The organism is Prochlorococcus marinus str. MIT 9211 (genome assembly GCF_000018585.1).
Lineage (GTDB): Bacteria > Cyanobacteriota > Cyanobacteriia > PCC-6307 > Cyanobiaceae > Prochlorococcus_D > Prochlorococcus_D marinus_B.
This window is the reverse complement of the sequence record NC_009976.1, coordinates 285,768-342,185: the sequence shown is the minus strand read 5'-3', so window position 1 is coordinate 342,185 and position 56,418 is coordinate 285,768. Positions and strand designations below refer to the sequence as shown.

Below are 56,418 nucleotides of genomic sequence, written 5' to 3'. Positions count from 1 at the left end.
TACTTAAATAGAAGTTGATGCCACCTTATATATTAAGGGTTCAAAGAGTGCACTTAAGGAATATTTCCTCGTGACTTTCCAGGATCTCAGATCCGGTCGTTGCAAAATCTATATAAATTTTATCTAAGAGACATGGTCGTGAAACCCAAAGCCCAAAGCATTATCAGATTTATGCAACTAATTTCTTTTGACGGGACCTCACACCTTTGTCGCATTAACATCCGCAGGATAAAAATCCTTTGGACGCGACAAAAGCGTCAGTTCCTAAACTTTTAAGTTGTCCAGGTTCATTCCATCGACTCCCTAAAGAATCTCAGGATTAACGGCTGTTTAGCCGCTCTAGAAACCTACAACAGGAAGGGGTTAGCCTTCTAAGTTATAAGCGCACACTGACATAACAAAGCATTAGCCTTATTTAGTAAGCGAGCTGTGATTCAGGAATTAACCTGATTCACATCCAGTCCCCAAGTGTAAACCACAAACCTATTTAAAAGCAACTAAATAGTCTCAAGTATAGTTTCGTGCTAATTCTAAGAAGAACAGCTTCTCAAAAATAGCTTTTAGAAATTGCATCAAGAATTACTAAATGGCAGGTCGTTTTAGTCAACAGCACAAAAGGTTGAGACCCAACTCTAATGAGGATGCGGTTATCAAAAGAGCTCAAGAGCATTTCGAGAGATCACTAGTTGAAATTTCTGGGAGCATTTCAGGCAGTGTTGCAGCTCTTGAGCATCCAGCAAACAATGATGCATTGAATTATGGAGAGATCTTCCTTAGGGACAACGTGCCCGTAATGATTTATCTATTGACGCAAAATAGATATGACATAGTCAAAAAATTCTTAACTGTATGCCTTGATCTTCAGAGTACTACTTATCAAACAAGAGGTATTTTCCCTACTAGCTTTGTTGAAGAGAACGGAGAACTTATTGCAGACTATGGGCAAAGATCGATAGGAAGAATTACATCTGCAGATGCGAGTTTATGGTGGCCAATCTTGTGCTGGTTATATGTCAGGAAAAGCAAAGATACCAATTTTGGAGTCAGTCAGCAAGTGCAGCGTGGAGTGCAACTGCTTTTAGACCTAGTTTTACATCCCACTTTTGAAGGAACTCCTGTCCTTTTTGTACCTGACTGTTCATTCATGATTGACCGTCCCATGGATGTATGGGGTGCTCCCTTAGAAGTTGAAGTTCTCTTATATGCATGCTTAAGCAGTTGTATAGAACTTATGGATCTAAGCAGCAAGCACCAAGTAAGCCGCCTGCTAGACCAAAGGCTTCTTCTTACAAGGCAATGGGTACATGATCTGAGGCAATTTCTTCTTAAGCACTATTGGGTCACCAGTAAAACAATGCAAGTACTAAGGAGAAGGCCTACAGAACAATATGGAGAAGACCAGCATCAAAATGAATTTAATGTTCAACCTCAAGTTGTCCCCTCTTGGCTGCAAGATTGGCTAGAGAATCGTGGTGGATATCTGATTGGGAATATTCGAACTGGACGACCTGATTTTCGTTTTTATAGTCTTGGAAATTCGCTTGCATGCATGTTCGGAGTATTAACTGCTCCACAACAGAGAGCACTCTTCAGATTGGTTCTTCACAACCGACAACATCTAATGGCACAAATGCCTATGCGAATATGCCATCCCCCAATGGAAGTAGAAGAATGGCAAAACAAAACTGGATCTGATCCTAAGAATTGGCCATGGAGCTATCACAATGGAGGGCATTGGCCCAGCATTCTTTGGTTCTTTGGAGCATCAATACTTATGCACGAGAAAAGATATCCCAAAGCAGATGTTCTGTTGATGGGCCAAATGCGCACTCTGTTGGAAGAATGTTACTGGAGTCAATTAAATCAACTTCCAAAACAAAAATGGGCCGAGTATTTTGATGGTCCTACAGGAACCTGGGTAGGTCAACAATCAAGGACATACCAAACTTGGACAATTGTTGGCTTTCTTCTTTTACATCACTTTCTCAAAGTATGTCCTGATGATATATCAATGCTCGATCTAGACTTAGAAAAGACCTAGCGTTAAAGACTTATCAATAGGAAAACATGCACCTATACCCAAATAAATAGTAAGCAAAGTTCCAAACAAAAAGAAGCCCATAGCAACGGGGCGCCTAAAAGGATTTGCAAATTTATTTACATTTTCTATAAAAGGTATAAGAATAAGTCCTAAAGGAATAAGAGTCTGCAAAGCAATACCTAGAAGCTTATTTGGAACCACTCTAAGTATTTGGAAGACAGGGTATAAATACCACTCTGGAAGGATTTCTAAAGGAGTTGCAAAGGGATTTGCTTTATCACCAAGCATAGCTGGGTCTAGTACTGCTAGTCCTACAACACAAGCAATTGTTCCAAGAATTACTACAGGGAATATATATAAAAGATCATTTGGCCAAGCAGGCTCTCCGTAATAGTTATGCCCCATCCCTTTAGCAAGCTTTGACCTAAGCTTGGGATCAGACAGATCAGGCTTTTTAAGGGTTGACATGACGAGTAATTGAAAAGAATGTTAAAGACGATTTCTGAGAGTTAAAGCCTACTATCTAAAGCTTATAAAGGTCCTGAAATACCCTGCTTCCTAATCATGAGGAAGTGCATGAGCATAAACACAGCTAAGGTCCATGGCAAAACAAAGGTATGAAGACTATAAAAACGTGTAAGGGTTGTTTGACCTACACTTTCTCCTCCTCTAAGCAGTTCAACCATAAAATCTCCGACTACTGGAATCGCCGCAGGGACACCTGACACAATTTTAACCGCCCAATAACCTACTTGATCCCAAGGGAGTGAATAACCGGTTACGCCAAACGCCACAGTAATGACAGCCATGACTACACCTGTAACCCAAGTTAGCTCTCTAGGCCTCTTGAAACCTCCGGTCAAATAAACCCTAAAAACGTGCAAAATGAGCATTAAGACCATCATCGATGCACTCCATCGATGAACTGACCTAATTAGCCATCCAAAGCTAACGTCCGTCATCAGATAGCTCACTGAGCTATATGCTTCAGTAACGGTTGGTTTGTAATAAAAGGTCATTGCAAACCCAGTTGCAAATTGAATCAGAAAGCAGACAAGTGTGATGCCACCAAGACAATAAAAGATGTTTACGTGTGGAGGTACGTATTTTGAAGTGACATCGTCTGCTATGTCCTGAATTTCAAGCCGTTCCTGGAACCAGTCGTAGACGGGTGAGGAGTTCGCCATTTAGGGAGTGAGCTTTGATAATTAATAAAAAGATTCTACTTAATCTCCCCCTTGGTTCGTGCAATTGATCAATCCAATGCCTTCAACTGTTAAAACCTTGTCAAAATTTCTCCACAAAATTCTTTGCGCTTTTCTAAGCTTTTGCATGATTTTTCTAGTCACTGCAAGGCCTCTCTACGCATTGAGCGACGGTCAACAACTAGTACTAGAGGCCTGGAATATCGTTAACGAAGGGTTTTTAAATCAAGAAAAATTCAACGAGGTTCAATGGAAACGCCTTAGGAAAAAGGCACTGGAAGAAGAAATTACGACATCAACTGAAGCTTATAATGCTATTGAAGGCATGCTTGCCCCACTCGGAGATCCATATACAAGACTCTTAAGGCCAAAAGATTACGCAGCAATGAAGGAAAGTAATCTTGGGAGTGAGATAAATGGTGTAGGTCTTCAGTTAGGCGCAAGAAATATCGATGGGAAGATTGTTGTAATTTGCCCGCTTGAAGATTCCCCTGCAGCTGATGCCGAAATTCTCAGTGGATCAATTCTTATAAAAGTCGATAACGAATCACCTCAAAGCCTTGGATTAGAAGCTACAGCAGCGAAGCTAAGAGGAGAGAGTGGAAGCAAAGTGATTATTGAATTAGAAACTCCTGATGGAGAACAGAAAGAAATCAACCTTGAACGTCGCAGTGTTGATTTAAGACCAGTAAGAAGCAAGAGAATACGCAATGAACTTCATACACTTGGATACTTAAGAATTACTCAATTTAGTGAAGGAGTGCCAGATCAAGTCCGCGAAGCCTTAGCAGAACTAAAAGAGAAAGGTGTAGAAGGTTTAATTTTAGATTTAAGGAATAACTCTGGTGGTCTTGTAAGTTCAGGTCTTGCAGTCGCCGATGCTTTCTTAAGCAATCAACCAGTTGTTGAAACTAAAAATAGAAATGAAATTAGTGAACCAATCCCTTCCAATGAGGGAACCTTTTACGATGGTCCAATGGTAACTCTTGTAAATGCAGGGACCGCTAGTGCAAGTGAGATTCTTGCAGGAGCCCTTCAAGATAATTCACGCTCAGAATTGGTCGGCGGCAAAACCTTTGGGAAAGGTCTAATCCAAACTCTTACAAACTTAAGCGATGGGAGCGGATTAGCTGTCACAGTAGCAAGCTATTTAACCCCAGCAGGCAGAGATATACAAAACCTTGGCATAGAACCAGATCGATATTTAGAAGCGCCTGAACCTCTAAATCCTGGCAGTAATGAAGATAGATGGTTGCAAGATGCAGAGCTATTTATGGAGGCATTGCTAGACCGTGAAGAAGAAGAAGAAGAACCAATCCAAACAAATGATATAAATCCTGAAGAAAAGATGATAGAAACAAACACCTAAGAACTACTCAATGCCAAATAGAACTTTTTATGATCCCCTTCACAAGGGGATAAGACTAGATAGCAAAGTTCCCGAGGAAGGAATGGTAATTAAATTAATTGATTCTGCACCCTTCCAAAGGCTCAGAAGAATTAAACAACTTGGTCCTGCCTACTTAACTTTTCATGGGGCAGAGTCAAGCCGATTTACTCATTCTTTAGGTGTATTTCATATAGCTCGTAGAGCACTAAAAAAACTAATTGAATTAAACCCAAGCCTTATAGATTTTAGAGGTTTGTTATATGGTTCTGCTCTATTGCATGATATTGGACATGGCCCCTTAAGTCATACTAGTGAAGAAATGTTTGGAATGAAGCATGAGAATTGGACTTCAAAATTAATACGTGAACATCCACAAATTAGCAATGCATTAAATGAATTCAAGTCTGGGCTAGGGGAACAAGTTGCAAGCCTAATCGATGGAAGCGAAACACCCTGTAAAGTCATAAAGACTTTGGTTAGCAGTCAACTAGACTGCGATAGACTCGATTACTTAATGCGCGATAGCTACAGTAGTGGCGCAGCATATGGTCAACTAGATTTAGAAAGAATTTTGTCAGCTCTTACTTTGTCTCCAGATGGGGATCTTGCGATAAATCCAAAAGGGTTGTTAGCCGTAGAGCATTATTTAATTGTCCGCAATTTAATGTATAGAAGTATCTATAATCATCGTTTAAATGAAGTTTGCAATTGGTTATTAGAGCAAATTATTCGAATAGCAAAGGAGTTAGGGCCTAAGAGAGTTTGGGCTGATAACATTATGGGGAAATGGCTTTGGAGAAATTCAGAAATAGATCTTTATGATTTTCTAGGGAACGATGATAATCGAACTTCATATCATCTTTTACGTTGGAGCGAAAATTCTCAAGAACCTCTAAATATACTTTGCAGGAATTTTCTAAATAGAAACCTTTTAAAGGCAATAGATATAGAAGATCTAAAGAAAGAGTCTCAATTAGAAGCCCTTGCTATAGCAAGAAAACTTTCTGAGAAAGCCAGTAAAGACCCTGCTATCTATTGTGGACTCCGTCATAATAAAATTTTTGGTTATCATCCCTATAAGAGTGGTCTAAGATTATGGGATGGAAAGAACCTTAAAGCGCTTGAACGAGAATCATCCCTAGTAGAAAATCTAATCAGTCCATCAGAGACAGCTTGGCTAATCCACCCAAAAGAAATTCATAATGAACTCAAGCAAGAACTTACTAAAATAAGAGATACTTACTAATTCATTTTATAAAAGGTCAGATCTGAAGTTATTTATGCATCAACATATATTCCTAACGAGTAAAAAAGATGAGGATTGGCAAAGCATTCTTTTTAGAGAATTAAAAACACTCGAGAGAGGTTTTCTAGAGATCGACTGTGGTGATAATTTCCTTAACTCCAAAGATATAACCTATATCAATAAGCAATGTATGAGAAAAGGTTTGATACTGACCACTATTAAATCTTATGTCCCAGAAACAATTGTCAGTGCAGCTGCATTGGGCTTCATAAGTGTACTGAATATGAAATATGAAATGCAACAAACAGCAAAAGACCAGTCATTCCTTCTAAATACAGAAAAAGAGGAAAACATCTTTTTCCATCAAGGAACTCTTCGTTCAGGTGAAATTCTAGAGGCGAATAGCGACTTATTGATTCACGGTGATGTAAACCCAGGTGCAATTGTTTCTGCTGGTGGAGATGTAATGATTTGGGGAAGACTCCTTGGGATAGCGCACGCCGGAAGATTTGGGAATGATCACTCAAAAATAACTGCTCTGCAGCTGAGACCTGTTCAATTGAGAATCTCCAATAAAATTGCAAGAGGTCCCAAGGAGAGACCTGAAGAAGGACTAGCAGAAGAAGCAGTAATCGAAAACGGAATAATTGTTATTAAACCAGCAAAAAGCACATAAAATCTTCTAAAGGCTTACTCCATCAAAGTTGATGGTTACTAAAAAGGAATAATTTCTTCTAAAAAGTAATTCACAGTTTTAATGGTTCAGATTGTTATTGCGCAGAATCGAATTAAAATTATTCAACTTTGCAAAGGTCCGTGACGTCAGAGGCAAGAGTGATCCTTATTTGCTCTGGGAAGGGAGGTGTTGGCAAGACAACTCTTACAGCCAACCTTGGCATTTCCCTAGCGAGCAAAGGATCCCCCACTGCAGTATTAGATGCAGATTTTGGGCTTCGAAATCTTGATCTATTACTAGGTCTAGAAAATAGAATCGTTTATACCGCCCAAGAAGTGCTTGAAGAGAATTGCAGACTAGATCAAGCACTCGTTAAGCACAAACAACAACCGAACCTCTCATTACTGCCTGCAGGGAATCCTCGGATGCTTGATTGGCTTAAGCCTGATGATATGAAGCGAATAGTAGAAATGCTTAATGACCAATTTGAATATGTCTTAATCGATTGTCCTGCTGGAGTAGAGGATGGATTCAAAAATGCAGTTGCTGCATCAAAAGAAGCAATTATTGTTACCAATCCCGAAGTTTCTGCTGTAAGAGATGCTGATCGAGTAATTGGCCTACTTAATAGTCATGGTGTAAAACCTGTTCAACTCGTCTTAAACAGAGTACGGCCCAAAATGATGGAAAGCCAAGAGATGCTATCGATTGATGACGTGACCGATATCCTTGCACTTCCATTACTAGGACTTGTACTTGAAGATGAGCAAGTCATCGTAAGTACTAATAGAGGAGAACCTCTTACACTTATTGGCAGCAATTCACCAGCAGCAAGATGCTATTCAAATATTGCTAGTCGACTTAAGGGAGAAGAAATCCCATTGATTGATCCTTCAAAAGAAGGTTCAACCCTAAGGGACAAGTTTCGCAGACTGATGCAAACAAAAATTTTCTGAATCAATGACATTAAGAGATCTCATCAACAAATTGCTTGGCCGTCAGCAAGCAAGTGCAGCAAGGGCGAGAGAACGTCTTCAGCTAGTGCTTGCACATGATAGAACTGATTTAAGCCCTGATCTTTTAGACCAAATGAGGGAGGAGATCCTGAGCGTGGTAGCCAAGTATGTAGAGATTGACGTTGAAGAAGGCGCAGTAAGTCTTGAAACAGAAGATAGGATGACAGCCCTGGTTGCGAATCTACCTATTAAGAGAACCCTTTCAGGAGATATAAAGTTAAAGGAGCAATCAACAGAATCATCTGCCTCAAAATAACGAATCCAATGAAATTGATATCCATTAAAAGATTATCGCTATCGACAATCTTTAGAGAAAAAGAAACTAAGTCTATTTTTACTAATCTCAATAGCTGGTTTCTCAAGGTTAAAAGTTAAACTAGTTAAACTTGCCGGCTTAGCTCAGCGGTAGAGCAGCGCTTTTGTAAAGCGAAGGCCATCAGTTCAAATCTGTTAGCCGGCATACACGAATCAAAAGTTTTTACTTTGTTGGCTTCCAGACAAAAGCCAAACAATAAAAAGGACTCCCAACAATCCAAAGCTCCTTAACTCAAAAAGCGGCGTACTCAAAACTATTACTGGTTTAAGAAGCCAATAAAAACTTGCTTGGATAACCAAAACAATCCCCAAAAGCCAAATCATTATTTTTCAAGGTTTTCAGGTATAACAGCACCTCTTCTTATTAAATGCCAGTTTCCAGGTCCTTGCCAGGCAATCACAGTGCTAGCAAGTCCTGAAGATTTCGGCCATGGGATTGGTCCCAGCAAAGGGAATCCAGGGAAGCATTTAGTGATTTCCTCAGGATCGATGGAAGGCTTTTGTCCCGATAAGTTCGCACTAGTTGTCGCCAAGGGTCCACTCTTAGCAAGGAACTTTTTCGCTAAATCACATTCAGGAATTCTTAGTCCAATTGAACTGCCGCCTGGATTAAGTAAGCCTACAAGGTTGCTAGATGAAGGCAAAACCATTGTCAAAGGCCCTGGCCAATACCTATTAGCCATATAAATAGCATCTTCTAAAACATTAGGATAAACAAACTTAAAAAGTTGTTTTGGGGACTCTCCCATAAGAATAAGCGGCTTCATTCTTGAACGATTTTTGATTTCCCACAACTGAGAAGAGTGCTTAGGCAAAGCAGCTAATGCAGGCAAAGTGTCAGTAGGGAATACAACAGGGGATCCCTCATTCAACTTTTTCACCAAATTACAAGAGTCAAATAAAGATAATTGCATTTAAAAAATAATCTGACACCTCAAGACTTACGTCCTATAGCAAAACGTCTAACCCCTTCAAGATCATTCTCAAAATTAACTTCCTTAAAACCATTAGCAATCAACTCATTCAACAGCCGTTCACTTTGGTCATAATGATGTTCGAAAATTAACCACCCTCCTGTTCCAAGTCCTTTCTTTGCTCCTCGAATAATCTCACGACAACAATTCATTCCATCCAGGCCTCCAGAAAGTGCCAAATGTGGCTCATTATCTCTCACAATTGGATGTAATTCACTTAACACTGCGCTTGGAATATATGGAGGGTTCGCTAATACCAAATCATATGTTCCCCACCAAGATTTTAGAGGCTGCCACCAATGCCCCAAGTGAAAATGGACATGTGAATTATTGGCTAAATTAGCTAAATTTTTTTTTGCCAAAGACAATGCATCCTTACTACAATCCACTGCATCTCCAATCCAACCAGGTAAAGATCTAGCCAAAGCTACGGCCAATACGCCTGAACCAGTTCCTAAGTCAGCCCATCGGCCAACACTTATTCCATTGCATTTCTTTAAGGCTAATTCAACAAGGATCTCTGTCTCCTGTCGCGGAATAAATACGGAAGAATTGATTTCTAACTGAAAATCTCTCCAAGGGCATTTCCCTACAAGATATTGAAGTGGCTCATTCTCATTTATATGTCTATGCCATATAAATGAAAGCTCATCTAAAGATTTTTGGAGTTCATAGTGATTATTTTGAAAAATTTTTAATCTTTGAAGAGACTCCCATCCCAGGCCTCCCCCCACATCTAGCAACCAATCAATATCTACAACTCTCCCTCCAAGGGCAAGTTGAGCCATTCTCCAGTTCAAGATATCCCTTGCTGATTTTTTTTCTTTTGACTTCATATTCATTTATCAAGAAGAGCCTTTTTGAAGATTGCTAAAGGCCACTTCAATTTTCTGTGGATAATTTCTTAATAATCGAATCCCTTTTTGATCTCGCTTTACTAAAACTAATTCAATATTCGCTTCAGCAGATAGCTGATTCTGGTCTTTCAAGAAAATCGTTTTCCAAGGCCACCTGATACCTTTTTTTGTTAAAACCCTTGATTCCATTAAGACTTCATCCCCATGATACAAGGGCGAAATATATTTAATTTGCAAATGAAAGACTGGTATTTCCAGACCTTGCTTAGATAACTCTGCGTAAGACAAGCCAACCTTAGACAAAGCATTGATTCGCCCCTCTTCAAGCCAATTAAAATATGAACCATGCCACATCACCCCTGCATGGTCCGTGTGCTGAGGCAAAACAATTTTCTTGAGCACCCAAGGCTTAAGCTGTTCTCCCTTAAATACCATTAATCAAATGAATAAGGAGAAATGACTTTCTCACTTCATTAATCCTCATAGCATCTTATAAAAGAAAAAGATCCTTAGATATCTGGATTCCCATCAATAAGAAAGTCCTGGTAGATACCTACAAAAAATTTTCTTGCTATTAAAAATCTCTTGTTTTATTTATTTTGGCCCAAGTTTTCCCTTTCCTGAATCAGAGAAGAAGCTTGACTTTTCACCATCACTGGTTGAAATATAGAGACCAATGAGGAAAATCGTTGGAATCCCAACGAAAAGAAAGCTGATAATAAAACCGAAGTTGGTGGTTTCCATGAACTCGAGCTACGAGAGGAATATCAATTACAAAGACTATAAAGGTAGAACCTCTAAGTCCACGCTAGATGGCTTAGCAGCATTAGATGTTGTAACGAGAAACAATGAAAATTGAAGCTAACAGTGCCCAAACTGAACTCAACTCAAGTAGGCAGATCCTTTCCAAGAGCTGCTTGAATAAGAGCTTTTGAATTAGGAGGAGGGGCCTGAGGTTTTGTCAAAACAACCAGAGAAGATTTAACAAGGCATTGACATGAGAGTCTCCAGTTCTTGGGACGGTTGGACAATTTTGCATTCTCAACCTCAGTTAATGGGGATAAGGAGTCCTTACCACCTCCTTCAACCGAAACAAAGCATGTAATGCATTGACCACATCCACCACAATTTCCCAAGACACCTTTAAGACCATAAAGTTGCAGACCCTCCTTTAAAGCAACTTCTCTCAAATTTTCGCCAACTTCGCATTTAACATCCCTTCCTTCTCGAATAAAACGAACCGTTGGCATGGTGAAAAAAGTTACAAAACTGATCTTTAATTTTGGCTTAAAACGAGTAAAAATGCGTTCATATAACCAGCAAAAAGAACATTTGCACTGATTTTTCAGTGTTTTAGAAGGGTCAATTTATAAATACTGGAATATCAACAGTCGTTGCAGCTAGCAACAACCTGCACCGTGATAGATAGGAGACCCTTTACGATCAACGGGTCTGGCTGCATTAAGCAGCTTCGTTACTTGAAACCTTACCCATGGGATTGCCCTGGTATCGGGTGCACACTGTCGTTATTAACGATCCTGGCCGACTCTTGGCCGTGCACCTCATGCACACTGCTTTGCTAGCCGGCTGGGCCGGCTCCATGGCCCTATATGAATTGGCCATATTTGATCCTTCTGATCCAGTCTTGAACCCTATGTGGCGCCAAGGCATGTATGTCATGCCGTTCATGGCCCGCTTAGGTGTCACAAGCAGTTGGAAGGGTTGGGACATCACTGGAGGTGTCGGCTCATTCGACTTTGATTCATTAGGGTTCTGGGGAAAAGCTCTACCTTATTCAACTTTTGAAGGGGTCGCTGTAGCACATATCCTCTTCAGTGGCCTATTAATGCTTGCTGCCATCTGGCATTGGACCTATTGGGATCTAGAGCTCTGGGAAGACTCCCGAACAGGAGAGCCAGCCTTAGATCTACCAAGAATTTTCGGAATCCATTTACTTCTTGCAGGGCTTACTTGCTTTGGTTTTGGCGCATTCCATCTATCAGCCGTTGGCATGTGGGTCTCAGACTCATATGGCCTAGGAGGTCACGTAGAAAAAGTCGCTCCTGTTTGGGGTGCAGACGGCTTCAACCCCTTTAGTGCTGGAGGAATTGTCGCTAACCATATTGGAGCTGGTCTTTTAGGAATTATTGGTGGAGTTTTCCATATCACCAACCGTCCTGGAGAAAGGCTCTATAGGAATTTAAGGATGGGAAGCCTAGAAGGTGTTCTCGCAAGTGCGCTTGCTGCAGTCCTATTTGTCTCGTTTGTGGTTGCTGGAACTATGTGGTATGGATCTGCTACCACACCAATTGAGCTATTTGGTCCTACCAGATACCAATGGGATTCTGGGTACTTCAAAACTGAAATAAATAGAAGGGTGCAAGCCTCTATAAATGAGGGTGCTTCTAAAGAAGAAGCTTATGCAGCAATCCCTGAGAAGCTAGCTTTCTATGACTATGTAGGAAATAGCCCTGCAAAAGGAGGATTATTTAGAGCTGGTGCTCTAGTTAATGGCGATGGTGTCCCAACTGGCTGGCAAGGTCACGTTTCATTCTCAGATAAAGAAGGAAATGAGCTTGAAGTCAGAAGAATGCCAAACTTCTTTGAGAACTTCCCAGTAATTCTTGAAGACAAAGATGGAAATGTCAGAGCTGACATTCCATTCCGTAGAGCAGAAGCCAAGTATTCCTTTGAACAAACAGGCATTACTGCAACAGTTTATGGTGGTGAACTAAGTGGGCAAACCTTTAGTGACCCTGTAGTTGTTAAGCGTCTTGCTCGCAAAGCACAACTTGGTGAGTCCTTTAAGTTCGATAGAGATCGCTACAAATCAGATGGGGTCTTCCGAAGTGGCCCAAGAGCATGGTTTACTTATGCTCATGCTTGCTTTGGGTTGCTCTACTTATTTGGGCACTGGTGGCATGCTGCCAGAACTCTATATCGAGATACCTTTGCTGGAATTGATCCAGACCTTGGCGACCAGGTCGAGTTTGGTCTCTTCAAGAAACTTGGAGATGAATCCACACGACGCGTCCCAGGGCGTGCTTAATTTCAAGGAATCCTTAGCCTCTATCTAAAACCTCTCTATGGAAGCCTTTTCTTACACCCTTTTAATGGCCTTGGCAGCCGTAACATTGTTCTTTGCCGTCGCTTTCCGCGATCCTCCAAAGTTCGATAAGTAAAACAAATCCAATAAAAAAGCCCTGCTTTCGCAGGGCTTTTTTATTGGGAAGTGTTATTTCTCCAACTAGATTGTCTAGACACGCATAGAAAAAATGATGATTAATTCATAGACTTTTTCGAAGAATTATTATGTGTATATAACTTAAGTAAATTTAGGCCTTCTCAGAATACGAATAAATGTATAGAGTTATAGAAAGAAGTTTTTATTTTTAGGGCAATATGCAATGCCCCTCTTGCCAAAACACTGATAGTCGCGTCTTAGAATCTCGATCTGCCGATACTGGCAAAAGTGTTCGGAGGCGAAGAGAATGTCTTAATTGTGATTTCCGTTTTACTACTTATGAAAGAGTAGAAACAGTTCCTATAACAGTTATAAAACGAAGTGAATCTAAAGAAACCTTTAGTAGAAGCAAGCTATTGAATGGTCTAATCAGAGCATGTGAAAAAACATGCATTGATAATCAAAAAATAGAATCAATTGTTGATGAAATCGAAATACAGCTCCAACAAAGAAACATGAAAGAAGTTAGCAGTTCAGATTTAGGGGAAATGGTTTTGGGGCAATTAAAAGGTCTTAGTGAAGTTGCGTATATTCGATTCGCTTCTGTCTATCGACAATTTAATGGCATTAATGATTTCGTTGAGACGCTTGAAACTTTTAAGCCAGACAAAAAATTAGCAACTGTTATCTAATTAGGCCACTCCAATATGTAGAGTGTTGTATTAGTTCCTCTAGGTAGGCAGGCCTAAGGGAAATACTTTCGCATTGCCATAACAGGCATACTGCTAATTAATCATGGTTGAAAACTCACCTGAGGCTTCACAAAAGCTAGAGACAGAAGAACAGGCAGCTAAGAGTATTGATGAGAGTCAAACCTCTTCACCAGAAATTAATAACAAGACTCCTGAAGAAACAGGTAACCAAGTAGACACAGATATTCCTGAAGATATCCCAACAGCAGATGATCCTTCTAGCAGAGTAAAAAAACACGATTTTGATGGAGTAGGTTTTACTCTTGAAGAGTTTGACTCACTTTTAAGCAAATACGATTACAACTTCAAGCCTGGCGACATTGTCAATGGAACAGTTTTTGCTCTTGAAACAAAGGGAGCGATGATTGATATAGGAGCAAAAACGGCAGCTTTCATGCCAATGCAAGAAGTATCCATTAATCGTGTTGAAGGTTTAAGCGATGTACTCCAACCTTCAGAAGTAAGACAATTTTTTATAATGAGTGAAGAGAATGAAGATGGTCAACTTTCACTTTCTATCCGGAGGATTGAATATCAGCGCGCATGGGAAAGAGTGAGACAACTTCAAAAGGAAGATGCAACTATTTACTCAGAAGTATTTGCAACAAATAGAGGCGGAGCACTTGTAAGAGTAGAAGGACTTAGAGGCTTTATACCTGGTTCTCATATTAGTACTAGGAAAGCTAAAGAAGAATTAGTCGCAGAGTTCTTACCACTAAAGTTTTTAGAAGTTGACGAAGAGAGAAATAGATTAGTACTAAGTCATAGGCGTGCCTTAGTCGAAAGAAAAATGAATCGATTAGAAGTTGGTGAAGTTGTTGTTGGTGCTGTGAGAGGAATAAAACCATATGGAGCTTTCATAGATATAGGAGGGGTAAGTGGACTGCTTCATATCTCGGAAATTAGCCATGAACATATTGAAACCCCTCATTCAGTTCTAAATGTCAATGATCAGATGAAAGTGATGATTATTGACCTAGATGCAGAGAGAGGACGTATTTCTCTTTCGACAAAAGCACTTGAGCCTGAGCCTGGGGATATGCTGAGCGACCCACAGAAAGTATTTGACAAAGCCGAAGAAATGGCTGCTAAATACAAGGAAATGTTACTTGAGCAAGCAGAGGAAGGTGAAAACCCAATAGCAACAATGGAAATTTAGATATAACCTCTGTAATGCCTCAATTATGCCTTCGAGGTAAATTTATAGGTAGTGTAAAAGCAATTTTATTTGATAAGGATGGAACTTTAGTTGACAGTGAAAAACGCCTAATTGCCCTTTCTCAACTAAGAGTCAAAGAAGCTATTAATGTCTATAAGAAGATTAGTAATTCAGCGAGTGCAATCTCTAAACTCAAACAGTTTTTATATTCAGCATATGGATTCTCTCCTCAAGGGATTAAAGCAAATGGGTCAATGGCAATTGCATCTAGAAGTGATAACTTGATATCAACCGCCACGGTTTTTTCTATTTTGGGAGAAAGTTGGCCAAAGTCTCTTTTATTAGCAAATCAAGTTTTCTTAGCGGTAGATAACATTCTTGATAGCTCAAGTAAGCCTTCACATGCCAGTCAACTATTGCCAGGAGCAGAAAAACTTCTTCAAAGCTTAAAAAGCTCAGGTATATACTTAGGTTTAATTAGCAATGACACCAAAGAAGGGATTAGCAAGTTTCTCAGAATTAATAACCTTGAAGAAGTTTTCGACAGTTTTTGGAGTGCAGAGCACTATCCTCCTAAACCCTCACCAGACGCAGCTATAGGACTTTGCAAAACACTGGAAGCTAAGAGTTCAGAATGTGCGCTCATTGGTGATGCTGATAGTGATCTTTTAATGGCCAGAAAAAGTAATATAAAAATTGTTCTTGGATACACAGCTGGATGGACAAGCCAACCTTTGCTATATGAACATGACCATCTAATTCATCATTGGGATGAATTAAATATTCAGTAAAATCTTAAACTTTCAACCTGGGCAATCACGCTTGATAGTCAATGAGCCAATTTGTATTTACATCTGAGTCAGTTACTGAAGGGCATCCTGACAAAATTTGCGATCAAATAAGTGATGCAGTTCTAGATGCATTACTAACTCAAGATCCACATAGCAGAGTTGCGTGTGAAGCTGTTGTTAATACTGGTTTATGCCTTATTACAGGGGAAGTAACTTCTACAGCAGAAGTTGACTTCATTAATCTTGTAAGGAGCGTAATAAAAGAGATTGGCTATAAAGATGCTCAAGCAGGAGGCTTTGATGCAAACAGTTGTGCTGTATTAGTAGCACTTGATAAACAATCACCTGACATTGCAAAAGGTGTTGATACAGCTGAAGATCATACTGATGACCCCTTTGACAAAATTGGAGCTGGTGACCAAGGGATAATGTTTGGCTATGCCTGCAACGAGACACCTGAGCTAATGCCTTTACCTATAAGCCTTGCTCATAGACTTGCTAGGCAACTTGCGAAAATTCGGCACCAAGGGACCCTTAAGTATTTACTGCCTGACGGGAAAACCCAAGTCAGCGTTATTTATGAGAACAATGAACCAATAGCAATAGACACTATTGTTATTTCTACTCAACACACATCGGAGATTGATGATCTTTCAAGTGAGGCAGACATCAGAGAACGTATAACTAAAGACCTTTGGGAATACGTTGTCAAACCTGCTACTAGCGACCTGAAATTACAGCCTAATCAAGAAAAAACTCGATTTCTAGTTAATCCCACAGGAAAGTTTGTAGTTGGAGGTCCCCAAGGAGATGCTGGCCTGACTGGCAGGAAAATTATTGTCGATACCTACGGAGGTTATGCAAGGCATGGTGGAGGTGCATTCTCAGGGAAGGACCCTACAAAAGTAGATCGATCGGCCGCTTATGCAGCAAGGTTTGTTGCCAAGTCAATTGTTGCTGCAAAGCTTGCAAAGCGAGTAGAAGTTCAACTTAGTTACGCAATAGGAGTGGCCAATCCAGTCTCAATACTGGTAGAAGCATATGGCAGTGGGAAGATGTCAAATCAAGAGCTAACTAAAGTAGTTAAAAAACATTTTGATCTACGTCCAGGAGCAATTATTGAGCAATTCAATCTAAAGAACCTACCCAGCAAGAGATCTGGTCGGTTCTATAGAGATACTGCAGCTTATGGGCATTTTGGGCGTCCGGATCTTAACTTACCTTGGGAGAAAGTAGATGAGAAAGCAAAAGAACTAATTGCATTACACAATTAAAACCTGTATCAATGGGAAGTCTTCCCTTAGCGCTAGGAATAGACCTTGGTACTAGTGGTGTTCGCATTGCAATAGTCAATAGAAATAAAGACCTAATTTATACTTCATCAGTAAATTATGAAAATAACCTAGAAGATTATCATGATTGGATTAATTCTTGTGAAAAACTAATTAGAGAAATACCAAAATCATTCAAATCTAATCTAGTTGCCTGCTCTGTAGATGGAACTTCAGGAACGATAATAGCATGTGATTTTCAAGGGGATCCTATTAGCAAAGCAGTTCCTTATCATAGTAATTGTATAGATGAAACAAAGGGAATATTAAAACTAAGCACTATAAAAAATAGCTCTCTAGAAAGATATAGTAGCATTAGAAAAGCATTATATTTAACTAATAAGTATGGATGCGATATATTACTAAGGCATCAGGCCGACTGGATTACTGGTTGGTTGTTAAATAATTGGGATTTAGGGGAAGAAGGAAATAACATTAAACTTGGCTGGAATCTCCTAAGTAAAACATGGCTTAAAGATGTTCAAAATTTAGAGTGGCGTAATTGTCTCCCAAAAATAATTTCTAGCGGGAATTTATTTGGTACAGTTTCATCATCTATTTCTAAAAGATTAGATCTTCCTAGGAATCTTAAAGTATTTGCAGGAACAACAGATTCAAATGCAGCTGTTCTTGCTGTAAATCCATCATCAACTGATGGCGTAACAGTTTTAGGAAGTACATTAGTAATTAAAAGATTTGTAAATGGGCCTATTAGAAGTCATGGTATTACTAACCATTTGGTTGGGGGTCAATGGCTTTCAGGGGGTGCATCTAATACAGGTGCAGCTGTTTTAAGAAGATTCTTTTCTGATGAAGATCTGATAGAGCTGAGTAGACAGATAAATCCAGAAATAGATAGTGGTTTAAAGCTAATGCCTCTTATGATAAAAGGAGAGCGATTCCCAGTTAACGACCCTGACCTAGAACCAATTCTTGGGCCTAGGCCAACGAGTGACTCTCTATATCTCCATGGACTCCTCGAAAGCATTGCCCGTATAGAAGCCCAAGGATGGAATAAGTTTGAAAAACTCGGTATTAAAGCGCCTCAAAGAATAATTACTATTGGTGGCGGAGCACGCAATCCTCAATGGCGTCGTATAAGGGAAAGAATAATTGGAATCCCCATACTTTCTTCCAAAAAGCAGCCTGCAGAAGGGGTAGCTCTATTAGCGATGCAATCAATTCATAAATCCTTATGAGGCTTTTTAGCCCAGAAGAGCAACAGCCTAGTAAGGTCGTATTTAGCGCTGATATAAAATCAACAAATCGCATTGGCGATAAGCCGGGATAGCTCAGTTGGTAGAGCAGGCGACTGAAAATCGCCGTGTCCCCAGTTCAAATCTGGGTCCTGGCATTTCAAAATGAGCACAACTATGTGTGTAGATTTTTCTATTGAATTCAATCAGAATTAAAGTTATATTCCATAAATACAAAGGCTCTTAGTCAATTAGAAGATTAACAATGGAACATAAAAATAATCTTTACAATAATGCTGACAGCTTTTCTATGGCATTTGACGAGGCATGGAAAAGCAAAGAGTTATCAAAACAAAATCTTCTTGATAAAGAAGAAAAGATAAGAAAAACCCTTGAAATGATAAAGGATCATCCATTCATAATAAATTCATCAAAAGAAGCAATTAAAGTAGCCAAATTCCGTATTCGGCTTCTTGACCTTCAATAACTACTAATTACTTATCCTTTCCGATCCATCTCCTACTCGCCAAAATTGCAGACCTGCATCGAATACTTTTTCTGAATCTACAATTGACCTTGCATCAAAAACCCATGCAGGATTTCTCATCTTTTTAGAAATCTCAACCCAGTCAATCTGAGAATATTGGTGCCACTCAGTAAGAATCAAAACTGCATCTGCAAAACTACAAGCATCGGCAATATCTTTCGCAAAGCACCAAATACCTTCTCCTAATTTTTCATTAGAGCCAAATTCCTTAGAAACAAAAGACTTGCTTTCTGGTAAGTCCAAGTCAACAGCTATTTGCTTTGGGTCTACCTTTGGATCATGAATTGATAGCTGAGCGCCTTCATCTAACAAATCCTTTGCGATGTTAATAGCCGAAGATTCCCTAGTGTCATTAGTATTTGCCTTAAAGGCGAAGCCAAGCATTGCCACCCTTTTCCCGGACAAAGTGCCAAAAAGCTTCTTGACCACTAATCTTGAGATTCTATGTTGATGCCAAGTATTTAGATCTACCACTCCCTCCCAAAAATCAGCCACTTCAGGTAAGCCAAAGTAGCGTGATAAATAAACAAGATTAAGAATATCTTTTTTAAAGCAACTGCCTCCAAAACCAGGACCTGCATCAAGAAACTTTGAGCCAATTCGGCTATCAGTTCCAATCGCGCGCGCAACCTCTCTTACATCTGCTCCAGTGGCCTCACATAAAGCGCCAATTGAATTTATTGAACTTATTCTCTGAGCCAAAAATGCATTAGCGGTGAGCTTAGCCAATTCACTACTCCAGACATTTGTTCTTAAAATCTTTTCTTCAGGAACCCAATGCTGATAAATCCATGCCAAAGAATTAATTGCTTGAGAGTTTTCACCTCCTATAAGGACTCGATCAGGCTCTTCCAGATCATGAATCGCACTTCCTTCAGCCAAGAATTCAGGGTTGGATAAAACTTCAAAAGTAGGAGAATTCAAATCTCGGTCTAAGGACGACTGAGCAGCCTCCAAAATTGTTTTAATTACTTCGGCAGTTCTAACTGGCAAAGTACTTTTTTCTACGACAATGGTATGTCCTTTTGCAAAATTTGCGACTTGGCGAGCACAGGCTTCTACCCACTTGAGATCACTCGCTTTACCGGCGCCTAATCCCTTAGTCTTTGTTGGAGTATTCACCGATATGAAAACCATATCAGCTTCTGAGATTGCCTTTTCTACCTCTATAGAAAAATGCAGATTTCTATGTCTTGCACGGTTGATAACCAAATCCAAGCCTGGTTCATAAACTGGCAATTTAGTTAAGTCGGAACTATTCCATGCGTTAATTCTTGACTGATTAATGTCTACAACTTTCACCTGTATAGAAGGACACCTGTCAGCAATAACAGCCATTGTGGGTCCACCAACATACCCTGCACCTATACAACAAATATTTTTAATCGTCGCTGGAGATTTAGATCCACTCATTGGAGCACCCGAATGAATAAAGACATTATGTAAAAAGGAAATTCCAAAAAATTAATTATAGAAATATTAATCTCTTTAGATGAGATCATTCAATAATAAAGAGCTTATTTTGAAAAACTCGAATCAATTAACTCCCTTAGGTCTCGCGAGACTTAGCTTATTCCAAGGGTGCTTAGGCTGCCTGGCTGTCATCTTTGCTGGGATGCTTAACAGAATCATGATCTCAGAGCTTGCATTTCCAGCAATTCTTGTAGGAGGAGGGCTTGCTTTTGAGCAATTGGTAGCACCTTCAAGAGTTTTATTTGGGAACCTATCAGACAATTGGCCAATTAGAGAGAGAAAAAGAACTCCATATATATATCTAGGGTCAGCTGCATTTTGCATATTAGCTGTACTATCTATCCCAATAATATTTATTACTGAAGAGGCATTAGCCTCAGGTTCTTTCATTGCTATTGCATCAAGTGCTATTGGTCTATGTACATTATTTGCTTTATATGGTCTAGCTATATCTATGGCTACTACTCCTTATCTAGCGTTAGTTATTGATCTAACTACTGAGAAAGAAAGGCCTAAAGTAGTAGGAATAATATGGTGCATGCTAACAATAGGAATTGTTGTGGGAGCAATTGCAATTTCAATAACGACTAAGGGACTAGATGGAATAACTGATCCTTTACTACTTCAACCAACTCTCCAAAAATTTATGCTAAGAGTGAGTTTAATTATTTTTACTATATCTATATTTTCTTGTCTTGGTATTGAGCCAAAGAGTAATAAATTTAAGTCAAAAGAAAGAAAGCAAAGGCAAGAAATAGGTTTAAAACCTGCCTGGAATTTAATACGATCTAGCAATCAAATATTTATATTTTTCAGCTTCCTGATACTTTATACATTAGGGCTTTTCCTGCAAGACCCAATTCTTGAAAGTTTTGGCGCAGAGGTATTTAACCTGCCTATCTCAAAGACAACATTATTGAATGCATATTGGGGAATTGGAACTTTAATAGGACTTCTAATTGCAGGTTTATGGATTACACCCCGGATTGGCAAGTTTAAAGCTGCTAAAATTGGATGCTGGATGATTACTACCTCTTTAATATTAATCATTATAAGTGGCTATACAAAAGATGAAAACTTACTTTTTGGAGTGTTATTAATCTTTGGATTAGCCGCAGGAATAGCTACTAATAGTGCTCTTTCTTTAATGCTAGATCTAACTCTTCCAGAGGTTGCAGGTACTTTTGTAGGGGTTTGGGGCCTAGCTCAAGCATTATCAAGAGCAATGGGGAAACTACTAGGAGGAGGGCTTTTAGACATCGGGAGGGTTATAAGTGGTCCTAATAATCCTTTGCTTGCATTCTCGTTTGTATTTAGTCTTGAAATAATTATAACTATAATTGCAGTTTTAATACTTAATAATGTTAGTGTTAACAAGTTCAAGCAAGAAACATCAGCTAAGATGGAAGATATACTTATGGCAGAACTTGATAATTAGTCAATTAAAAACCAACCAATAGGAAAATTAAATGGTTCTTATTAGCAAAAATGAACTTGAGAATATACTCTCAGAAATCAACAACAATAAACCCGTAGGGTATGGCAAAACTAGAGTTTCTGGTAGCAATCAAACAACTTATTTTATGCACTCAAAGAGTGCTTGCATGCCTGGACAACAAGAAAAGTTCACCTCAAATATCAATTCCAAGCTTGAGCAAGACGTAAAATACCCAGAAAATCATTTTACAAGAGTTTTTAAAAGAGAGAAATATCTATTACAAAAGAAGCCAATTGGCAAAAAGTATAACCATAATTATCACCAAGTATTTACCTTCAAAGAATACTTACCTTATGATGACATCTCGCTTGAGGAAGCAATACAATCTTCTTATCGTCAAGTATTTGGAAATTTATATCCTATGGAGAGTCAAAGACCAATAGATATTGAAAGAAGGCTAAGGAATGGAGATATTCCTATCAGAGAGTTCATTAGAAGCCTAGCAAAATCTACTTTTTATCGAAACAACTATTTCGATAGAGTTAGCCAAAAAAAATGCATACAGCTAAGTTTCAAACATTTACTTGGAAGGCCATTATTCAACAGCCATGAGCTTATAAGCAACATAGAGTTAATCCATTCAGAGGGGTATGAAGCCCATGTAGATTCCCTAGTAGATTCTTTAGAGTATGAAGAGTTTTTTGGAGAAGATTTAGTTCCTTACCAAAGATTCTGGGATTCACCTATAGGAGCTCAGACATCAAGTTTTATAAATACAGCTCTATATGCAAAAGGCTTTGCTAGAAGTGATAACGTAATTTATGGAATAAGTAACCAATAGAAGAATGGCTATAAACCGCCCTACTTCCAACGAAAAACCTGGTGACCAGTCTGCAGATACACCCTCTGGGAAAAAAGTGCCAATGGCCATGTCTATGATGGTGGACTCTATGGTAAGGATGATACAGAAAGGAACAACTGATAAAGGAATCGACTCTAGTAGTGAAGAGCCCCTTCAAACTCAAAATGAACATTGAGCAATTTGTTGCTCAAAGCTTGGGTGAATGGAAGGCAATGAGAAGCAGTCATTCTCTAGCCTTTAAACAATTCGAAGAAATAATAAGCAAAATTATAATTAAACCGCTAGATATTAATGATTCAAATATACAAGAGCTTATAGAAGATAGTATTTATAAGAAAGAAGAGATGGTACAACCTTTTCAAATAGAATGGCAAGCAGAAAGCAACTGGGAGGAAGATTCAGAACAAAAAGATATGAAAGGTAGTAGCATTCTTATTCCAATATTAAGAAGAAGTAAAAATGGTATTATTATTCGCAGTATTGGTTATACCGAAAAAGTCAGAGCCATTTCATATTTTAAATTTCTAGAAGACGGAACGATGATTCTTTCTACTCAGTATAATCAATCAACAGCAGAAGAACGGATTTGGTTTATATCTAATAGTGTAAGATGTCGCTCATCTGTTGTACGCTCAAAAGATTCATCAGCAATACTACAAACTTCATTTTCTTCCGAAGTAAAGTTAAGAGGTAATCCATAATTAATTTGGACTATTCTGAGGAAACTACTGCAAAAAGTTTTGCCAAGATATTCTCAGGACACTTTACTAATAAACAACAAGCAAACAAATATCCAAAAGATTTTGCACATATAAATATCTTTGTCAGACCACTAGAATTTAAATTATTTGACTCTTTAAGCTTTTACTCTGAGCAGAGTTATGACCATTCACCATGGTCACCTTATAGGCAAGCTGTCCAAAAGATCAATATAAAAAAAGGATTGATTATACTTGAAACTTATAATCTTAAAAACCATAAGAGGGTTGCTGGTGCAGGATTTAACCTTGAGCTTATTAATTACATTAATAGAGATGATCTAATACCTAGATTTGGATGTGAAATGCATTTTATTGAGCCTAAGAAAGGACATTATAGGGGCAGCTTAAGACCTGGAAAAACTTGTTTTATCAATAGAGAGGGCCAAGAGACTTATCTATTAAGCAAAGTAGAAATAAATAAAAAAAAATGGGTAAGTATAGACGAAGGATATGATGTTCAAACAGATAAAAAAGTCTGGGGTTCTGAGAATGGTCCATATGAATTCCTAAGAGTTGAAGAATAAATATTTTTTTCAATAAGCATAGAATTGAAATTATAGCCTGTAGAAAATATCTTTAGCTTTGGCACTCACAAACCTATTATTATCATTGAATTTATTTTTCAAGTCTCCAATAAATGGATATAATTCTAGTGGTCCCAAGAGCTCATCCATGCACATTAATGTTGAATATCTACAAGGCCAATATGGATTTAAGTTTACATCTAACCATTGAGATATATGACCTTTACAAATACTTGGATCTATCTTCATTAAAGATATAATTGCAGAAGATCTAAATTTCATAAATAAGGGCCAATCATTGCTAAGACAAGAAAATAAGAACTCTATTACTAGATTAGTTTGAGACTGATCCAAACCTTCTATTTTTCTAAAAAGAATAGTTAAAAAGTAAATAGCACCATAATCTTTAGTTATTTTATCCCATGAATTAATCAAGTGAGGGAATACATTAGATAGTTTTTTCCCCAGAAGAATTTTTAAGGCTATGTAACCAACATTAAAATCAGTATTAAACAATTTCTTTATACAAGAATCTATATCTTCTTGATGATTAGAACTCTTCACAAGTGCAAGCTTATTAGGATCATCTATTAATGTTGTTTCTATTATATTAAAAAGTTCTTTATTATCATTATTATCAAGTTTCTTAGACCATAGATGATCTATTGCTCTTAATTTAAAGAAAGGCGAGATTGGCGTGCTTACTACTTTTCCCAAAAGGCTACTAGCATTAGCATCGATAATATCTTGCACAGCTGATTGGCGATCATTCTGGTTAGGCAGTTCAAGATATTTACCTAATTGGCTTACTTCAGAACTTTCACCTGTTAATCTAAAAATAGCAGCAATACAAGCACCTTTTACACCAGGAGAAAGTGGATCTGAGTTGAATAAATCTCTTATTTTTGACAACTCAGACCTAGCCAACATCCCTGATAGAGATTGAACTAAGATCCTTCGGTTTTGATTAGGTTGGGTTAATAAGGTACCAATATAACTATGCAGAACCTTTTCATTACAGCCAAGTTTATTTAATGCCCATGCAGAATTTTCAACAATATATGGATCATCACTTGTAAGTAAATTGCCAATCACAGGAATTGCTCGACGACAATCTAAATGAGCAAGTATCTCAATAGCTTTTCTCTGAGCTATTTGAATTGGTTGCTCAAAAGATTCTTTATATAGCAAGGCCAAAAGGGCTTCTTCTGTTTCTTTACAAGGATATTTAGCCAAATGAAAAACAGCTTTATAATAATCGCTTCCCAATTTCAGGTCATTTAGAGGGGTTGCCAAAATATTTAAGGCTTCCTGCTTGGTTAGAGGAGGTAAATTGTCCAGTGAAGCAATATTCATCTATCAATCAAGTGTTTGAAAGTCATAATAATCAAATCAAAATTGATACATGGTGATGAAACTAATTAACAGAAAGCTAATCTATTAATTGCATCAAGGCTGTGATCTTGTTCACAAAGATAGCTGTTGAGTTGATATACATCCATAATAAAAATTAATTATAAAAGCTCTTGGAAGAAAGCTTGGGAGGCTCAAGTGACGAGGTGAATTACTCCTTAACTGAAGATGAAGCTACCACTCTTGCCAACGAGTTAACGATCAAACTTAAAAATGGAGATCGTCCCGAAGGTAATCAAGAGCAAATCAAACAACTGATTGCAGGTCTTGCAGATAAACGCGGACTTCTAAGAAGAACATTCTCAGAAAGCCTTGGTTTAATAGGCAAGAAAGCAACCCCAGAACTTCGTCATGCTTTGCTCAATAGTCAAAATGTAACTGTGAGAAGAGCCGCAGCAAAAACTCTTAAACTAGTAGGCGATCCAGATGCCTTGCCAGATCTTCTAAAAGCACTATTAACTGATGCCGATCTAGTAGTTCAAGGTTCTTCAGCAGGAGCAATTGCTATTTTTGGAGAGAAAGGAGTTCAATATCTTTTACCGGTCCTAGAAAATCCTCTATCAACATCAATCCAATGTGGTCTTGCTAAATGGGGGCTGGCTTTTATAGGCGCAGAAGGAGCTAAAAGTCTTAAAAAAGCAGCAAAGTCAAAGCAATCAATCGTCAGAGCTTCAGCCATAGCTGCTCTTGGAGATCAAATTCAATCATTGAATGATGACGAAGCAAAATCGCTTGTCATCAATGCGTTGAACGACTGTTCTAATGAAGTACAAATTGAAGCAATAAATCTAATAGGTATTTTACAAGAATATGATTGGGACACTAGATTAATAACTACCAAATTAGATAGTGATGACATAGAGATAAGAAAGCAAGCGGCTCTAGCATTAATGAAGCTTAACGCTAAAGATCAAATCGAAAGCTTAAAAGAAAGGCTAGATATAGAAAGTAATTTAAATGTAATTAGTATTATAAATCTTACAATAAAAATGTTAACGGATTAAATCTAAGAGATAAATCTTGTATTTGATTACTATGACCCTATTTATAACGTAAAGCTTCTAAGGCACTTTCTCTTAAAATACAATCTAATTCTTTGTTATTGGAAAGTTGTTTTAAAAGTTTCTCAGATCTTGCATCAGAAATTTCACCCAAAGCCGTTATTGCAGCTTTAGCTCTAAGGATATTCTTGTCTACTGATAATCGCATAAGAATAGGGCAAGCTATCTGCCCTAGCTGTCTTAAAAGAGAAATAATTGCTAGTGTTAACTCTACTGAATCATCATTAATAGCCATCTCAATAACACCCTGCATATCCTTATAGAAATTATCCATATTATTATTTGCTGCTAAGATTACTAGGACTTTGAGACAACCAACCCGGAATCTTAAGCTTGAATTAGAAATATACAATTCCAAAATGGTGGGAATAATAGGTGTACCAAAATAAGAAAGAGCCTTTACAGATTTTCTTCTTAGTTCAACATCATCGCTATCGAGATTAGATTTCAAATATTGTATTGATTCTTCTGGCCAATATTCTTGCATATCAATATAAGCATCTTTATTAATGTTAGGGTTAGGGTGTAAAAAGTCAGATAATAAAGTTTCTAATTTAGGCCTATTGTTTAAAGAATCTTGCATGATCAAAATTAACTAATATAAGTAAATCTTCAGCTAAAGGTAATTCAAGTTATCTTAGATTTTTACGCAAGTGCATTAATCAAGTAATCAAGCAAGGCCTTAAATTCAGTTGCTGCTTGCTGACCCATTTGTCCGGGTACATCTATGGAGTCACGAATAAAGATAAATGCCTCAATATATGCAGCAGTTGGCAGCAACTGGGCCCTAATCACTTCTCGCATTCCAGCTATACCCCATTCGTCTAATGGGCCAGTACCTCCTGTAACCAGGCAATAATTTATTAAACGTAGATAATGATGGATATCTCTGGCACATTTATCTTTATTTGCCTGCTCATAACCCCCTTTACCATAAACCTCATCTAAAGCATCAGCTGTAAATTTGTCTATATATACTGCTAACTTCTCAGCAGCCTCTAATCGAGCAGGTGCTCTGTCAAACGAGCCCTTTACTGATTCCAAATCACTAATAGTAGGGAACCTACCTGAAGCATCAGCTGAAGTGATTACTGTTGTTACTGCTGATTTCATTGCCTATTCCTTTAAAAGAAGGTTGAATAAATCACGAAAAAAATTAACTAAGAGCATTTATAACTCTATCGAAATATGTTGCAGCCTCTGCAGCAATATCTTTGCATTGTGCACCTGAACCTGAATTAATACCCTCAAACATTTTTCTTCCAGTATTAGTTTCAGTCATTATTGCAATAGTCGCAATTTTCATAATCTCTATTGCCCTAATTGCATTAGCTATAGGAACTCCTAAAGCAATATAAGTTTCTTTTAGACCATTTATGCATCTATCGTCCAAGACTGAAGCGTCACCTGCAAGAAGCGCATAGCTGACATATCTCAAAATTATCTCTCCATCTCTCAAGCAAGCCGCCATCCGACGTGTTGGGTAGCAATTGCCGCCAGGCTGGGTTAATCCTGTATTTTCACAAACCATTCCAGATACTGCATCTGCAGCAATGCAAGATACGTTTTGAGTAATTGCAAGAGTAGCGTCAATACGCTTATTTGCATCAGTTACGTATTTTCGTAGAGAAGCAAGCTCAGCAGTACCAATGGGAGTTCCTTTGGAATCAGCACTTACAACAGCACGAGAAAATGCATCAAGCATCTGGATTTCTAAATCCTGGACAGTTATGTGATCAAAGTGCTAATGATCCGTAAGGAAAAGCACCGTCAATCAACCTAACTCTTACAGTGACTCCTGATTGAATACAAAGTTCAGTCCGCAATGCTTCGTAACCGAAAGAAGTAATTCAAATCACAGTGAGTAGAAGACATCAATAGAGGATCAACCTAAAAAAAACTAACAATCAGGGACTCTTCATGTTTTTGAGTTAGCCTCAGAAATAAGTTACGTAAGCCATGCCTGAACCGACTAGAGAAGAACTCCATCAATCTATTGAGGCCCTTAAAAGCTATAGAAATAGACTTAGAAAAGAAATAACAACTATTTCACAAAAACTTCATATGCCTCAGAAAAAAATTGATTCCACATTAAGCAACCATGCTGAACTAAAAGAGTTAGATAATACACTTCAAAGTCTTATAAATCAAATGGATGGCTCAAAGTAATTCATGCCAAGTATGAATAAATGAACTATGGGTAGGAATAAATCTCATTCCCCAATAAAAATCAAACTAATAAGATGAATCAACAGTCAAACAGTTTTCTTGATGGGCTTAATAACGAGCAATCAAATGCTGTTAATCATTTCGAAGGTCCATTACTTGTGGTTGCTGGTGCAGGAAGTGGAAAGACCAGAGCTTTAACTCACAGAATCGCTCATCTAATTACAGAGTATAAAGTTGACCCATCTGAGATCCTTGCAGTCACATTTACTAATAAGGCAGCAAGAGAGATGAAAGAAAGGTTAGAGCTCCTATTAGCAAAAAGAATTGCTAAATACCAGCTAGATCAGCCTTGGTCTTCTGTAAGTTTGGTAGAACAAAATCAATTTAGAACGAGAATATATAGGGAAGTAACAAAAGACCTCTGGATTGGAACTTTTCATGCACTTTTTTCAAAATTACTTAGGTTTGATATAGAAAAGTTCGTTGACAAAGAAGGTCTTAAATGGACTAAATATTTCTCTATTTATGACGAGACAGATGCCCAAAGCTTAATAAAGGAAATAATTATACAAGATATGAATCTAGATCCAAAACGTTTTGAGCCTAAGAAAGTTCGATGGGCTATAAGTAATGCTAAAAATCAAGGGATTCTACCAGATCAATTTACACAGTCTGCAGAAGGACAAAGAGGAAAGCTTATTGCACAAGTTTATAGCCTTTACAGAAAAGCATTAGCAGCAAATAATGCTCTTGACTTTGATGACCTTCTTTTACTTCCAGTACAGCTGTTAAAACAAAATGAGCAAGTAAGAAGTTACTGGCACAATCGATTCAAGCACTTACTTGTTGATGAATATCAAGACACAAATTGGACTCAATATGAGTTGATTAAGCTTTTAGTAACTAATGGCATTAACCCATCTTTCTTCTCAAGTTGGTCTAAGCGATCAGTCTTCGTTGTTGGTGATGCTGATCAAAGTATTTATAGCTTTAGAGCCGCTGATTTTAGAATATTAATGGGGTTTCAAGAAGATTTTAAAAATAAGAATTCACTACAAGGATTATCTAATGTAGTAAAATTAGAAGAAAATTACAGATCAACTTCTACTATACTTGATGCTGCTAATTCCTTAATCTCGAATAATAAAGAACGACTAGATAAAGTTCTCAAGGCGACCAGAGGTGAAGGCGAGCTAATTAAACTTACTCGCTGCGACGACGAAATATCTGAAGCAGAAGCCGTTGTTCATCGTCTACGTCTTCTAGAAGCACATAATAAAGATTTAAAATGGGGTGATATTGCAATCTTATATAGAACAAATGCACAGTCCAGAGTGATTGAAGAATCTTTAGTTAGATGGAATATCCCATACATAGTTGTTGGTGGATTACGTTTCTATGACAGAAGAGAAGTAAAAGATATTTTGGCATACTTAAGACTATTAATTAATCCTTCCGACAGTGTAAGTCTACTAAGAATATTAAATGTTCCCAAAAGGGGAATTGGGAAAACAACAGTACAAAGGTTTAGCGATGCATCCTCTCAATTAGGAATACCTCTTTGGGAAGTCGTAAGTGATCCCGAAGCAATTAGATCTCTTGGAGGTAGGTCAGCGAAAGGCTTATTGAAATTCAAAGAGCTTATTGATGATCTTCGATTGAGTTTAAATAACACCGAGCCTTCGCAATTAATTCAATTGGTTATGGAGAAAAGTGGGTATATAAGTGAACTTATTGCTACTGCTACAGATGAAGCTGAAGAACGTAGACGCAATCTACAGGAACTTGTCAATGCATCGCTTCAATACCAGGAAGAGAATGAAGCCGCGGATCTAGAAGGTTTTTTAGCTACTGCTGCTTTAGCAAGCGATGCCGATAAAAAAGATACTGCCCATGATCGGATCACTTTAATGACATTGCATAGCAGTAAAGGGTTGGAATTTCCGATTGTATGCCTTGTAGGACTAGAACAAGGGCTATTCCCAAGCTATCGATCACTGGATGATCCCGCTTCTTTAGAAGAAGAAAGAAGACTCTGCTATGTAGGGCTTACCAGAGCAAAAGAAAGATTGTTTCTATTTCATGCAACTGAACGAAGAATTTGGGGAGGGATGCGAGAACCTGCTGTCTCATCAATCTTTCTTTCAGAAATTCCATCAGAACTTATTGAAGGCGATATCCAATTAGCTGGAGGTGCTGCCTTGAGACGAGAGCGCCGCATGGATCGACTTACCAGAGTTGACAGACGTGAAGATCAACTCAATTCATCAGGCATATCAAAAAATTTGCCAACAAATGCAGTAAGGCGTAAATATTCCGGTCCAGCACCTGGAGTCTCATGGGAAGTGGGCAATAAAGTACTTCATTCAGCCTTTGGGGAAGGGGAAGTAACTCATATTTTTGGGAGTGGCGAGAAAATTTCTATTGCAATAAAGTTTGTTGGAATGGGCCCAAAAATTCTTGATCCTCGACTAGCACCAATTCAGCCTATAAAAGATAATTAAAGTGCATCTACTCATTAACTTACTAATGATTTTAATACAAACTATCCAATTGAAGAAATCATGAAGCCGGCAAATCCGGACTTCCTTAATGAATTTCCTGGCTTGCCAAGAGATTTTTTAACAGTTTTAAGAAGAGCTGCTAAGAACGTAGGTATTAAAAGAGTTGCAATTGTTGGAGGAATATTAAGGGATCATATTATTCATTCATTTGAGAAAGAACCTCTCACAAAATTTGAAGATATTGATCTTGTAATAGAAGGTCCCGTTAAAGAGTTAGCTACGCAAATTAGGTTAATTTTAGGTTCGGACAAAGTCATTATTACTCGTGAGAGTTCATCCTTTAAAACAATTCAGTTAAAGATAGGTGATACTTTATTTGACTTCTCTACTGCAAGAACTGAATCTTATAGCGCACCTGGAGAAAATCCTCAAGTTTTCAACTGCAATATTGAAGAAGATCTAATTAGAAGGGATTTTCCAATAAATGCAATGGCTTTAGAGTTAATAAATAATACATTTATAGATATTTTTCAAGGTAGGGAAGATATATCCAAGCGCAAACTAAAGTTCATGCACTCCAAAAGTGTTTCCGACGATCCCACTAGAATAATACGTGGTGCCCGTTACGCTTCCAGACTGAACTTTATTTTAGATGATGAATCACTCAAGCAAATAAAATCCACAATAAAATTATGGCCATGGGATTGGCGGCCAGATGAGCCCTTAAGTAAAGCACCACCAGCACTTTCAACCAGGCTTCGGATGGAATTAGAGCTTTTGCTTGAGAAAGAGCCATGGGAACAAGCATTACAACTTCTACAAGATTGGGAAGCATTATCATTACTAGATACACAGATTCAAATAGATAAAAATTGGCATCAAAGAATTCTTAAAGCATCGCAATTAGGTATTCCACCATTAACCGCCTTAGTCGCTGGTGCCAAAGACCCATGTTCTTTAGCTGCAAGATTGCAATTAGGTAACTATCAACAAACTTGCTTATCCCAAGCAATTAATATTAAAGAATATTTTACATATTTAGCTCAATCAAAAGAATACTTAAGCTGGTTACCTTCTAATTGGTGTAATGCAATAGAGAGTAGAAATTGGTATCCTGAGTCAATTGGTATTGCTATATCTTTAGAAACTCCACTTTGGGAATATTGCCTAAGATGGCTATCTGAATGGCGCAAAATAGAATCTAAAATCACTGCCAAGGAACTTCTAACTCAAGGCTGGACAGAAGGTCCAAAGCTGGGCAAAGAGTTACAAAGGCTTCGGGCAGAGACTCTCGACAAAGGGATATCAAATAGTGAAACTTCATAAAAAAATTTACTAAAAGTCTAAATTTCATCTACTAAACCAATTCGAACCCATGGGCCCTTATTAAGCAAAATCTGACTCACATTTTGTGGGCATGAGACTAGTAATGGCCCACACGTTTGTGGATCAACGATTAATTCTTTTATGACCTGATGTTCTATACTCTCATGCTGAATATCGCCAAGATCTAAATCAATTAATGGAGGTGCATTTTTGAAAGAATTTAATAAGCTAAAAAAAGACCTGTTTGATTGAGCAAAAGTACTAGAAAATCCACTTCTTAAAAGTTTCTTGGCACCTTTTAAAATAGGAATAGAATCTGGATAAAGCTTAATCCTCAAACCAGATTCCCCTCTCAATTCACGAAAGTGATTACTTGACTTAAGCATCTCCCCTAGATGACCTAATAGGCCATAACCTGTTATATCTGTGCAAGCATTTATTACGAAAGAATCGAGATTTTGATTAATAGGTTTTTTAATATCTTCTAAGAGAAAATGTTGACTTTGGGATAAAGTATCTAAAGTTGTTTCTAAAACCTCTGAAGAAGTAGCACCATGCATAGTACCTGCAAAAATAACTCCACTGCCTAAGCCTCTACTAATAAGAAGTTCATCTTTTGGTTTTAAGCCTCTTTTATTCAAAGGAAGTTGACCAGGTTTTAAGATGCCGTTAATAGAAAGAGAAATTTCTATACCAAGAGTAATTTGCTCTATAGGTTCATTTCTTGATTCAAAAGTATGACCACCTATCAGTTTTGCTCCCTGAGGTTCCAAGACAGATTTAATACCTGCAATAGATTGAACCAATAATTCTTTTTGTAAGTAGGAATTTAATACTGGAAGTGTTATTACCGCTTGAGCAGAGATCACTGATGCCCCTGATGCCCAAATATCAGAGCAAGCATGTAAAGCAGTAAGGCGAGCATTAAGCCACGGATCGCTAATTAATGCTGGGAAACCGTCAACGCTTTGCATCAAGGTTCCAGTTCCTTTAGAAGAAGAAACCATAGATGCATCTTCTGGGTAATCTCCTAATTTTTGTAGATCAACTTCTTTCAAAGCTTCTTTTAAGGTTCCTTCAGAAACTTTGGCTGCACAACCTCTGCATAAAAGATTGCTCTCAGCTTTTACCTTTTTCATATCCTTAGATGTATCAAATATATTTATAAAATGCCTGTCTATTGATTCCTTCCACTTCCAAATCAAAGAGCTTGGGCCTATTGAAAATGGTCCCCAAAGTGCCCAGCCAGAAGGCATACTTGATTTAAAATGACCTCCTATTAATTGCAAAACAATTTTCTGGGGATGCCAAGAAAATGGCTTTAAGCCTTTTGCGAGTCTTTCAATATTTAATGCCAAAGGCTTTGCAGCTCTCACAGCCCAAACCCCCGATGCTGGTCTTTGTCTATTTGCTATTACCCCACAATCACCAACTGCAAAAATATGTGGTTTATTAATTGCTTGGAGGGTGTCTTCTGTTAGCACCCTCCCTTGATGGTTAACTTGTAACCCACTTTTCTGAATCCATGATTGAGGTTTATTCCCTGTACAAAGAAGCACAGGCCCTCTAACAAACTCTTGATTAGTTCTTAAGTCAATATCTGCTGCAAGCAGACCCTTCCTAAATTTTTTATTGATCTTGCTTTCATAAGCCTGCAATCTTAATGGACGTCTAGGCCATCTTTTTCGTAATGCCAGCACAATTTCAAAAGCTGAATGACCAGATCCAATAACAGTAAGAGGTTGAGAATCTAGTATTGGATCATCATCAAATTGTTCAATCCATTCATAAGAGGATCTAAAAGGTTTAATTTCGGCTACTAATTTTTCTTCAATATGTGCAAAATTTTTGAAATCCGCAAAAGTCTCGGACCCTACATCAAGACTAAGCAATGAGAAGCCAATAGGAGGTCTGTTTTCTAAGAATAATTTTTTTCTCTCTGGATCTAACCCTATGATTTCCCCAATAACAAATGAAACACCAGATCTATTAGCTAGAGAGGCAAGGTCTATAACAGCATCATCAAATTTATATTGCCGAGAAATTATTCCAGGAAACATACTTGAATATATATTTCTACTACTTCTATTAATTAAAGTAATTAAACCTTTAGGCCTTAGATGGGGGTGCATCGCCCAACGACGCAAAATAAGTGCATGGGTATGACCACCACCGGCTAGTAAAAAATGATCAGCCAACATTTTTCATCAGATTTTCAGGAAAACAGTTCTAGCCATGGCCATTTGGGGAAATCCAGGCTTGGAGTTTTAGGTGGAAGTGGTCTTTATTCAATCAATAATCTTGAAAATATAAAAGAGATAGAGATTGACACACCTTATGGGAAACCTTCTGACAAATTGAGATTGGGAATTCTTGGGGGGATGGAAGTAGTTTTTCTCGCAAGGCATGGAAGGCATCATACATTTACCCCAACAGGTATCCCATATCGAGCAAATATCTGGGCACTTCGTTCTTTAGGTGTCCGATGGATACTTGCACCCTCAGCAGTTGGTTCACTTCAAGAACAAGTAAGACCTTTGGATATGGTGGTGCCTGACCAGTTTATTGATAGAACTCATCAAAGACCTCTTACTTTTTTCTCTGATGGTGCAGTTGCACATGTCACCATGGCAGACCCTTTCTGCCCAACTCTTTCTAGGCTTTTAACAGAAGAAGGTCAAAAGTTAATGCCCGAGGGCAGACAGCTCCATCGAGGAGGAATTTATCTAGCAATGGAAGGACCAGCTTTTTCTACAAGAGCAGAATCTCAACTCTATCGAAGTTGGGGATGCACTGTCATTGGCATGACAAACCATACAGAGGCAAGGTTAGCTCGTGAAGCAGAAATAGCTTATGCCTCTATAAGTATGGTGTCAGACTATGACTGCTGGCACGAAGGTTATGGAAATGTAAGTGTAGATATGGTCATTGAAAATCTGCAAACTAACGCAAGCGTTGCCAACAAAATCGTTGAGGCAACTGCAAAAAAAGTTGCCTCAATAAGACCAGAAAGCGAAGCACATTCCGCCCTCAAGAATAGTCTTATGACAGCAAAAGAAAAAGTTCCTCAACAGACTCTTGTCAAGATAGACCTATTTACTAAGCCTTACTGGGGGAATCTGATAGAGGATGAATAAATAAATTTACCCTCTTTAGGCTGAACCAACACCGGTATAAGAACCGTAGAAAAAGATACCCAGAACAAAAATTACTGCTATCCCGCCTGCAGTAGCGACAAGCCATAAAGGTAAAGTTCCTTCTGTCCAGCGTCGTTCCCAAGAAACAGCTGGACGGCCATCAGGCAGCCTGTCTGGAATTCGGCCATCAGGCCCCCTTAATTTAGACATGATTAAAGAAGAGTTTAATTAAAGAAATAGCTTGAGAACAAAATCCCCATAACAAACGTAAGCAACAGCCCTAAGTAAAGACTGGTACGGTTTAATTCAACCGGAAGCTTGTTGGGATTTGGATTAACTTGCATGGCTAAAGATTAGTCGATTAATCAACGACGGATGAACTGCATTGCTGCAATTGCACCTAAGAAAAATACTGTTGGAATGGCCAATGCATGTACTGCAAGCCAACGCACCGTAAAGATTGGATAGGTACGTACTTCAACAGCCTGTAATGGAGAAGAGGAATTTGTCATTGGTTATTTCAGGCGCAAGTCAAGTTGAGCCTTAGATTCAAAGCGCTGTGATACAACTGGGGCCTTCGATTCAGATGCCTGGAAATAGGTATCTGGTCTTGGAGTCCCAAATGCGTCATAGGCAAGGCCTGTAGACACAAACAAAAATCCTGCGATAAAAATCGCTGGGAGAGTTACCGCATGGATGATCCAGTAGCGGACACTGGTAATGATTTCAAAAAACGGGCGTTCCCCGGTGGAGCCGGCAGCCATAGCCTCACGCGTATTAGCTGATTGATCCTATCAAGGCTGTAACTAAAGTTGCGATGGTTTATCAGCATGGTTACAGAGCGTTGCGGATTCAAACATTTTTAAGCGTATCCAACCCACCTCAAAAGATGCCCTCTTTCACCAATTGCAAAGCCTTTTGGCTGATCAGACATCTCATTATCAATAAAAAGGATGCGAATAAAATTTGTTGGAATTAATTCACCAATCGGATCTTTTTCCCAATTTTCCCCACCATCTTTGCTAACTAAAAGGGTTCCATTCCCTCCTCCTGCCCAAATATCCCCATTTGGATCCCAAGCCATATCCAAATAATTGTATCCATTAACGATTGGGACTTTTGGCTTAGACCAGCTCTCATAGTTACCAGTACTGTCATTAAAACGAATCTCAGCTCCTCTAGACAACATCCATAAAGAGCCGTTGGGTTGATAACCCAATGTCTGGACCCGTTTACTACTAGCTCTTTGATGAGGTTGCCAATTTCCCTGACCTTGTTCAAGCGTATTGAAAAAATTACCGAGGCTACTCACGCTTACATAATCACCATCATTGCTTCTTCGTAGATCTCTAGCTCCCCCTGAAGCTTCAGCCACTTTGGACTCCCAATTAGATCCTCCATCATTAGTACGATATACAGCACCTGCGGTTGTTGCCAATTCAGCAGAATCATTCCCCAAAGTGGTTATCAAGTAAGGATCTCCAGGCAATTTATTGCCAAGGACCAAACGAACCCAACTTTGTCCCCCATCATTGCTATGCATTACTAGTCCTGGCTGACCTACTATCCAGCCTTCATTTCCTAAGAAGTCAATACTGATTAAGCGGAAATTTTCTTCACTACCAAGGTCTAACTCCCTATTTTGCCAAGTGGCTCCTCCATCACTCGTTTCACGAATTAAACGATTTGCCCCAACCAAAAAACCATGATTTTTATCCACAAAAGCTATATCTAGCGGGTTGTCATCACTAGCAAGTTGAATTTGCTCCCAAGGAGTAGAGCTTGCAATTGGGAGGCGCGTTGTTGATACACAACCGCTTAAGACGAATAAAAGACAAATAAATAAAGCAAGATTTGCAGAAAACTTGAATAATCGATTCATAGTGATGAACTAATGCAATGAATAAAGGGATAAGAAGCAGGCTGCCATTAAGGCTAAACCACCAAAAATCAAAACATTCTTCTGTCCTGGTGGAAGAGTATTGAAACCAAAACCATATTTAATATTCTCCTCAAATCCCTCGATTGGTTGAAATGCAGCGCCAATATCTTTATAGGCCTCAAAACCTGACCTACAAACTGGACAACGGAATTTTTGCTTGTCAAGATCTATAAAAGCAGTACCCTTTGAAATTTTGTACTTACTCAATCCTTCCTTTGGATCATAAATGTATCCACATTCTCTACACTCAAAACGATGTTCTCTCAGATCTTGCTTAAAATCTGAGAGAACCTGATCTTTCATTTGATCTGCATCTATCGAATCTTTGCCAATTGGATTGGCTGGATCCCTATCTAATGCAGTTTTTGATTCATCGCTCACCATTTCCACACTCACTCACTCACCTAACTCTATCTATGAAACTACCGATAAGCGAAAGTCAAACTAAGAATCAAGTTTTTAATAACTAATGTTCTCACTCCAAGGTTATGACGCATTCCTAGGTTTTTTACTAATTTCGGCAGCTGTTCCAGTTCTTGCTTTAGTAACAAACAAGCTTCTATCCCCAAAAAGCCAAACTGGCGAAAGAGAACTGACCTATGAATCTGGCATGGAGCCGATTGGAGGTGCATGGATTCAATTCAATATTCGTTATTACATGTTTGCTTTAGTCTTCGTGATTTTTGATGTTGAAACGGTTTTTTTGTACCCCTGGGCAGTTGCATTTCATAAACTTGGGTTGTTAGCGTTTATTGAAGCCCTGATTTTCATCGCAATCCTTATTGTCGCACTAGCATATGCATGGCGCAAAGGTGCACTTGAATGGAGCTAATCCGTTGACCGATCTTCCTTCTATAAATGCAGTTCGAGACATTCGAGAAGCCACCTGCGGACCAGTAGGAGCGCCAAATGTCACAAACGAATTAAGCGAAAATATTATTCTGACTAGTCTTGATGATCTTCATAACTGGGCCAGATTAAGTAGTCTTTGGCCACTTTTATATGGAACAGCTTGCTGCTTCATTGAATTTGCTGCTTTGATTGGTTCAAGATTTGATTTTGATCGATTTGGTTTAGTTCCAAGAAGTTCACCTAGGCAAGCTGATCTTTTAATAGTGGCTGGGACAGTAACGATGAAAATGGCTCCCGCACTTGTTCGGTTATATGAACAAATGCCTGACCCAAAATATGTCATAGCGATGGGAGCATGCACCATTACAGGTGGAATGTTTAGTGCTGACTCAACTACTGCCGTAAGAGGGGTCGACAAACTAATACCTGTAGACCTTTATTTACCTGGATGCCCCCCTAGACCAGAAGCAATTTTTGATGCTGTTATAAAACTAAGAAAAAAGGTTGGGAATGAATCATTCCAAGAACGCGAAAAAATGCTCCAGAAGCATCGATACTTCAGCGTTCCTCATAAAATGAAGAGAGTCCAATCTCAAGTAACCGGGGCCTATCTAAATGCAAGCACTCAAAAACAAGCTTTAAGCCCTTCTCAAGAGATTCCTCTTGAAGATCAAAATGAAGCAACCAAAGAAATTGCCCAATAAAAACCTTGCCAATGAACGAAGAAACTCAAACATCAGAACTTACAAATACTGATCAAGGTCCTCAAATTGAACCAGGACCAATCAGTAAATGGCTTAATCAAAAAGGTTTAATACATAAACTTCTTGAGCCTGATGAAATTGGAATTGAAAATTTAGGAGTCGACCCACAACAACTTTTCAAGATTGTTTCAGAATTAAAAATGAATGGTTTTAATTATTTGCAGTGTCAAGGTGGTTATGACGAAGGCCCTGGCTTATCTCTAGTTTGCTTTTATCACCTAATGGAAATGAAAGATTTTAATGAAGGCGATAAGCCTCGAGAAGTTAGGTTAAAAGTTTTCCTTGATAGGAATGGAAGCCTAAGAGTACCCAGTTTATATAAATTATTTCGAGGATGTGATTGGCAAGAAAGAGAAACCTATGACATGTTTGGTATTAATTTTGATGGTCACCCACACCCTAAAAGGCTACTAATGCCTGAAGACTGGAGAGGATGGCCACTACGAAAAGATTATATTCAGCCAGATTTCTATGAAATGCAAGATGCTTATTAATTCTTTCTTTTATATTTTCGATAAAAGCGCATAACAGCTAAAGAAAGACTCCTTGGATCATGCCTCAAAGTAGGGGTAGCTTTAGAACCCTGAAGTGATGCCTGATAAACCCTGTACCCCTTAGAAAGAAGGCTATTACGATCACATTTAACAGGCTCTGCCCCTCGTGATCGGTAATACTCAATCAAAGGAGATGGGGCAAGAGCTTCTTGAACAAGTATTTCATTGAAAATCCTATTAGTAATGCCAAGACTTGCTAATTGAGCCTCAATAGCTCTGATATGTCCTGCTACATCTAGACCATCTGTTTCTCCTGGCTGAGTCATTAAATTACAGATATATAATTTTGGCGCTTTACTTTTTTGTATCGCAGCGACTATTTCTGGCACCAATAAGTTTGGCAAAAGAGAAGTATAAAGACTTCCTGGACCCAGCAAGATTAATTCCGCATTCTCTATTGCATCTAAAGCTCTGCTAATTGCAGGAGGTTTTTCTGGATAGCAACCAATACGAACTATTGGGCTAGAAGCGCGACCTATTGATGACTCCCCTTCAACAACCTCTCCATTCTCCAATTCAGCCCAAAGACATACATCAGCATTAGTTGCTGGAACAACTTGGCCTTGAACGGACAGGATTCGACTAGAAGCTGTAATAGCTGTATCAATATTGCCTGTAATAGAAGTCAATGCTGAAAGAAAGAGATTGCCAAAACTATGACCTGCCAATCCAGTCCCAGATGAAAAGCGATATTGAAAAAGTCTTGTTAAAAGAGGCTCTTCATTTGATAGAGCTGCAAGACAATTGCGAATATCCCCTGGCGGCTGCACACCAAGCTCTCTTCGCAAAATTCCACTGCTTCCTCCATCGTCTGCAACTGTGACAATTGCGGTTATGCGACTGCTATATCTCTTCAAACCTTGAAGTAGTGAAGCTAAGCCAGTTCCACCTCCAATAGCAACAATATTTGGCCCCCTATTCAATTTGCTCTTAACCATTAATGCGTCTACTAAAACTGCATCTTTATCAGGAGCAACAGCTTTTTGTATTGAATCAAAGCTCCTACTCTGCCCCCAAAGCAGAAGACCAATACCAATTAAAAAAACAATTGGTCCAGTAAAACTTCTAGGTAGGAACGTGGTAATTCCTTCAAGAAACCAAAACAATCTTTCAACTGCCCAATAAATAGGGTTTAAGTCAGCCCATATAGCAGCTCCAAGAAGAGCTATTATTAACCCAATGCCTGAAGTAAACATCCAGCGTTTTACAACCAATCCAGGCAATAGCCAACGCACTGCTCTTTGCAATCTCCTTATAAAGTTAATTTCATTGATTCTTCTGAAGCTATTCTTCGACAAATCAGCATGGGCCTGATTTCTTCTCCTTCTTTTTCTAAATGGTTTATTAATCGAGGACAACTCTAAAAAACTCGCACAGAGATTATTTATAGATAACTCTAAGGGAACTTGACCTTCAGTCCACTTAAAGAAAGCCAGATGGAACATTCAAAATCAATAAAAACCCAAGACAATGCTGAACCAATTGTTGAAATTGAGAATTTATTAGTTGAATGGGATTCCAAGCCCGTTTTAAATAAATTTAATTTAGTAATGAAACCAGGCGAGAAAATAGCAATAATTGGTCCATCAGGCTGTGGGAAGTCAACCACTCTAAGAGTCTTAGCAGGTCTTTTGCTCCCAACAAGCGGTAATCTGAAATTATTTGGCAGCACTCAAAGTTACTTAAGGCTGGATCAAACTAATCCTCCTGATGTACGTTTAGTTTTTCAAAATCCTGCACTCCTTGGCTCTTTAACAGTAGAAGAAAATGTAGGTTTTCTATTAAGAAAAAACCAATCTATGAGTGAAAGTAAAATAAAAGAAATTGTTATTTCATGCCTACAAGAAGTTGGGCTTTACAATGTAAGCAATAAATTACCAAGTCAACTCAGTGGAGGCATGCAAAAAAGAGTAAGTTTTGCACGAGCATTGGTAAAAGGGTCCTCATTGCAATCTTCTTCCATGCCATTATTATTATTTGACGAACCAACTTCTGGCCTAGATCCCATAGCCTGCACACGGATAGAAGATTTGATAATAAAAACTACCAATGTTGCAAAAGGATGCTCAATAGTAGTTAGCCATGTGATGAGCACAATTGAACGATCTGCAGAAAGAGTATTAATGCTGTATGGCGGGAAAATCCAATGGGATGGAACAATAAAGGAATTTAAAGAATCAGATAACTCTTTTATAAAACAGTTCCGAACTGGTAGCCTTCAAGGCCCTATTCAACCTGAAATAATCTAATAGATATGAGGAGGAGCTACCGTGAAGCCATTGTTGGATTTACTCTTTTAGGAGGAGTAGTATTACTTTCTGGCATAATAATTTGGTTGCAAGGCTTTAGAGTTGGAAGAAACGATTGGAATATTGTTGCAACTTTTGATGATGCAAGTGGACTATCAGATGGAACCCCTGTGACTTTTAGAGGCATTAAAGTAGGCTCTGTTGAAAAAATATCATTTAACACAAGAAATGTTAAGGCAAATCTTAGGCTTAATACAAATAAATTGTTGTTATTCAAGCCAGTTTATGCAAAAGTTTTAGCTAGTTCTGTCCTTGGCAGAGACATGGAAGTTTCATTAATCAGTAAAGGGGTCCATAGTCAAAATATAACTTCTTTACCCAACAAAAAAGACTGTCCTAGTAATTTAATTGTCTGCGATGGAGACACAATAAAAGGACAAGCAATTAAAAATATTTCTACACTAACAGAAGAGTTAAATGAGCTTCTAGACCAAGCAGGTGAAGAAGAGGTTATTTCAAAGATGGTCAAATCAATCGGTCAGTTTGATGAAACACAACAAGAGTTAAAAGAGCTAATTGAGCTTTCAAAAGAGGAGATGATAAGAGCAAAACCAATAATTACTGAATTAAAGAAAACTGTTGCGCATATAAACAATATTTTAGCTGTTGTAGACAATCCAGAGACACTGGGTCATATAAAACAAACAGCAAAATCAATGAGTTCAACTACTCAAAAGCTAGACAAATTAGCGACTGATTTAAGCAAGATGATTAACAATGAAGAGCTAACTTCGGCTATACAAAGTGCTGCAATTGGTATAGGCAAGTTATTTAATGATTTATATCCTTAAAAGTTATAACTTCACTTCACTTCACTTCACTTCACTTCACCAATAGCATCCATAGCAATTGACGCAATCGCCTGATCACTGGCTTTCGGTAATTGCACATACTTACCTCCTGCAGCCTCAGCTAAATCTTTACCCATCCCACTTGCAATAAATTTTCTTTCTGTATCAATCACCAATAACTTAATTCCTAAACTTCTATAGCGACTAGCTACATCTAAAACTTCTTGTTTTAAATCAACAGGATCTTCTCCCTCTATCTGAGGTTGCCCCAAGGATACCCCTAAAGGCACATTTCCTCTTCCGTCAGTGATTGCCACTACTACAACCTGTCCTAGATCTCCCGTGGAGAGAGCATTAGCACCAACTCTTGCAGCTTGCGTCAAGCCATGTGCAAGTGGGGACCCACCGCCGCAAGGCATAGTCTCAAGCCGTCGTTTCGCTGCAGTTATAGATCTGGTTGGCGGTAACAAAACATCTGCCTGTTCTCCTCTAAATGGAATCAAAGAAACTTCATCTCTATTTTCATAAGCTTCTGAGAGCAATCTAATCAATGCTCCTTTAGCACTCTGCATACGATTTAATGCCATTGATCCACTAGCATCAACCAGAAAAATTACTAAGGCTCCTGCTTTCCTTTGAAGAAGCTTCGCTCGCAAATCTCCTTCCTCAACAATTACCTTTCTTGAAGGTTCTCTCTCACGACGAGCTTTCTGATATGGGGCTGCTGCCCTTAACGTTGCATCAACTGCAATTCTTGAAACTGGTCCTCGAGGAATAATCGGCTTAACATAGCGACCACGATTATCACTAAAAACAGCAGATCGGCTACCACTGTTACCACTTTTTGATTTAGCAGAAGAGAAAAGCAATAAATCAGGGTCAATAGCGCAAGCCTCCGGATCCAGCATAAATTCTTCGGGGATAGGAGGTGACGACTGATCTTCAGGAGTATCATCTTCATCCTCATCTTCAGAATCTTGATCCTCCAAGTCATCCTCTTGCGATTGATCGGGAGGAGGAGGTTGATCCTCAGGAGGCGGTGGCTCCATTTGCTCATCAGTGGGAGGCAATTGGAGCGCCCTAGGAGCTATAACAAGGCGAACAGCAACTTGTAAATCTTCCGCTTCAACCTTATCTCTACCACAAAGAGCTGCATGTGCTTTTGCCACACGAGCAGCGTATAACTCAGAACGATGTCCTTCCACACCTCCTCTTATTGCTTCATTCACTAAATATTCAATCTGCTCTTTAGTTATTTGAACATCAGGTAGCCATTGCCTAGCCAATAGCAACTGAGTAGCCATAGCTTCAGTTGCTTCAGACCAGGTGTTTAAAAAATCTTCGCTCGATTGAGCAAAAGCAATAGATGATTGTGTAATTTCTACCCTTTGAATATTCGAAATAGCCTGATCTGCTGATAGTACAATGGCGAACCTATCTAGCAAGTGATCACGAACCGCACCCTCTTCAGGGTTATAAGTAGCAATCAAGAGCGGGCGGCATGGATGACTAAGACTCAAACCCTCTCTTTCAATTAAATTCTCACCTGATCCCACTGCAGCAAGCATTAAGTTGACAATCCCATCATCCAAAAGATTCAATTCATCTATATAAAGAACACCTCTGTGAGCCTCAGCCAACAAACCAGGCTGAAAAACTGCATTACCTGATGCAAGTGAAGATGCAACATCTACCGAACCAACCAGTCTGTCTTCCGTAATACCTAATGGGACCTGGATAAAAGGGGCCTTAATAACTTTTGTAGGCAATTCAAAGTTATCTTGATCATCTAAAAACCTCTTATGATTATTAATTATTTGGTTAGTAACGTCATCCCATTCATTAGGCAAGTGTGGATCTAGGTTTAATCCAACTGGTCGTAAATATTCCGAGTCTTTCTGAAGATCAAGATCTAAAACTTCTATAGGTGGCAAAAGCTCATGTAATCCTCTAGCTAAGACAGACTTCCCTGTGCCTCTCCCTCCTGCAATAATCACCCCTCCTAGACCAGGATCAACTGCTGCGAGCATCAATGCAAGCTTCAGCGTCCCATGACCAGTTATTGCAGCTAAAGGGAAAGCTCGAGCATCAGTCTTCATGGAAGAGAGGCTTGGGCTATTCACAGTGGTGTGTTCCACTTGCAATCATCGAGACTCACTAGCCTGATCATTTTTGTACCTGTATTACTTATGAAAGCATGTCATCTTTGAACTATTACAAACAAAATACTCTTGCAATTGCTCTAGGTTCCAATATTCCTAGTCCAGCAGGGCCTCCAGTCTCTACCCTTATAACCGTCAAACCTCAGATAGAACAATTGATCTGCGAATGGATCAAAGCTTTAGTGCCAGCAAATAAAACTTTTTTGCCAATTATTTCAAATCTTCACTGGCAATGGTCTCCATTGTATGAAACCCAACCAATTGGTGGGCCTAGCAACCAACCAAATTATATAAATGCTGTCCTTGTAGTTAGAGGAGAGAAATTTGCTTCTATCAGGCCTACAGAGGATAGAGCAATAGATTTATTAAAGCGATTTCTAGAACTAGAAAAAAACTTTGGGAGAGCAAGAGAGCTCTCCAAAGTAAAGTGGGGCCCAAGAACCCTTGATATAGACCTTCTTGCCTGGGGTGATTTGCATATAAACAAAAAAATACTTGTCCTGCCTCATCCTCGATTCATAGAGAGGGACTTTGTGTTAATTCCATTAGCAGCATCAATACAAAGAGAAGCATATGGGATTAGACAAATTCCCCCTCAAGAAGGCTGGGAAGAATAAAGCGATTTAAAAAACTCTACAAAAACAGATAAAAAGTTTGCTAATCATCTATACATGTTCGTTATGACTCCATTGCCACCCCCTGAACCATCTCCAATTCTTTCAAACCAAAGATCTATTGATGTAAAAAAACTTCGTTTTGAAGTAAATAAAATCCAATTACCAATTGGTATAGAAGGTAGTTTTGGAATGATCCGACATCCTGGTGCCGCTCTAGCTGTACCGATACAAGAAAATGGCAATGTAATTCTCTTACGTCAATACCGATTCGCAGTTTCCAGAAGAATCCTTGAATTTCCAGCTGGTACACTCGAAGCCAACGAAGATCCACTTAGCTCTATCAAAAGAGAATTAGGTGAAGAATCTGGCTATCAAGCAAAGCAATGGCATAACCTAGGTTTAATGCTTCCTTGCCCAGGATATTCCGATGAGGTAATTCATCTTTTTCTAGCTCAAAACTTAACTCCGTTAGAAAAAAAACCTTTAGGAGACGAAGATGAAGATATTGAAGTCTTAGAAATGACCAAAAACGAGCTAGAACATGCTATTGCAAGTGGTAATGAGCCCCTGGATGGCAAAAGCATTACAGCTTGGCATAGAGCTTGTCAATTCCTCAACCTTTAAGGGGAAAAATAAGCTTGGTTAGATTAATAAATAGTTTATTTAAAATAAGTCTCATTCTTTTAATAAATTTAGTAATTATTTCATTTATCAGACTAGTAGTAAATTCCTAATTTGATTCACAACATAGTCTTGCTTGTCAAGAGTTAACTCTGGGAAAATAGGTAGGCTTAGAACTTGATGCGAAACTTTTTCTGTAAAAGGTAATTTACAATCTTTATAGCCAATCTCTTGATAAATAGGTTGTAGATGAATTGGGATTGGGTAGTAAATAATTGTATTAACGCCATTTTTTGATAATTCCTCCTTTAACCAATCCCTATAAGTACTATCAGACAAATTATTTTCTTGATGATCAAAGATTTCTTCTCTATCTAGTTTTTTACTAAGATTATTTCCTTTAATCTTTACTACAAATTGATTCCAAGAATGACCACAAAGATCTTGATCATTTATAGAGTCTCCAGGCATTTCTAAGCCTGGTATTCCTTTTAAAAGTTTTTGATATCTTAAGGCAATTGCCTGACGCTTTTTAACCCAGTCAGAAAGCATGGGTAATTTCACGCTTAGAATAGCTGCTTGCAAAGCATCTAAACGGCTGTTATATCCAAGATTGGTATGAAAATATCTTCTAGGCATTCCATGAACGGCAATTTCTCTAACTCTTTGAGCTATTTCAGGGTCATGTGTAGTAACAGCACCTCCATCACCTGCAGCACCTAAATTCTTAGTAGGAAAAAAGCTAAAACAGCCAATATCTCCTATACCTCCAACAGGCTTGCCTCGCCAATATGAGCCAGCTGCTTGTGCACAATCTTCAATAATCTTTAGTCGGTTTTTCTTAGCTATAGAAACAATTACATCCATATCAACAGGACATCCAAAAAGGTGCACTGGCAAAATTGCCTTGGTTGCAGAAGTAATAGCTTTTTCTATCAATCCTGTATTTATAAGAAAATTCTTAGGATCTATATCAATAAATACTGGTTTAGCTCCTACGTTGCTAATTGCTTCTGCTGTTGCAAAGAAACTAAACGAAGGTGTCAAGACTTCATCTCCAGGGCCTATATCTAACGCTCTTAAAGCAAGTATCAAGGCATCAGTTCCACTATTGCAACCAATCGCATATGGGACACAAACGCTTGCAGCAAAGGACTTCTCAAAGTCATCAACCTCTTTTCCCCCTATGTAGTGGCCACTCCTAAGGACCTTGGAAGCAGCAGTCTCCAATTGATGCCCTATATCGGACAGCTGTTGATCAAGACTAAAAGGTGGCACCTGCATAAAAGGCACCTTAAAGCTTTAAGTAGTCAAGCTTCTAGATTGCAATGTCAAATCAACCAAACCAAGACGGTTCATTGCCAGGGTGCCACTTAATATTGCACCCAATAGAAGGTTTTTGATTCAAAAAAACTTTTTCTTTTTTTAAAACAGCTTTTATAGCCATGCGCAAATCAATCCCGGTTAATGGAACTTCGTTACCTGGCCTGCTGCCATCTAGCTGACCTCGATAATTCAAACTTTGCCTGCCCTGTTGGTTAGGAGAAAAAAGAAAAAACTCAGGGGTACAAGAAGCATGCAGCGATTTAGCAAAGTGCTGATCAGAGTCAAGCAAGTATGGGAATCTCCATCCATGCCCTATAGATTGAGCTAAAAGGTTCTCAGGGCCATCTTGCGGGTGGGTAATTAAGCTATTGCTTGCTATAGCGAGGAAATCAACTTCATCAAGATAATCTTGGTCCAATTTCGTTAATTGACTCTCTACATGCTTTACAAAGGGACAATGAGCACAAAGAATCATTATGAGCAATGGCTTCGTTTTAAAGAGTTTGCTGCTAATTCGATCAAACTTCTTTTGAGTAATAGGGTGCCGAAAAGATGTTCCTTGAACAACAGGTAAGTCAAAGAAGGGCAAGGCTGTACCTAAAGGCAACATCGTCGATGTCGTTCTAACCATAAGAATGATGCTGGCAAAATTAGGCTCTTTTAAAATAGTTGCTTAGTTAAATAGATAAGAGGCACCTCAGTAGTAGAGAATAATTAAAACCATTTAAATATTTCCCAAACAAATGCTCCTAGATCTAAGTGGTAAAAAAATCCTTGTCACAGGAATTGCAAACAATCGCTCAATAGCTTGGGGGATTGCCCAACAGTTACATGCTGCAGGGGCTGAACTTGGGATCACCTATCTTCCTGACGAGAAAGGACGGTTTGAAGCAAAAGTTAGAGAATTAACTTCTCCCCTAAATCCATCTTTATTTCTCCCTCTAAATGTTCAAAACTCTGTCCAAATTGAAGAAGTATTTAATGCCATAAAAGAAAAGTGGGGAGTATTAGATGGTCTTGTGCATTGCCTTGCTTTCGCTGGGAAAGAAGAGCTTGTAGGAGATTATAGTGACACAACATCAGAAGGTTTTGCCAGAGCATTAGACATCAGTGCTTACTCTCTTGCTCCACTTTGTAAATATGCAAAACCTCTTTTCAGCGAAAAGGCTGGAGTAGTTACTCTTACCTATCTAGGTGCAGAACGAGCAATTCCTAATTACAACGTTATGGGAGTTGCGAAGGCTGCTCTTGAAGCTTCAGTAAGGTATCTTTCAGCCGAGCTTGGACCAGAGAAACAAGTGCGAGTAAATGCTATTAGTGCAGGCCCTATTAGAACATTGGCAAGCTCCGCAATTGGAGGCATACTTGACATGATCCATAATGTGGAAGAGAAAGCTCCCTTACGCCGAACTGTGACCCAAACTGAAGTTGGAAATACAGCAACTTTCTTACTAAGCGATCTATCAAGTGGGATTTCAGGGCAAACTATTTACGTTGATGCAGGGTATTGCATTAATGGAATGTGATCTAGGTTTCAAAATGCCTTCAGAGTGGAGAACCATATGAGTCTTCAAAGGACAGGCGAAGTGCATCGCGTCACTAAAGAGACGAATGTCACCGTTCGATTAGGACTTGATGGAAAAGGCAAATGCAAGATTTCCACTGGTGTTGCTTTTCTTGATCACATGCTTCAACAGTTATCAAGTCATGGACTTTTTGATTTAGAAGTAATCGCAAAAGGAGATACACATATTGATGATCATCACACTAATGAGGACGTTGGAATCGCAATTGGGCAAGCATTATCTGAATCCCTCGGGGAAAGGCAAGGGATCAATCGATTTGGACACTTTTCTGCGCCTTTGGATGAGGCATTAGTTCAAGTTGTTCTTGATTGCTCTGGGCGGCCTCATCTGAGCTACGGCCTAAACATCCCTTCTCAAAGAATCGGTAGCTATGAAACAGAATTAGTAAAAGAATTTTTTATTGCCGTTGTAAACAACAGCGGGCTAACCCTTCATATTCGTCAACTAGATGGTACTAATTCTCATCACATAGTTGAAGCATGTTTCAAAGCATTTGCTAGAGCACTAAGATTGGCAACTGAATTAGACCCTAGAAGAGGAGATGCTATACCTAGCAGCAAAGGCGTTCTAGAGCAGGCAGGAAGCAAACCAAAACAAATTTGAAGCCAAGGCTGAAACATTTCATTCGCGTTTTGAAAGTATTTGCGCGATCATTAACTCTCCTAATAAAAATAAACAGTGTCTGAGAACGCCTTCCCAACAACGAAAACGAAGGCTTCTGAAAACTTTGAAAGGAGTGACTGGTCAAGTGCTTACTCTAATGTTGATAAAGAATTCAGTAACTTTGAATTAAAGGCTGCTAAAGGTGCAATACCAAAAGATCTATTTGGTACTTTGTACCGAAATGGACCAGGCCGATTAGAGAGAAATGGACAATGGGTCCATCATCCATTCGATGGGGATGGAATGATTACCTCCCTAAGGTTCGAGGAAGGTAAAGCAAATCTCACCAATCGTTTTGTTAGAACAAAAGCCTGGCAAGAAGAAGAAAAAGCTGGAAAATTTATATATAGAGGGGTATTTGGGACCCAAAAAGCCGGAGGGGCTTTATCTAATGCTTTCGATCTTCGTTTAAAAAATATTGCCAATACAAATGTTGTGTTGCTTGGCAATGAACTTTTGGCCCTCTGGGAAGCAGCAAGTCCTTACTCACTTGACCCTAGAAGTTTAGACACTCATGGAATTTCCAACTTAAATGGAGTGCTAAACCCAGGTGAAGCTTTTAGTGCTCATCCTCGATTTGATCCAGGCCATAACAATCAATCTAGAATGGTAACTTTTGGAGTAAATACAGGCCCCAAAAGCACCATACGGTTAATGGAGTTTTCAACCCAAGGTGATGACGCAGGAGTATTGATATCCAACCGAAAAGATACCTTTAATGGATTTGCATTCCTACATGACTTTGCAATTACTCCAAATTGGGCAGTGTTCTTACAAAATGCAATTGACTTCAACCCATTGCCATTCATATTTGGTCAAAAAGGTGCCGCTCAATGTTTATCATCTTCAAAAAATAACAAAGGAAGGTTCTTATTAATTCCTAGAGATTCAGGCTGCTATGCATTAGAGCCACCTAGGATATTTGAGGCTCCAGATGGATTTGTTTTTCATCATCTAAATGCTTGGGAAGAGAACTCAGAGGTCGTTATTGAAAGTATTTTCTATAATGACTTTCCTTCAATTCAGCCTAATGAAAATTTTCTAGAGATTAATTTTGATGAAATTCCTGAAGGTATATTAAAGAAATGCAGGATTAACTTATTAAACAAAAATGTTACAACAGAAGTATTAAGCAATCAATGTTGTGAATTCGCAATGGTTAATCCTCGAATGCTTGGAATGAAAGCCAGATACAGCTGGATGGCAACTGCACAGAAAGAGCATGGGAATGGCCCTCTGCAGAACATTAAGAAATTCGATTTATTTAATTCACAAAAGCATATTTGGAGTGCTGCACCAAGAGGATTTGTCAGTGAACCAATCATGGTACCAACTAGTTCATCAAATGAGGATGATGGTTGGGTTTTAACTGTTGTATGGAATGGGGAAAGACTAGCTAGTGATTTAGTAATTTTAAACGCCAATGATTTAAGTGAACAAGCTATTTTGGAGTTACCGCTGGCAATTCCTCATGGATTACATGGAAGTTGGGTTGAAGGTTAAATTAACTCGGGTAAGCTTTATTTAAATCATCAATATTTAAGGCTGAATAATTTTTTTAGGCTTGGCATTAATGCCTCAAAAGCTTTGCCACGATGACTTACAAGCCTTTTATCTTTTGCTCTCATCTCTGCGAATGTCAATCCAGTACCTCTAACTTCAAAGACTGGATCATAACCAAAACCTTTATTACCTCTTGCTGTATATGTAATAATTCCTTCACATCTTCCTTCAACCTCAAATAAAACACCATCTTCTGCCGAAGCCAAGCAAAGTGAAGAAATAAAAGATGCATTTCTATTCTTAAAAGGTAATAATTCTCTCAGCAATCTATCGACCCTTTCTTTATCAGTATTGCCATATCTAGCAGAGTAAACACCAGGAGCACCATCTAAAGCTTCTACAACTAATCCAGAATCATCAGCAAGAGCAAATTCCCCTGTAAATTTTGCCACATAAAGAGCTTTTAACTTTGCATTATCTGAAAAAGTTTCTCCTGTTTCATCCACTTTAACTCCATCTGGTTGACTAATAATATTTAAACTTAAACCAGATAAAAGTTGCTTAAACTCCTCAACCTTCCCCATATTCCCACTCGCTACAACCAAGTTATTATTATTTTTTTGAGAATTGACACTCATATTTCTACAGCAAATTGCCTTGCCCATGCAAGATTCTTCTCAACTTGAATTGGAGTTGGAGCTTCGCAATAGATCCTCAAAAGAGGTTCTGTACCAGAGAACCTAAACATAAGCCAGTGGCATTCTCCTAATTTCAACTTGTAGCCATCAATCATAATAACCTCTTGTACTATCTCATCAGAGATTGAATTCGGAGGACTGTTTCTCAATAATTCTTCTAATCTTACTCGGCAATTGTTATCTTCAAGTCTTAAATCTATTCGGTCATAATAACTTTTACCAAAACAATCATGCAAAGTATTTACTCTTTCGCCTAAAGGCATCTTTATAGAAGTGACAGCTTCTAACAAAACCAAAGCAGCATATAAAGCATCTCTTTCAGGGATATGAGATCCAAAACCTATACCTCCTGATTCCTCTCCCCCAAGTAGCACATCTCTATTAAACATTTCTGAAGCAATAAACTTAAAACCAACAGGAACTTCAATCACTTCTCGCCCTAATTTTTCTGCAACAAGAGCTATCAAATCTGATCCACTGACAGTTTTAATTACACATCCTGGCAAATTCTTCACACCAACAAGATGATCTATAAAAAGAGGTACTAACAATTGATTACTGCAAAATCGCCCTTGTTCATCTATTGCAGCGATTCGATCACCATCGCCATCAAAAACTAAACCCAATGATTGCGTACCAGCAGCTGAAGAGGCTTTAACAGATGAGATGAGTTGACCTAAATACTGCGATAAAGGCTCTGGAGGATTTCCGCCAAACAATGGGTCTCTATTTACTCGAATTTCTTGTAAAAATTCTTGTGAACCATCCCCAAAAAGTTCTGCGATACAGCCAGCAGCAGACCCATGCATATAGTCAATTATTACCTTGAGGCCCATTGCCTTAAGTCCATTTGCAATTTTCTCTATATCAAACTTTCGCTTTAAGCCAGCTATATGCTGCTCTCGACAATTAAAGCTTTCTGTTATGCCGTTAATTGGCATAGTTATCCCCCCTGCCAAAAGCCTGTGCTCAACTGCCTGGGTGAAGTCACTATCTACAGAACATCCAGATGGTCCCTTAATCTTCAAACCAAGCCATTCAGGAGGGTTGTGGCTAGCAGTAATGACTAATGCCCCTATAGCTTGATGCTGAACAACAGCCCAGCTACACGCCGGAGTTGTTACTGGAGTTTCGGAAATTAATGGCTCAAGTTCGCAACCTCTGACAGCACAAGAGATAGCTGCAGCAAACTCAGGCGCTAAAAACCTTTGATCATAGCCAATGATAACTTTATTGCTTAATCCCTTTGGAGCACGGTAAGCAAGTTCCTGAGTCGCTGCTGTCGCCACAGAAAGCAACCTTTCTAGAGTGATATCAACCCCTAAAACACCTCGCCAACCATCTGTGCCAAATCGGATTGGATCAGATTGCAATTTCAAGGAATTCTTAAACATATCTAAGACTTAGTTGAAATAAAAGAAAAAACAAGCACCTTAAGGTCTATGTATGAGTATCCCTCCAATAGAAAGCAAGATAATTACAGATCGTTTGCTAAGCAGTTGGATTCGCTGCAAGCGTAAAGCCTGGTTGGATGTATATGAAAATAAAGAAAGAAAAATTTGGCTAGCTCACAGAAGCCTGCAACTTGATCACCAATACAAAAGTCTCAAAGCATTTTCCTGTACAAAGCCAGGTTATGGCATTAAAGGTTGCCTTAAAGGAGAGGAAAACGTTGTTGGGATCAGACTAAAAACAAGCAATTTTTTTAATCATCACATAGAAGCTCACCCTTTGATACTTCACAAAACAAAAGGGAATAGTTGCTTTGGGAACTTCAAATACCAACCCGTAATTGTCAGGCAAGGGCGTAGAATTACAAGAAATCATAGACTTAGCCTTGCCTTATGGGGGCATTTACTAGAACAATTCCAGCAATCATCTATAGACGAAGGTTTAGCCATCTCATTAACTAAAAACGGCCTAGAGATAGATAAAGTTTTCCTTAGTAAGAAGCTTCACCAGCAATTACTTAATTCAATAAATAAATTGATTATAGACTTAGATAAAAAAGATCCGCCATCACTAACCTCAGACAGAAAAAAATGTGTGCTTTGCCCCTGGAATAAAGTATGCAATAAGAAAGCTTTAGAAGAAGGTCATCTAAGTGAAATCAATGGAATTGGTTCAAAGCGACAGGAAATTCTTCAATCAATTGGAATTAACAATATTACAGAATTAGCAAAAGCAAAGTCAATTTTTCTAAGCGATAAGCTAGACACTTTTGGGGGCAAAAATGACATGCTTTCCCATCAATTAATTAATCAAGCTAAAGTACAGCTAAGCTCAATACCTAAGAGGATAAATACAAACCCTGTCTTACCTGAACTAAGCAATGTGCCTGGTGTTATTATTTATGATATAGAATCTGATCCAGATGCTAACCATGATTTTCTTCATGGTTTTATTTCTATTAGGAAAACAGGAATCAGGAATTGGGATGTAGATAATTTTAATTATAATAATATACTTACTATCTCTAATAAGGATGAAAAAGATACTTTATTTGAAATTTATAAACAATTTAATAATTTTAATTCCTGGCCCATTCTTCATTATGGAGAGACAGAATACTTGTCTTTTCAAAAGATGGCAAAGCGTCATGGGATGCCAGATTTAGAATTAAATTCTATTCAAAATAGATTTGTAGATGTTCACGAAAGAGTAAGAAAACATTGGCTATTACCAGTTAATAGCTATGGCCTCAAAGGTGTTGCTCAATGGTTAGGTTTTAAATGGGACCAAAAGAATGTGGATGGAGCTCAAGCTTTACTATGGTGGAGACAATGGCGTTCAACACAAAACAATTCAATAGTGCACAAGGCTAACCTTAAAAAACTCCTCAGATACAATCAGGATGACTGCATAGCAACCTGGGTTATAGCACAATGGCTTTTAAATAATGATAGAGAACATAAATAGCCTATATTAAGAAATCTACAAATCCTATCGGTGAAGTTACTTCTAATGAAATAGACGTGTCTGCAATAAATAATAACTTCTCAGAGATGTACTTTCTTCTTATCAAAGCAAGTCCAATAGTCTTACCATCTTCTATTTGCATAGATGAAGTAATGTAGCCTGCTTTATCCCCGCCTATTTCTAGGTAATTCCCAACCAAAGTATCATCAGAAGTCATTTCTTTATTAATCTCCCAAAAACGCAATTGTTGTTTTAATAATGAATTATTTTTTAATTTTGCCATAGTTTCTTGTCCTAAATAACACCCCTTATTTAGATTGATTAAATTAGACAGTCCTAGCTCGAAAGGGTTAGTTTTCTCGTTTAATTCTCCAAGACCAATAGGCAGACCCTGTCTAATTCTCCATTCTTCAATTTGATTTTTATTGGCAGGCTGAAATCCATCAAAAACAGAACTTGTAGATTCAGAAGGCAAAAGCCATTCGACATAACATTCACCCCAAGTTTTTTTATAAGAGAGCTCCTGAACTCTTTGAATAAAACCTATAGATTGAATCTCAACCTGATCCGAAGGGAAAATAACTTGATCAAATCCATTTAATAATTTTTGACTGTTCCCTCCAAGTACAACCACCTCAGCATCTTGGTCGATGAATCTAACCTCTAATAATGCTTTAAGCCTCCCAGTCGGCGAAAGCCAGCAAGTTCTTAAATATTTATGATTTCCCTCGGGATGGATTATTTCAGCAGTTGTTTGCCCTTGCAAGAACTTTCTACTACCTCGACCATTTAATCGAAATCGAGGTAGAGCTGCTTTCCAAAAAAAAGAGTTTGGGAAATTCAACTCGATATGTCTTTGGCTCTCTGGACAAGCTCATCAAGGTTAAAAAGACTGATAAGCAGCAAACCTGATTTTTGTATTTCCATAGCAGCACCCTCTTGCCTATCAACAATTGCAAGAATCCTATTAACTTTATAACCTGCTTTCGAAATTTGCGAAACTGCTTTAAGAGAAGAGCCTCCAGTAGTTACAACATCCTCTAGAACAGTGATCACAGATCCTTTTGGAGGAAGAGGTCCTTCAATCCAAGCCTCAGTCCCATGTCCTTTAGGCTCTTTCCTCACAATTAAGGCATTAAGTGTCCTTTCTTGTTGAGCAGCAGCCATTGCTAAGCCGCTAACCAAAGGATCTGCTCCTAACGTAAGGCCCGCAACAGCGATAGAGTCTTCTTCAACATGAGGAAGGAATAAATCGCTTAACAATACGAGGCCAAATCCACTAAGTGTTACAGGCTTGCAATTTACATAATGGTTACTCTTTTTACCTGAAGACAAGGTGAATGTGCCATGCCTATAAGCATTAGAGGCAAGCAGGCTTAAAAGCTTTTCTCTTGAAGAGTCTTTAGATTGTGCAATTGGATTCATTTTGAAAATGACATCTTTAAGGATTGAGTTGCTTCAATATCGATCCATGTAATTATTATTCCTTTAAAGGTCTTCACAACACACTAAAACCTTGTAAAAATCCTTTAGAAGGGGGGTGTAGCAATCTGGTGAATGCAGCGAACTCATAATTCGCCTTAGGCGAGTTCGATCCTCGCCACCCCCATTTGATCATCTTGATGAGGCTTCTTCTTCTCGCAATACTACTTTCACTGCCAGCATTTTTTGCTGCAGGAGAGCTTGCAATATTACGACTTAGGCCAAGTCGAGTAGAAAGACTGATTGAGGAAAAGCAACCAGGCGCCCATTCAATTCACAGG

The 56,418-nt window shown here is 38.5% G+C and carries 63 protein-coding genes and 3 tRNA genes (1 of these 66 cut by a window edge); 39 read left to right on the top strand and 27 right to left on the bottom strand.

From position 1 onward, the window contains the following. Nucleotides 1-586: 586 nt before the first annotated feature. On the top strand, nt 587-2,041 hold the full coding sequence (locus P9211_RS01790; RefSeq protein WP_012194918.1) for a glycoside hydrolase 100 family protein: 1,455 nt from the start codon (nt 587-589) through the stop codon (nt 2,039-2,041). Here the strand turns inward: P9211_RS01790 and petD are convergent. Beyond that, complete coding sequence (petD, locus tag P9211_RS01785) at nt 2,027-2,509, bottom strand: cytochrome b6-f complex subunit IV (RefSeq protein ID WP_012194917.1); 483 nt, start codon at nt 2,507-2,509, stop codon at nt 2,027-2,029. The two genes, P9211_RS01790 and petD, sit on opposite strands and share 15 nt — an antisense overlap. Before the next feature lie 62 nt (nt 2,510-2,571). Then, the gene (gene petB, locus P9211_RS01780; RefSeq protein WP_012194916.1) at nt 2,572-3,228 is read right to left on the bottom strand and encodes a cytochrome b6; all 657 of its coding nucleotides are present in this window, start codon (nt 3,226-3,228) and stop codon (nt 2,572-2,574) included. 76 nt (nt 3,229-3,304) lie between these two features. Between petB and ctpZ the strand changes: the two genes are divergently transcribed. From ctpZ to P9211_RS01750, 6 genes are all read left to right on the top strand, one after another. Further along, entirely contained in the window at nt 3,305-4,615 is a 1,311-nt protein-coding gene (ctpZ, locus tag P9211_RS01775; protein WP_012194915.1) for a carboxyl-terminal processing protease CtpZ, read from the top strand. Between the two features lie 10 nt (nt 4,616-4,625). Continuing rightward, on the top strand, nt 4,626-5,882 hold the full coding sequence (locus tag P9211_RS01770; RefSeq protein ID WP_012194914.1) for an HD domain-containing protein: 1,257 nt from the start codon (nt 4,626-4,628) through the stop codon (nt 5,880-5,882). Between the two features lie 34 nt (nt 5,883-5,916). Further along, on the top strand, nt 5,917-6,558 hold the full coding sequence (locus tag P9211_RS01765; RefSeq protein ID WP_012194913.1) for a septum site-determining protein MinC: 642 nt from the start codon (nt 5,917-5,919) through the stop codon (nt 6,556-6,558). 140 nt (nt 6,559-6,698) lie between these two features. Further along, nucleotides 6,699-7,514 carry a septum site-determining protein MinD gene (gene minD / locus P9211_RS01760; RefSeq protein WP_012194912.1) on the top strand — a complete coding sequence of 272 codons (816 nt, stop codon included), beginning with the start codon at nt 6,699-6,701 and terminating at the stop codon, nt 7,512-7,514. A gap of 4 nt (nt 7,515-7,518) precedes the next feature. Further along, nucleotides 7,519-7,830 (top strand): cell division topological specificity factor MinE, encoded by a 312-nt coding sequence (minE, locus tag P9211_RS01755; RefSeq protein ID WP_012194911.1) that lies wholly within the window; start codon nt 7,519-7,521, stop codon nt 7,828-7,830. Between the two features lie 132 nt (nt 7,831-7,962). After that, nucleotides 7,963-8,034 (top strand) — tRNA-Thr (locus tag P9211_RS01750). A 178-nt stretch (nt 8,035-8,212) separates the two neighbouring features. Here P9211_RS01750 and P9211_RS01745 read toward each other — a convergent pair. The 5 genes from P9211_RS01745 to P9211_RS01730 all read right to left on the bottom strand — a co-directional run bounded on the left by P9211_RS01745 (nt 8,213) and on the right by P9211_RS01730 (nt 10,970). Further along, nucleotides 8,213-8,803: an L-threonylcarbamoyladenylate synthase gene (locus tag P9211_RS01745; protein WP_012194909.1), complete on the bottom strand. Its 591-nt coding sequence runs from the start codon at nt 8,801-8,803 to the stop codon at nt 8,213-8,215. Nucleotides 8,804-8,823: 20 nt separating this feature from the next. After that, a complete protein-coding gene (gene prmC / locus P9211_RS01740) occupies nt 8,824-9,705 on the bottom strand; it encodes a peptide chain release factor N(5)-glutamine methyltransferase (protein WP_012194908.1) in 882 nt (293 codons plus the stop codon). A gap of 3 nt (nt 9,706-9,708) precedes the next feature. Continuing rightward, a complete protein-coding gene (locus P9211_RS01735) occupies nt 9,709-10,155 on the bottom strand; it encodes an acyl-CoA thioesterase (RefSeq protein WP_012194907.1) in 447 nt (148 codons plus the stop codon). Between the two features lie 159 nt (nt 10,156-10,314). Beyond that, the gene (psbM, locus tag P9211_RS09205) at nt 10,315-10,464 is read right to left on the bottom strand and encodes a photosystem II reaction center protein PsbM (protein ID WP_086934865.1); all 150 of its coding nucleotides are present in this window, start codon (nt 10,462-10,464) and stop codon (nt 10,315-10,317) included. 143 nt (nt 10,465-10,607) lie between these two features. Further along, nucleotides 10,608-10,970: a 2Fe-2S iron-sulfur cluster-binding protein gene (locus tag P9211_RS01730; RefSeq protein WP_012194906.1), complete on the bottom strand. Its 363-nt coding sequence runs from the start codon at nt 10,968-10,970 to the stop codon at nt 10,608-10,610. A gap of 242 nt (nt 10,971-11,212) precedes the next feature. Between P9211_RS01730 and psbB the strand changes: the two genes are divergently transcribed. The 9 genes from psbB (at nt 11,213) to P9211_RS01690 (ending at nt 18,620) form a co-directional block, all read left to right on the top strand. Continuing rightward, nucleotides 11,213-12,769 (top strand): photosystem II chlorophyll-binding protein CP47, encoded by a 1,557-nt coding sequence (gene psbB, locus P9211_RS01725; RefSeq protein WP_012194905.1) that lies wholly within the window; start codon nt 11,213-11,215, stop codon nt 12,767-12,769. Between the two features lie 37 nt (nt 12,770-12,806). Further along, the gene (locus tag P9211_RS09200; protein WP_012194904.1) at nt 12,807-12,902 is read left to right on the top strand and encodes a photosystem II reaction center protein T; all 96 of its coding nucleotides are present in this window, start codon (nt 12,807-12,809) and stop codon (nt 12,900-12,902) included. A gap of 220 nt (nt 12,903-13,122) precedes the next feature. Further along, nucleotides 13,123-13,596: a transcriptional regulator NrdR gene (gene nrdR / locus P9211_RS01720; protein ID WP_012194903.1), complete on the top strand. Its 474-nt coding sequence runs from the start codon at nt 13,123-13,125 to the stop codon at nt 13,594-13,596. A gap of 103 nt (nt 13,597-13,699) precedes the next feature. After that, nucleotides 13,700-14,815, top strand: coding sequence for a 30S ribosomal protein S1 (locus P9211_RS01715; RefSeq protein WP_012194902.1), 1,116 nt, complete (start codon nt 13,700-13,702; stop codon nt 14,813-14,815). A 14-nt stretch (nt 14,816-14,829) separates the two neighbouring features. Further along, a complete protein-coding gene (locus tag P9211_RS01710) occupies nt 14,830-15,606 on the top strand; it encodes an HAD family hydrolase (RefSeq protein ID WP_012194901.1) in 777 nt (258 codons plus the stop codon). A gap of 41 nt (nt 15,607-15,647) precedes the next feature. After that, the gene (metK, locus tag P9211_RS01705) at nt 15,648-16,880 is read left to right on the top strand and encodes a methionine adenosyltransferase (protein WP_012194900.1); all 1,233 of its coding nucleotides are present in this window, start codon (nt 15,648-15,650) and stop codon (nt 16,878-16,880) included. Between the two features lie 11 nt (nt 16,881-16,891). Continuing rightward, the gene (locus tag P9211_RS01700; RefSeq protein ID WP_012194899.1) at nt 16,892-18,136 is read left to right on the top strand and encodes an FGGY-family carbohydrate kinase; all 1,245 of its coding nucleotides are present in this window, start codon (nt 16,892-16,894) and stop codon (nt 18,134-18,136) included. Nucleotides 18,137-18,218: 82 nt separating this feature from the next. Continuing rightward, nucleotides 18,219-18,291: transfer RNA gene (locus tag P9211_RS01695), tRNA-Phe, on the top strand. A gap of 107 nt (nt 18,292-18,398) precedes the next feature. After that, entirely contained in the window at nt 18,399-18,620 is a 222-nt protein-coding gene (locus P9211_RS01690; RefSeq protein WP_012194898.1) for a hypothetical protein, read from the top strand. 3 nt (nt 18,621-18,623) lie between these two features. Here the strand turns inward: P9211_RS01690 and P9211_RS01685 are convergent, their stop codons facing one another. After that, a complete protein-coding gene (locus P9211_RS01685; protein ID WP_012194897.1) occupies nt 18,624-20,093 on the bottom strand; it encodes a nucleotide sugar dehydrogenase in 1,470 nt (489 codons plus the stop codon). A gap of 79 nt (nt 20,094-20,172) precedes the next feature. Here P9211_RS01685 and P9211_RS01680 point away from each other — a divergent pair, with 79 nt between their 5' ends. From P9211_RS01680 to P9211_RS01660, 5 genes are read left to right on the top strand one after another with little or no spacing between them, the layout of a single operon-like run. Beyond that, a complete protein-coding gene (locus P9211_RS01680; protein ID WP_012194896.1) occupies nt 20,173-21,591 on the top strand; it encodes a BCD family MFS transporter in 1,419 nt (472 codons plus the stop codon). Between the two features lie 31 nt (nt 21,592-21,622). Beyond that, nucleotides 21,623-22,432 carry a phycobilisome rod-core linker polypeptide gene (locus tag P9211_RS01675; protein WP_012194895.1) on the top strand — a complete coding sequence of 270 codons (810 nt, stop codon included), beginning with the start codon at nt 21,623-21,625 and terminating at the stop codon, nt 22,430-22,432. 4 nt (nt 22,433-22,436) lie between these two features. Beyond that, the gene (locus tag P9211_RS01670; protein WP_012194894.1) at nt 22,437-22,628 is read left to right on the top strand and encodes a hypothetical protein; all 192 of its coding nucleotides are present in this window, start codon (nt 22,437-22,439) and stop codon (nt 22,626-22,628) included. Continuing rightward, nucleotides 22,618-23,154: a phycobiliprotein lyase gene (locus P9211_RS01665; RefSeq protein ID WP_012194893.1), complete on the top strand. Its 537-nt coding sequence runs from the start codon at nt 22,618-22,620 to the stop codon at nt 23,152-23,154. Before P9211_RS01670 ends, P9211_RS01665 begins: the two co-directional genes overlap by 11 nt. A gap of 5 nt (nt 23,155-23,159) precedes the next feature. Continuing rightward, the gene (locus tag P9211_RS01660) at nt 23,160-23,738 is read left to right on the top strand and encodes a chromophore lyase CpcT/CpeT (RefSeq protein WP_012194892.1); all 579 of its coding nucleotides are present in this window, start codon (nt 23,160-23,162) and stop codon (nt 23,736-23,738) included. A 30-nt stretch (nt 23,739-23,768) separates the two neighbouring features. Here P9211_RS01660 and P9211_RS01655 read toward each other — a convergent pair whose 3' ends face one another. Beyond that, a complete protein-coding gene (locus P9211_RS01655) occupies nt 23,769-25,094 on the bottom strand; it encodes a HEAT repeat domain-containing protein (protein ID WP_012194891.1) in 1,326 nt (441 codons plus the stop codon). A 170-nt stretch (nt 25,095-25,264) separates the two neighbouring features. Here P9211_RS01655 and P9211_RS01650 point away from each other — a divergent pair, with 170 nt between their 5' ends. Next, nucleotides 25,265-26,155 (top strand): HEAT repeat domain-containing protein, encoded by an 891-nt coding sequence (locus P9211_RS01650; protein ID WP_143703322.1) that lies wholly within the window; start codon nt 25,265-25,267, stop codon nt 26,153-26,155. Nucleotides 26,156-26,192: 37 nt separating this feature from the next. Here P9211_RS01650 and P9211_RS01645 read toward each other — a convergent pair whose 3' ends face one another. From P9211_RS01645 to P9211_RS01635, 3 genes are all read right to left on the bottom strand, one after another. Beyond that, on the bottom strand, nt 26,193-26,795 hold the full coding sequence (locus P9211_RS01645) for a HEAT repeat domain-containing protein (RefSeq protein WP_012194889.1): 603 nt from the start codon (nt 26,793-26,795) through the stop codon (nt 26,193-26,195). Nucleotides 26,796-26,857: 62 nt separating this feature from the next. Continuing rightward, nucleotides 26,858-27,325 carry a bleomycin hydrolase gene (locus P9211_RS01640; protein ID WP_012194888.1) on the bottom strand — a complete coding sequence of 156 codons (468 nt, stop codon included), beginning with the start codon at nt 27,323-27,325 and terminating at the stop codon, nt 26,858-26,860. A 43-nt stretch (nt 27,326-27,368) separates the two neighbouring features. After that, a complete protein-coding gene (locus tag P9211_RS01635) occupies nt 27,369-27,917 on the bottom strand; it encodes a bleomycin hydrolase (protein ID WP_012194887.1) in 549 nt (182 codons plus the stop codon). 254 nt (nt 27,918-28,171) lie between these two features. Here P9211_RS01635 and P9211_RS01630 point away from each other — a divergent pair, with 254 nt between their 5' ends. From P9211_RS01630 to P9211_RS01620, 3 genes are all read left to right on the top strand, one after another. Then, nucleotides 28,172-28,381, top strand: coding sequence for a hypothetical protein (locus tag P9211_RS01630; protein WP_012194886.1), 210 nt, complete (start codon nt 28,172-28,174; stop codon nt 28,379-28,381). A 74-nt stretch (nt 28,382-28,455) separates the two neighbouring features. After that, nucleotides 28,456-30,885, top strand: a complete 2,430-nt coding sequence (locus tag P9211_RS01625) for a UvrD-helicase domain-containing protein (RefSeq protein ID WP_012194885.1) — start codon at nt 28,456-28,458, stop codon at nt 30,883-30,885. A gap of 60 nt (nt 30,886-30,945) precedes the next feature. Next, on the top strand, nt 30,946-32,211 hold the full coding sequence (locus P9211_RS01620; RefSeq protein ID WP_012194884.1) for a CCA tRNA nucleotidyltransferase: 1,266 nt from the start codon (nt 30,946-30,948) through the stop codon (nt 32,209-32,211). A 17-nt stretch (nt 32,212-32,228) separates the two neighbouring features. Here the strand turns inward: P9211_RS01620 and selD are convergent, their stop codons facing one another. After that, on the bottom strand, nt 32,229-34,412 hold the full coding sequence (selD, locus tag P9211_RS01615; RefSeq protein WP_012194883.1) for a selenide, water dikinase SelD: 2,184 nt from the start codon (nt 34,410-34,412) through the stop codon (nt 32,229-32,231). Between selD and mtnP the strand changes: the two genes are divergently transcribed. Further along, nucleotides 34,398-35,348, top strand: coding sequence for an S-methyl-5'-thioadenosine phosphorylase (gene mtnP, locus P9211_RS01610; protein WP_012194882.1), 951 nt, complete (start codon nt 34,398-34,400; stop codon nt 35,346-35,348). The genes selD and mtnP overlap by 15 nt on opposite strands. A gap of 15 nt (nt 35,349-35,363) precedes the next feature. Here mtnP and P9211_RS01605 read toward each other — a convergent pair whose 3' ends face one another. From P9211_RS01605 to P9211_RS01590, 6 genes are all read right to left on the bottom strand, one after another. Further along, nucleotides 35,364-35,558, bottom strand: coding sequence for a photosystem II reaction center protein J (locus P9211_RS01605; RefSeq protein WP_012194881.1), 195 nt, complete (start codon nt 35,556-35,558; stop codon nt 35,364-35,366). A gap of 14 nt (nt 35,559-35,572) precedes the next feature. Further along, on the bottom strand, nt 35,573-35,692 hold the full coding sequence (locus P9211_RS09195; RefSeq protein ID WP_012194880.1) for a photosystem II reaction center protein L: 120 nt from the start codon (nt 35,690-35,692) through the stop codon (nt 35,573-35,575). 21 nt (nt 35,693-35,713) lie between these two features. After that, complete coding sequence (psbF, locus tag P9211_RS09190; RefSeq protein WP_011124484.1) at nt 35,714-35,860, bottom strand: cytochrome b559 subunit beta; 147 nt, start codon at nt 35,858-35,860, stop codon at nt 35,714-35,716. 3 nt (nt 35,861-35,863) lie between these two features. Then, complete coding sequence (psbE, locus tag P9211_RS01600) at nt 35,864-36,112, bottom strand: cytochrome b559 subunit alpha (protein ID WP_012194879.1); 249 nt, start codon at nt 36,110-36,112, stop codon at nt 35,864-35,866. Between the two features lie 98 nt (nt 36,113-36,210). Then, nucleotides 36,211-37,230 (bottom strand): photosynthesis system II assembly factor Ycf48, encoded by a 1,020-nt coding sequence (locus P9211_RS01595; RefSeq protein WP_012194878.1) that lies wholly within the window; start codon nt 37,228-37,230, stop codon nt 36,211-36,213. A gap of 9 nt (nt 37,231-37,239) precedes the next feature. Next, nucleotides 37,240-37,674 (bottom strand): rubredoxin, encoded by a 435-nt coding sequence (locus tag P9211_RS01590; RefSeq protein WP_012194877.1) that lies wholly within the window; start codon nt 37,672-37,674, stop codon nt 37,240-37,242. Between the two features lie 85 nt (nt 37,675-37,759). On the opposite strand from P9211_RS01590, the gene P9211_RS01585 reads away from it, so the two are divergent. From P9211_RS01585 to P9211_RS01575, 3 genes are read left to right on the top strand one after another with little or no spacing between them, the layout of a single operon-like run. Further along, on the top strand, nt 37,760-38,122 hold the full coding sequence (locus P9211_RS01585; protein WP_012194876.1) for an NAD(P)H-quinone oxidoreductase subunit 3: 363 nt from the start codon (nt 37,760-37,762) through the stop codon (nt 38,120-38,122). Nucleotides 38,123-38,126: 4 nt separating this feature from the next. Further along, a complete protein-coding gene (locus P9211_RS01580) occupies nt 38,127-38,846 on the top strand; it encodes an NADH dehydrogenase subunit K (RefSeq protein ID WP_041391372.1) in 720 nt (239 codons plus the stop codon). Nucleotides 38,847-38,857: 11 nt separating this feature from the next. Beyond that, a complete protein-coding gene (locus P9211_RS01575) occupies nt 38,858-39,400 on the top strand; it encodes an NAD(P)H-quinone oxidoreductase subunit J (protein WP_012194874.1) in 543 nt (180 codons plus the stop codon). Here the strand turns inward: P9211_RS01575 and P9211_RS01570 are convergent. Continuing rightward, a complete protein-coding gene (locus P9211_RS01570) occupies nt 39,397-40,905 on the bottom strand; it encodes a gluconeogenesis factor YvcK family protein (protein WP_012194873.1) in 1,509 nt (502 codons plus the stop codon). The two genes, P9211_RS01575 and P9211_RS01570, sit on opposite strands and share 4 nt — an antisense overlap. On the opposite strand from P9211_RS01570, the gene P9211_RS01565 reads away from it, so the two are divergent. After that, on the top strand, nt 40,897-41,709 hold the full coding sequence (locus tag P9211_RS01565; protein WP_012194872.1) for an ABC transporter ATP-binding protein: 813 nt from the start codon (nt 40,897-40,899) through the stop codon (nt 41,707-41,709). The two genes, P9211_RS01570 and P9211_RS01565, sit on opposite strands and share 9 nt — an antisense overlap. Nucleotides 41,710-41,714: 5 nt before the next feature. Beyond that, complete coding sequence (locus tag P9211_RS01560) at nt 41,715-42,560, top strand: MlaD family protein (protein WP_012194871.1); 846 nt, start codon at nt 41,715-41,717, stop codon at nt 42,558-42,560. A 26-nt stretch (nt 42,561-42,586) separates the two neighbouring features. Here the strand turns inward: P9211_RS01560 and bchD are convergent, their stop codons facing one another. After that, entirely contained in the window at nt 42,587-44,659 is a 2,073-nt protein-coding gene (gene bchD / locus P9211_RS01555; protein WP_012194870.1) for a magnesium chelatase ATPase subunit D, read from the bottom strand. Nucleotides 44,660-44,757: 98 nt separating this feature from the next. Here bchD and folK point away from each other — a divergent pair, with 98 nt between their 5' ends. Together folK and P9211_RS01545 are read left to right on the top strand one after the other, a co-directional pair. Further along, nucleotides 44,758-45,339, top strand: a complete 582-nt coding sequence (gene folK, locus P9211_RS01550; RefSeq protein ID WP_012194869.1) for a 2-amino-4-hydroxy-6-hydroxymethyldihydropteridine diphosphokinase — start codon at nt 44,758-44,760, stop codon at nt 45,337-45,339. Between the two features lie 63 nt (nt 45,340-45,402). Then, nucleotides 45,403-45,963 (top strand): NUDIX hydrolase, encoded by a 561-nt coding sequence (locus P9211_RS01545; RefSeq protein ID WP_041391007.1) that lies wholly within the window; start codon nt 45,403-45,405, stop codon nt 45,961-45,963. A gap of 87 nt (nt 45,964-46,050) precedes the next feature. Here the strand turns inward: P9211_RS01545 and P9211_RS01540 are convergent, their stop codons facing one another. Then, nucleotides 46,051-47,244 (bottom strand): DegT/DnrJ/EryC1/StrS family aminotransferase, encoded by a 1,194-nt coding sequence (locus P9211_RS01540; RefSeq protein ID WP_012194867.1) that lies wholly within the window; start codon nt 47,242-47,244, stop codon nt 46,051-46,053. Between the two features lie 52 nt (nt 47,245-47,296). Continuing rightward, complete coding sequence (locus P9211_RS01535; protein ID WP_012194866.1) at nt 47,297-47,917, bottom strand: thioredoxin family protein; 621 nt, start codon at nt 47,915-47,917, stop codon at nt 47,297-47,299. A gap of 112 nt (nt 47,918-48,029) precedes the next feature. Between P9211_RS01535 and fabI the strand changes: the two genes are divergently transcribed. The 3 genes from fabI to P9211_RS01520 all read left to right on the top strand — a co-directional run bounded on the left by fabI (nt 48,030) and on the right by P9211_RS01520 (nt 51,038). Then, complete coding sequence (gene fabI / locus P9211_RS01530; RefSeq protein ID WP_012194865.1) at nt 48,030-48,812, top strand: enoyl-ACP reductase FabI; 783 nt, start codon at nt 48,030-48,032, stop codon at nt 48,810-48,812. A gap of 36 nt (nt 48,813-48,848) precedes the next feature. Beyond that, nucleotides 48,849-49,475 carry an imidazoleglycerol-phosphate dehydratase HisB gene (hisB, locus tag P9211_RS01525; protein WP_012194864.1) on the top strand — a complete coding sequence of 209 codons (627 nt, stop codon included), beginning with the start codon at nt 48,849-48,851 and terminating at the stop codon, nt 49,473-49,475. Nucleotides 49,476-49,550: 75 nt separating this feature from the next. Beyond that, nucleotides 49,551-51,038, top strand: a complete 1,488-nt coding sequence (locus tag P9211_RS01520; protein WP_012194863.1) for a carotenoid oxygenase family protein — start codon at nt 49,551-49,553, stop codon at nt 51,036-51,038. Nucleotides 51,039-51,067: 29 nt separating this feature from the next. Here P9211_RS01520 and rdgB read toward each other — a convergent pair whose 3' ends face one another. Next, nucleotides 51,068-51,703, bottom strand: a complete 636-nt coding sequence (rdgB, locus tag P9211_RS01515; RefSeq protein WP_012194862.1) for an RdgB/HAM1 family non-canonical purine NTP pyrophosphatase — start codon at nt 51,701-51,703, stop codon at nt 51,068-51,070. After that, nucleotides 51,673-53,130, bottom strand: coding sequence for a phosphoglucomutase/phosphomannomutase family protein (locus tag P9211_RS01510; RefSeq protein WP_012194861.1), 1,458 nt, complete (start codon nt 53,128-53,130; stop codon nt 51,673-51,675). The genes rdgB and P9211_RS01510 overlap by 31 nt, the downstream gene beginning before the upstream one ends. 52 nt (nt 53,131-53,182) lie before the next feature. On the opposite strand from P9211_RS01510, the gene P9211_RS01505 reads away from it, so the two are divergent. Further along, nucleotides 53,183-54,655 (top strand): TM0106 family RecB-like putative nuclease, encoded by a 1,473-nt coding sequence (locus P9211_RS01505; protein ID WP_012194860.1) that lies wholly within the window; start codon nt 53,183-53,185, stop codon nt 54,653-54,655. 1 nt (nt 54,656) lies between these two features. Here P9211_RS01505 and P9211_RS01500 read toward each other — a convergent pair whose 3' ends face one another. Both P9211_RS01500 and pyrE read right to left on the bottom strand, forming a co-directional pair. Then, on the bottom strand, nt 54,657-55,499 hold the full coding sequence (locus tag P9211_RS01500; protein WP_012194859.1) for a folate-binding protein YgfZ: 843 nt from the start codon (nt 55,497-55,499) through the stop codon (nt 54,657-54,659). Further along, nucleotides 55,496-56,080: an orotate phosphoribosyltransferase gene (pyrE, locus tag P9211_RS01495; RefSeq protein WP_012194858.1), complete on the bottom strand. Its 585-nt coding sequence runs from the start codon at nt 56,078-56,080 to the stop codon at nt 55,496-55,498. The genes P9211_RS01500 and pyrE overlap by 4 nt, the downstream gene beginning before the upstream one ends. Before the next feature lie 111 nt (nt 56,081-56,191). On the opposite strand from pyrE, the gene P9211_RS01490 reads away from it, so the two are divergent. Together P9211_RS01490 and P9211_RS01485 are read left to right on the top strand one after the other, a co-directional pair. After that, nucleotides 56,192-56,264 (top strand) — tRNA-Ile (locus P9211_RS01490). Between the two features lie 13 nt (nt 56,265-56,277). After that, nucleotides 56,278-56,418, top strand: partial view of a hemolysin family protein gene (locus tag P9211_RS01485; RefSeq protein ID WP_012194857.1) — the 5' portion only. The gene runs 1,143 nt beyond the window's last position; 141 of the gene's 1,284 nt are visible here — the first part of the coding sequence; its start codon is at nt 56,278-56,280; its stop codon lies off the right edge, out of view.

Coding starts and splice junctions, on each gene's coding strand:
- mtnP (WP_012194882.1), top strand. CDS start 34,398: ATGATCAGCCAACATTTTTCATCAGATTTTCAGGAAAACAGTTCTAGC.
- P9211_RS01560 (WP_012194871.1), top strand. CDS start 41,715: ATGAGGAGGAGCTACCGTGAAGCCATTGTTGGATTTACTCTTTTAGGA.
- P9211_RS01535 (WP_012194866.1), bottom strand. CDS start 47,917: ATGGTTAGAACGACATCGACGATGTTGCCTTTAGGTACAGCCTTGCCC.
- P9211_RS01680 (WP_012194896.1), top strand. CDS start 20,173: ATGAGATCATTCAATAATAAAGAGCTTATTTTGAAAAACTCGAATCAA.
- P9211_RS01545 (WP_041391007.1), top strand. CDS start 45,403: ATGACTCCATTGCCACCCCCTGAACCATCTCCAATTCTTTCAAACCAA.
- P9211_RS09195 (WP_012194880.1), bottom strand. CDS start 35,692: ATGCAAGTTAATCCAAATCCCAACAAGCTTCCGGTTGAATTAAACCGT.
- psbM (WP_086934865.1), bottom strand. CDS start 10,464: ATGGAAACCACCAACTTCGGTTTTATTATCAGCTTTCTTTTCGTTGGG.
- hisB (WP_012194864.1), top strand. CDS start 48,849: ATGAGTCTTCAAAGGACAGGCGAAGTGCATCGCGTCACTAAAGAGACG.
- P9211_RS01690 (WP_012194898.1), top strand. CDS start 18,399: ATGGAACATAAAAATAATCTTTACAATAATGCTGACAGCTTTTCTATG.
- P9211_RS01645 (WP_012194889.1), bottom strand. CDS start 26,795: ATGCAAGATTCTTTAAACAATAGGCCTAAATTAGAAACTTTATTATCT.
- ctpZ (WP_012194915.1), top strand. CDS start 3,305: ATGCCTTCAACTGTTAAAACCTTGTCAAAATTTCTCCACAAAATTCTT.
- prmC (WP_012194908.1), bottom strand. CDS start 9,705: ATGAATATGAAGTCAAAAGAAAAAAAATCAGCAAGGGATATCTTGAAC.
- P9211_RS01790 (WP_012194918.1), top strand. CDS start 587: ATGGCAGGTCGTTTTAGTCAACAGCACAAAAGGTTGAGACCCAACTCT.
- P9211_RS01540 (WP_012194867.1), bottom strand. CDS start 47,244: ATGCAGGTGCCACCTTTTAGTCTTGATCAACAGCTGTCCGATATAGGG.
- P9211_RS01745 (WP_012194909.1), bottom strand. CDS start 8,803: ATGCAATTATCTTTATTTGACTCTTGTAATTTGGTGAAAAAGTTGAAT.
- P9211_RS01700 (WP_012194899.1), top strand. CDS start 16,892: ATGGGAAGTCTTCCCTTAGCGCTAGGAATAGACCTTGGTACTAGTGGT.
- P9211_RS01670 (WP_012194894.1), top strand. CDS start 22,437: ATGGCTATAAACCGCCCTACTTCCAACGAAAAACCTGGTGACCAGTCT.
- P9211_RS01505 (WP_012194860.1), top strand. CDS start 53,183: ATGAGTATCCCTCCAATAGAAAGCAAGATAATTACAGATCGTTTGCTA.
- P9211_RS01640 (WP_012194888.1), bottom strand. CDS start 27,325: ATGAAATCAGCAGTAACAACAGTAATCACTTCAGCTGATGCTTCAGGT.
- P9211_RS01675 (WP_012194895.1), top strand. CDS start 21,623: ATGGTTCTTATTAGCAAAAATGAACTTGAGAATATACTCTCAGAAATC.
- P9211_RS01655 (WP_012194891.1), bottom strand. CDS start 25,094: ATGAATATTGCTTCACTGGACAATTTACCTCCTCTAACCAAGCAGGAA.
- minE (WP_012194911.1), top strand. CDS start 7,519: ATGACATTAAGAGATCTCATCAACAAATTGCTTGGCCGTCAGCAAGCA.
- petD (WP_012194917.1), bottom strand. CDS start 2,509: ATGTCAACCCTTAAAAAGCCTGATCTGTCTGATCCCAAGCTTAGGTCA.
- P9211_RS01570 (WP_012194873.1), bottom strand. CDS start 40,905: ATGTTCCATCTGGCTTTCTTTAAGTGGACTGAAGGTCAAGTTCCCTTA.
- P9211_RS01575 (WP_012194874.1), top strand. CDS start 38,858: ATGAACGAAGAAACTCAAACATCAGAACTTACAAATACTGATCAAGGT.
- pyrE (WP_012194858.1), bottom strand. CDS start 56,080: ATGAATCCAATTGCACAATCTAAAGACTCTTCAAGAGAAAAGCTTTTA.
- P9211_RS01730 (WP_012194906.1), bottom strand. CDS start 10,970: ATGCCAACGGTTCGTTTTATTCGAGAAGGAAGGGATGTTAAATGCGAA.
- P9211_RS01665 (WP_012194893.1), top strand. CDS start 22,618: ATGAACATTGAGCAATTTGTTGCTCAAAGCTTGGGTGAATGGAAGGCA.
- selD (WP_012194883.1), bottom strand. CDS start 34,412: ATGTTGGCTGATCATTTTTTACTAGCCGGTGGTGGTCATACCCATGCA.
- P9211_RS01770 (WP_012194914.1), top strand. CDS start 4,626: ATGCCAAATAGAACTTTTTATGATCCCCTTCACAAGGGGATAAGACTA.
- P9211_RS01605 (WP_012194881.1), bottom strand. CDS start 35,558: ATGTCTAAATTAAGGGGGCCTGATGGCCGAATTCCAGACAGGCTGCCT.
- bchD (WP_012194870.1), bottom strand. CDS start 44,659: ATGAAGACTGATGCTCGAGCTTTCCCTTTAGCTGCAATAACTGGTCAT.
- psbF (WP_011124484.1), bottom strand. CDS start 35,860: ATGACAAATTCCTCTTCTCCATTACAGGCTGTTGAAGTACGTACCTAT.
- P9211_RS01715 (WP_012194902.1), top strand. CDS start 13,700: ATGGTTGAAAACTCACCTGAGGCTTCACAAAAGCTAGAGACAGAAGAA.
- P9211_RS01585 (WP_012194876.1), top strand. CDS start 37,760: ATGTTCTCACTCCAAGGTTATGACGCATTCCTAGGTTTTTTACTAATT.
- P9211_RS01620 (WP_012194884.1), top strand. CDS start 30,946: ATGAAGCCGGCAAATCCGGACTTCCTTAATGAATTTCCTGGCTTGCCA.
- P9211_RS09200 (WP_012194904.1), top strand. CDS start 12,807: ATGGAAGCCTTTTCTTACACCCTTTTAATGGCCTTGGCAGCCGTAACA.
- rdgB (WP_012194862.1), bottom strand. CDS start 51,703: ATGGGCAAGGCAATTTGCTGTAGAAATATGAGTGTCAATTCTCAAAAA.
- folK (WP_012194869.1), top strand. CDS start 44,758: ATGTCATCTTTGAACTATTACAAACAAAATACTCTTGCAATTGCTCTA.
- P9211_RS01565 (WP_012194872.1), top strand. CDS start 40,897: ATGGAACATTCAAAATCAATAAAAACCCAAGACAATGCTGAACCAATT.
- petB (WP_012194916.1), bottom strand. CDS start 3,228: ATGGCGAACTCCTCACCCGTCTACGACTGGTTCCAGGAACGGCTTGAA.
- metK (WP_012194900.1), top strand. CDS start 15,648: ATGAGCCAATTTGTATTTACATCTGAGTCAGTTACTGAAGGGCATCCT.
- nrdR (WP_012194903.1), top strand. CDS start 13,123: ATGCAATGCCCCTCTTGCCAAAACACTGATAGTCGCGTCTTAGAATCT.
- P9211_RS01685 (WP_012194897.1), bottom strand. CDS start 20,093: ATGAGTGGATCTAAATCTCCAGCGACGATTAAAAATATTTGTTGTATA.
- psbB (WP_012194905.1), top strand. CDS start 11,213: ATGGGATTGCCCTGGTATCGGGTGCACACTGTCGTTATTAACGATCCT.
- P9211_RS01510 (WP_012194861.1), bottom strand. CDS start 53,130: ATGTTTAAGAATTCCTTGAAATTGCAATCTGATCCAATCCGATTTGGC.
- P9211_RS01595 (WP_012194878.1), bottom strand. CDS start 37,230: ATGAATCGATTATTCAAGTTTTCTGCAAATCTTGCTTTATTTATTTGT.
- psbE (WP_012194879.1), bottom strand. CDS start 36,112: ATGGCTGCCGGCTCCACCGGGGAACGCCCGTTTTTTGAAATCATTACC.
- P9211_RS01625 (WP_012194885.1), top strand. CDS start 28,456: ATGAATCAACAGTCAAACAGTTTTCTTGATGGGCTTAATAACGAGCAA.
- P9211_RS01630 (WP_012194886.1), top strand. CDS start 28,172: ATGCCTGAACCGACTAGAGAAGAACTCCATCAATCTATTGAGGCCCTT.
- P9211_RS01735 (WP_012194907.1), bottom strand. CDS start 10,155: ATGGTATTTAAGGGAGAACAGCTTAAGCCTTGGGTGCTCAAGAAAATT.
- fabI (WP_012194865.1), top strand. CDS start 48,030: ATGCTCCTAGATCTAAGTGGTAAAAAAATCCTTGTCACAGGAATTGCA.
- P9211_RS01710 (WP_012194901.1), top strand. CDS start 14,830: ATGCCTCAATTATGCCTTCGAGGTAAATTTATAGGTAGTGTAAAAGCA.
- P9211_RS01765 (WP_012194913.1), top strand. CDS start 5,917: ATGCATCAACATATATTCCTAACGAGTAAAAAAGATGAGGATTGGCAA.
- P9211_RS01590 (WP_012194877.1), bottom strand. CDS start 37,674: ATGGTGAGCGATGAATCAAAAACTGCATTAGATAGGGATCCAGCCAAT.
- P9211_RS01635 (WP_012194887.1), bottom strand. CDS start 27,917: ATGCTTGATGCATTTTCTCGTGCTGTTGTAAGTGCTGATTCCAAAGGA.